This is a genomic window from Autumnicola lenta, assembly GCF_031846515.1.
GTDB lineage: Bacteria > Bacteroidota > Bacteroidia > Flavobacteriales > Flavobacteriaceae > Autumnicola > Autumnicola lenta.
On record NZ_JAVRHO010000010.1, the window covers coordinates 56,840 to 114,048 of the forward strand.

Below are 57,209 nucleotides of genomic sequence, written 5' to 3' on the forward strand. Positions count from 1 at the left end.
AATAATATTTTAGGTTGAGGTATTTCTTGGAACTGGCTTATTTGGGAACTGCGTACCATGGTTGGCAAAGGCAACCGAATGCCGTTTCTGTCCAGGAAAAAATTGAAGAAGTTTTAACGCGTTTACTTCAGCAGAATATAGAAATTGTAGGTGCGGGAAGAACAGATGCCGGTGTACATGCAAAGCAATTGTTTGCTCATTTTGATGCTGATGTAATTCTGGATGCAGAGGAAATTAAATTCAAAATGAATTCCATGCTTCCTAAAGATATTGCGATAATTGACATTTTTGAGGTACGACTGGATGCTCATGCGCGTTTTGATGCTTTAAGCAGAAGTTATGAATATCACGTGATTCAGCATAAAGATCCGTTTGTACTAGATAAGGCCTTTTACTTGAAGAAAGATTTGGACATTACGAAAATGAATGAAGCAGCAGAAATATTAAGAACTTACACCAATTTTAAGTGTTTTTCGAAATCAAGAACAGATGTAAAGACTTATAATTGTAAAATTGAGTCGGCGGTTTGGAAAAGATCGGGAGATTTGTTGGTTTTTCGTATAACTGCCGACAGATTCCTACGGAATATGGTTCGTGCCATTGTTGGCACTTTATTAGAGATTGGACAGGGGAAAAGTTCCGTAGACAATCTGCATGAAATAATAAAAAGTGAAGACCGGGGAAGGGCAGGAACCTCAGTTCCGGCACAAGGTTTATTTTTAACCGAAATAAAATATCCCAAAATAGCAGTAGCGTAAATGGCGTCAAAAACAGGAAATGCTTTCGATTTTAATTTATTTAAGCGCTTGCTTAAGTATACAGATCCTTATAAAAAGACTTTTTATCTTGTAGGGGTTGCTGCTGTACTTCTTTCTGTAGCTTCTGTTTTACGGCCGTATTTATTAAAAGTAACAATAGACCAGGCAATAGTTCCGCAGGATTATAGCGAGCTTCTTTACTATATTCTGCTTATGAGCGGTGTTTTACTCGCCGAAGTTCTTTTTCAGTTTTGTTTTATTTATTTTGCGAACTGGTTGGGACAGGAAGTAGTAAGAGATTTAAGGGTAAACCTTTTTGAGCATATGCTTCAGTTTAAAATGAAGTATTTCGATAAATCTGCTGTTGGAAGGCTGGTAACCCGTGCCGTGAGTGATATCGAGACCATTGCAAGTATTTTTAGTCAGGGTCTTTTTATGATCATTAGTGATTTATTAAAAATGCTTGTGATTTTGGGGGTAATGTTCTATCAAAGCTGGCAACTGACTTTGCTCGTGCTTACCGTACTTCCGTTTATTATGTATGCTACGCGGGTTTTTCAGAAGAAAATGAAAATTGCTTTTGAAGAAGTCCGTACGCAGGTCGCAAACCTCAATACCTTTGTTCAGGAGCGTATTACGGGAATGAAGATTGTTCAGCTTTTTACTCGCGAAAAAGAAGAGTATGAAAATTTCAAAAATATTAATGATAAGCACCGGAAGGCCTGGGTGAAAACGGTCTGGTACAATTCAATTTTTTTTCCAATTGCAGAAATGTCTACATCCATTACTATCGGTTTAATTGTTTGGTTCGGGGGATTACGTGCTATAGAAAGTGATGCGGTGAGTCTTGGGGTGATCATCATGTTTATAGAATTATCACAAATGTTGTTCAAGCCGCTGCGACAAATTGCAGATAAGTTCAATACGTTGCAGATGGGAATGGTGGCTGCCAACCGTGTTTTTGGCGTGTTGGATACCAGATCTACTATTAAGGATGAAGGTACAAAAGAGGTAAAAGATTTGAGAGGCGATATCGAATTTAAAGATGTGCGCTTCTCTTATGTTGATGATGAAGAAGTGCTGAAAGGTGTATCTTTTAAAGCTAATGCCGGGGAAACCATTGCTATTGTTGGGGCAACGGGCGCCGGGAAATCTACCGTAATTAATTTACTGAACAGGTTTTATGAAATTAACGGCGGACAAATTTTTATTGACGGGCTGGATATTAATTCCATAAAACTGAAATCCCTGCGATCACAAATTGCGGTGGTACTTCAGAATGTCTTCCTGTTTGCTGATACTATCATGAACAACATTACGTTGGAAAATCCCGAAGTTACTGAAGAAGACGTTATTAATGCAGCAAAGCGTATTGGTATTCATGAGTTTATAGAAACACTCCCTAACGGCTATTACTATAATGTAAAAGAAAGGGGCGCAATGCTTTCTTCGGGACAGCGGCAGCTTATTTCTTTTCTTCGAGCATTTGTGAGTAATCCCAGTATACTTGTATTGGATGAGGCTACTTCTTCAGTAGACTCCTATAGCGAACAATTAATCCAGGATGCGACAGATAAGATTACGCAGGGAAGAACTTCCATTGTTATTGCCCACAGGCTAGCAACGATTAAAAAGGCCGACAAAATTATGGTAATGGAAGCCGGTGAAATTGTGGAAATGGGAACCCATCAGGAATTACTTCAGAAGGAGAATGGCTATTATAAAAACCTTTATGAAGTTCAATTTAAAGCGGAAGAAGCGGTTTGATCCACTACTAATTCTGGAAAAAGAATAAAGAACGCTACGCTGCAAGAATCAAGAGCAAAGACTTAATTTTTTTGACAGTTTAAGAAAGATCCTCCTTCATTTTCTCTATAAGTTCGTCAGTGGTTTCGAACATCACAAATTCCCCGTCTTTTATATAAGAAATCTGCCCGGTTTCCTCACTCACCACAAGTGCAAGTGCATCGGTTTTTTCAGTAATACCAACAGCGGCACGGTGGCGCAAACCAAAACGAAGCGGGATGGACCTGTCGTTGGAAACCGGAAGGATCACCCGGGTTGCTGTAATTTTGTTGTCTTCAATAACAATTGCGCCGTCATGAAGTGTGCTGTTTTTATAGAAAATTGACTGTAGTATGGGCTTGTTAAGTTTGATGTCCATATCATCGCCAGAGTTTTTAACAAAATCCAGGCTGGTACTTTTTTGAATCACAATTAAGGCACCGGTAAGACTTTTGCCCATCGCTTCGCAGGCTTTTACGATAGCTTCTACATTGGTGCTTGTTTCGTCATCCTCCCTGGAAAAACGCCAGCTTCTAAAAATCCTGTTATTATGAGTGAAATTTGTGGAACCAATCATAAGCAAAAACTTCCTTATTTCCTGCTGAAAAACTACAATAAGGGCGAACATCCCCACGCCAATAAACTCTCCAAGCACATTGCTTAAAAGCTCCATTTGAAGAAGCTGAGTGAGCCACCAGCCAAGGTAGATAATTACAATCCCCAGGAAAATATTTACCGCCACAGTTCCCCTTACGAGTTTGTACAAATAATAGAGCAGGAGTGCCACAAAAACAATATCTACGATATCGAGAATACGAAGATCAAGAATGTTCAATTTTGTTTGGGTTTTTGTAAAAATATGAAATATACAATTACTTTTCTATGCGCGCGACCAATTTCACACATTCGGCGGCTTCTTTTACATCGTGGACACGTAAAATATTTGCTCCTTTTTGAAGAGAAATGGTATTTAGAACTGTTGTTCCGTTTAAAGCATGTGCTGCAGTGGTATTAAAGGTCTTGTAGATAAGAGATTTTCTGGAGAGACCTGCCAAAATTGGTAATTCAAGCAACTTAAAGGTTTTCAGATTGGATAATAAATCGAAATTCTGCTGAATATTCTTCGCAAATCCGAATCCGGGGTCAATAATGAGGTCATTTATGCCGAAATCACGTGCTTTTTTCACTTTTTCTGAAAAATAGAGCAGAATTTCCTGTATCAGATCGTCATATTGGTTCATTTCCTTCATACTTTGCGGAGTCCCTCTCATGTGCATCATAATATATGGCACTTGTAATTTGGCAATTATCGGCATCATATTTTTATCCAGACTGCCGGCAGAAATATCGTTAATGATATGGGCGCCCGTTTCTATAGCTTTTTCGGCTACTTTACTGCGGAAGGTGTCTATGGAAAGGATCGCATTGGGAAAATTCTTCAGAAGTAGTTGAATAACCGGAATTACACGTTTAATTTCAGCTTCAACTGAAATATCTTCGGCTCCGGGGCGGCTGCTGTAGCCTCCAATATCGAGAAAATCTGCACCTTCAGATAACATTCGCTCTGCTTTCTTCAGAACATCATTTTCGGTTTCGGTACGGCTTCCGGAGAAAAACGAGTCGGGCGTGATATTAATAATGCCCATAATTTTTGGTTCTGAAAGGTCGATGAGGTTTCCCCTGCAGTTTATTGTCATTTTTATATATTTAGCCTGTGTAGAACGGAATGAAATTAACTTTGACTAATCGGAATATTTGCCCGAAATTTACGCAAATTACTACTCTTTTATGCAGGATACTTCAAAACAATATGATGAGGTGGTGGAAACCTGCCGCAGCCTTTTCGCGAATAAAATGAAAGATTACGGAAGTGCCTGGCGCATTTTGAGATTGCCTTCTCTTACCGACCAGATTTTTATAAAGGCACAGCGGATTAGGAAACTTCAGGAAAACGAGGTGCGCAAAGTAGATGAAGACGAAAAATCTGAATTTATCGGGATTATAAATTACTCCGTTATGGCCCTTGTTCAGTTAGAAAAAGGAATTGCAGAGCAACCCGATTTGGAAGCTGAAGAAGCTGCTGTTTTATACAATGAAAAAATCGCGGAAACCAAGGCTTTAATGATGAACAAAAATCACGATTATGGTGAGGCCTGGCGTGATATGCGCATTAGTTCCCTTACAGATCTTATTTTACAAAAGCTGCTAAGGGTAAAGCAAATTGAAGATAATAAAGGAAAGACGCTGGTGAGCGAAGGTATAGATGCCAATTATCAGGATATGATTAATTACTCGGTTTTTGCACTGATTTTGATGCAGGAAGCGGAGTAGCATAAAAAGCAAATTACATGAAATTATTAGTGGGAATCGCCCGGGTGGTGGTAGGTGTTTTATTCATTTTTTCTGGATTTATAAAACTTAATGATCCCGTTGGGTTCTCTTTTAAACTGCAGGAATATTTTAGTCAGGGGGTTTTAAACATCGAAGTACTTATTCCTTTTGCGCTCGTCATCGCTATCCTGCTTGTGGTTTTTGAGCTTGTGTTGGGAATTATGCTGCTTATTGGCTATCTGCCAAAATTTACGACCTGGAGCCTGCTCCTTATGATTGTCTTTTTTACTTTCCTCACCTTTTATTCGGCATACTTTAATAAAGTAACCGACTGTGGTTGCTTTGGTGATGCTATCCCGCTTACGCCTTGGCAGTCTTTTATAAAAGATGTGATCCTGCTTGTACTTATTGTATTCTTATTTGTTAAACGGAAATTGATAACACCGGTTTTTGCGCCGGCATCACATAGATGGATTATCTTTCTATCATTTATGCTGAGTTTTGTTTTTTGTTATTATGTTTTAATGCACCTTCCGGTTTTCGATTTTAGGGCCTATAAAGTTGGTGCGAATATTCAGGAAGGAATGGAAGTTCCTGAAGGTGCACCGGAGGCGATTTATGAATATAACTGGAAATTTCTTCATGAGGGAGAAGAGGTGATCATTACTACCAATGGGCAATATCCGCAGCAGGAAGGCGAATTTATAGAGGTGGAAACAGAAATTATACAGAAAGGTTATGAACCGCCAATCCATGATTTTTATATTCAGAAGGATGGAGAGAATTTTACTTCAGAAATACTGGAAGCAGAAAAGGTCTTTTTTATAGTAGCTTATAATCTTAGAAGTACTGAACAGGATGGATACGCGGCCGTTAAGAGGCTAAGTGAAGAGGCTTTGGGGAAAGGTTACAAAGTTGTGGGAGTGACTTCGTCTGGAGAAGAACTTCAGCAGCAAATAATTGAAAAATATGAACTGAACTTTGAGTTCTATCAGGGAGACGAGACTGCATTAAAAACAATTGTACGTTCCAATCCCGGGCTGTTGGTTTTGCGAAAAGGTACAATTACTCAAAAGAAACATTGGTTTGATGCGGCTGATGTGGATTTATAAATCAAATCCAAATTCTGATAAAAAATTGATAAAAAACATTGCTTAAATGCAAAGCCTTGTGCTTATGTTTTTTGTTATCGATATATTTGTGAAACTCAGCAAAACTGAAGAAAAAACTAAGTGAAATTTTATCCTGAAAAGGATCCAACCAAAATATTATGAGAAAACAAATAGTAGCAGGAAACTGGAAAATGAATAACGATCTTGCCGAAACGCAGGAACTTCTTTCCCACATTAAAATGCAATTGGTTAAAGAACCTGAAGCAGAAGTTATGGTCGCTCCTTCTTTTACCAACCTTTACAGCACTTTTGAAGCTCTAAAAGATACACCCATAAAAGTGGCGGCACAAAACATGCACCAGAGTAAGAGCGGTGCTTTTACAGGAGAAATTTCTGCATCTATGCTTAAAAGTATTGGTGTTACCACAGTTATTTTGGGACATAGCGAGCGTAGAGCACATTTTCATGAAACGAATGAAATTCTTGCAGAGAAAGTGAATACGGCTATAGAGAATGATATGGAAGTAATTTTCTGTTTTGGGGAGGAACTTCAGGATCGTAAAAGTGAGAAGCATTTTGAGGTGGTTGAAAAGCAACTTAAGGAAAGCCTTTACCAAATTTCTGAAGGTGCGTGGAGCAAAATCATCCTGGCTTATGAGCCTGTTTGGGCCATTGGTACAGGAGAGACTGCTTCTCCGGAACAGGCACAGGAAATGCACGCTTTTATAAGAAAAAATATTGCTGAAAACTTTAGTGAAGAAATTGCAGAAAATGTTTCTATTCTTTACGGTGGAAGTGTAAAGCCGAATAATGCAAAAGAAATTTTTGCCAAGAAAGACGTAGATGGCGGACTTATTGGCGGAGCTAGCCTTAAGGCCACTGATTTTATTGCACTGGTAAACTCCTTCTAAATGGCATCAAATTATCTTGAATTCAAATTCACTATAGATCCTGTCCAACCGGCTTCAGAAATTCTGATAGCCGAGCTGGGCTATCTTGGATTCGAGAGTTTTGTTGAAAATGAAGACGGAGTTACGGGTTACATTCCTTCAGAAGAATTTGAAGAGGACCTTTTTGCAGGCGTACATATTTTACAGTCAGATGAATTTCAGATTAAATATTCCCGTGAGGAAATTGAGCGGGTAAACTGGAATGAAGAATGGGAAAAGAATTTTAGTCCGATAATCGTGGATGATATTTGCAGTGTTCGGGCACCTTTTCATCCAAAGCCTGATACGGATTATGATATTGTGATTGAGCCAAAAATGTCATTTGGGACGGGACATCATGCGACCACGCATATGATGATCAAGCTTATGCTAGAGAATGAATGGAAAGGAAAATCTGTTCTTGATATGGGCTGCGGCACGGGGGTACTGGCTATTCTGGCGGCTATGAAAGGGGCAGAAAAAATTGAAGCAATAGATATTGATAATTGGTGTTACCTGAATACGCTGGAGAATATACAGCGCAACGATTGTGAGCATATAGATGTTGAGGAAGGCGGGGCAGAGCTTCTGGAAGGAAAAAAATATGACAGCATTCTCGCCAATATTAATAGAAATATACTACTGAAGGATTTACCTGTTTATGTTAAGACCTTAAATCGTGATGGGGAGCTTTACTTAAGTGGCTTTTATACAGAAGATCTAAAGGTGATTGAAAAGGCCTGTATAGATTTGGGTTTAAGTTATATGAACCATGTGGAAAGAAATAATTGGGTAGCTGTAAAGTTTTCATTGTTAGATTTTTAGGTGAAATTTGTATCTTTAAACCTTAAATCTTTTTATTTAAAAACTGATTGAAGATGAGCACGAAAGAAGAAGTTTTAGAAAAGAAAAGTACAAAAACGAAGACGCAGAAGGAAAATGAGATTGTACTTTATAATGATGATTACAACACTTTTGATCATGTAATAGAAACGCTGATCTATACCTGTGACCATACTCCGGAGCAGGCAGAGCAGTGTTCGCTTTTAGTTCACTACAAAGGAAAATGCACGGTAAAAACAGGTCCTTATGATGATTTGGAACCAAGATGTTCCAAAATTTTGGATGCCGGGCTCAGTGCAGAAATAGTTTGATCTAAAAAATATCACCTATATCTTTTCAGAAATTAAAATAAACTTTATATTTGCACCCGCAAAAAGGCCTTGTGGCGCAACTGAATAGCGCACCTGATTACGGCTCAGGAGGTTCCAGGTTTGAATCCTGGCAAGGTCACTAAAGCTAATGTCAATTAGCACCAAAACCACGCAAATCTTAGGATTAGCGTGGTTTTTTTAGGTTTTGGGCATTCATTTAATTTGATTCGATTTAAAATTTTAGCAATTCGGTTACCTTGAAATCAAAAAGTTAGCAATGCTAGCTTCTTGAAAAGAGCATCTATAATTGAACTTGTATAGTTGTTTAAACTTCATCTCAAGTTGTCAATTTAAAAGATGATAATTGTGCGAACTTCAAACACATTTTTAATTCTTTTTTGAATAGATCCAAAAAGGGTATTTATGATCAAATAATTATCACGTTTTACGTATGCCTTTTTCTTCAAGGTTAAAAGAAGATTAGAAATTTTATTACAAGTAAAGACAAAAAATATAAAATTCAATTTTCCAGATCACTTCTTCCGCTTTATACCTTCTTTGGAGGTAGATCAAAAGCTATAGCTTCATGTTCAAAATGATTCCTGTGAGATCCGTCGCAAAAAGGTTTGTTACTAGATAATCCGCAGCGGCATAGTGTCACCTGTTCGCGGCCACCAAGGTCATAAAGATTTCCGTTTTTATCTACTATTTCAATATCTCCCGCGACAACGAGGGATCCATTGTTGTTTACCGCAATTCTTGTTTTAGCCATTTGTATATATTTTTATGAGGTAAGCAATTTACGTCTTTATTAGTAGTATAATGGGAAAAATGAGGTTCAACTGGTTTTTTCAACCTGGAGTTATCATTTCTTTATTATTGTTCTTCTTCTTTTAGAAGAACAAATTCAAAGTCGCCTCTGGAAATCTCTGTGGATGATAGTGTCACCTATACTGAATTTGATGCCATCTTCAGGTGAAAATTTGTTAAACAGGGTTAAAGCTTATTAAGATTTTTTAAAAGAATTTCTTCAACCTGTATTTTGATTCATAACTATCCAGTTAAAATAGACTGAGGGACAGCTGGTTATAATTAAGTTCTTTGACATTACTGTTATCTATATTTATAAAAAGCTCATTTACAGGGGTCTTATCTAATAATGAGATGCCTAGGATCTGTAATATTTCGAAGGTGGAGCGTTTTAATTTCAGTTTATCAGCTACAATTGAAACCAAACAATAAGCACATATCGCGCAATAAATCTGAATTCTTACGGCATTTTCAGATGTTCCCCAAAATGATTTTATTTTCAGGTGTTGTTTGATCCATTTGAAAAATAGCTCGACCTGCCATCTGTTTTTGTACAGTAGGGCAACATTGGCCGCAGAAATGTTCATGTTGTTGGTCAAGAAGACAAAAGTTCTGTTCGACTCATTATCATAATATTTCACCCTACGAAGTTTTGCGGGGTAATCCTTGGAAGTATAAAAACCGCTTATTTTTCCAATTTGATCACATCGAACCCCAGTAAGCTTATCAACTTTGTTAGAGTACATCCGCTTGAATTTTGTATTTGACTTTGCACGAATTACAAAGTAAGCGGAACAACGTTCTATTTTGTACAGCCGAGTAAAATCAAGGTAAGCCCGATCAAATATATAGTGAGCACCTACTTCATAAACCAATTCATCCATTGCCTTTACGTCATGGACGTTGGCAGCGGTAATATGCAGAAAGGCTGGTATTTGTGTATTAGTATCATATAAGGTGTGAAGTTTGATCCCGCCTTTTGCCTTTCGAAATTTCGCCCACCAAAAGACATTTAAACAAAGATCTATGGTGGAGGAATCGAAGGCGTAAATGTTTCCTTTGATTTTAAAATCGTCAGAAGAATGTAATTCCCTTGCAATGGAAATCAAATGATAAGCAAAATCTTCAAAAATTTTTGAGCTGCGAACTTCATTGGCTTTTGCAAGGTTACTTCTGGTAACACTTTTTCCCAATCCAAGGTGATAGGATTTTCCACTATGTGCATCTAAAGCAACTATTAGGTCTCGAAGGCTTTCCCGATTAGTAAGTTGACCGAATAACATACAAAGCAATTGGTTCCAGCAAGTGAAATGTTTCACATACTTGTTTCCATTATAATTTTTCACAAACCCATCGAAAACCCGTTGGGGTAAATATCCCGTCAATTGTGAGAAAACATATTTTCCTTGATTCATGTTAGCCGATTTTTAGAGGCTAAACCTAATCAATTCAAATCGTCACGCCCAAATGAAGCTTGTAACGTGTAGATTATCAGTAATTTCAAAGAACATTTAAAAGTTTTTAATGGACACTAATGATTTTGATTTAAAACAAAATTTTTTCCAACTTCTAATACACCTGTTTCAATAAATACAAATAGAATAACGGGGTACACCTTTGATTCGATAATCTGGTGGTTACAGCTGCGGCAAAACTTTTTGATATGCCTGTTTTTTATCTTCTTCTTATCTCCTACAGAAGGCCACAGCCAGTTCTTTAACCCTGATGATTCTTTTATAGAAAATTCCGGTGATGCAACTGTATTCTTGTTACCCATATCAGCAGCTGCCACGACCCTTATTGTTGAAGATTACAAGGGAACCTGGCAGTTCACCAAAAGCTTTGCTCTAAATCTTGCTGTGACCGGTGCAGCCAAAATCCTGATTAATAAGCAGCGCCCTTTGCAAGGCGGCGACTATGCATTCCCTTCAGGACATACTTCTGTAGCTTTTCAGGCTGCATCATTTTTTCAACGTAGATACGGCTTCAAATACAGTCTTCCAGCCTATGTTCTTGCAGGTTATGCCAGTTTTAGACGAATTCATGCAACCAGGCATGGTGGCTGGGATGTACTGGCAGGGGCTGTTGCGGGTATAGGTAGCACCTGGATTTTTACCAATCCTCGTGAAGAAGAGAATATGCAGCTCACTTTTAGCAATTCAGATGAACATTATTTGCTGGGCTTTCAGTACACTTTTTAGGTTTTTGTATCAGTTCGAAGGTCAATCTTTTGATCAGCATGGTTATCAAAAGAAGCCGAGTGCAATAGTCAGAAGCTTGTCTTAAAATAAAGCATTTGTTACGACATTGAATTTCTGAACGAAAAGATTATTTCTGCAATTCATGAATTTCAATTTATTAAATACGCTTATCTTGCCCTTCAAATAATAGATCAATTATGGCTTCAGGATTTTTTGCACTGCTCGATGATATAGCAACTTTAATGGATGACGTAGCGGTGATGGGAAAAGTCGCCGGTAAGAAAACAGCAGGATTATTAGGGGACGATTTAGCCGTAAATGCAGAGAAAGCATCCGGATTTATGTCTTCCAGGGAATTGCCGGTGATTTGGGCTATCACTAAAGGCTCGCTTTTGAATAAGTTAATTATTCTCCCTCTGGCATTTCTGCTTAGTGCCTTTGTACCTTCAGTTATTACAGTTATTTTAATAATTGGCGGACTTTACCTTGCCTACGAAGGTGCAGAAAAAATATATGAATTTCTTTTTCCTCATTCCCACAAACAAGAGACTCCCAAGCTTGAAAAACTTTCCGAAGAAGAAGTTCTAAGCAGGGAAAAAGAAAAAATAAAGTCGGCCATCCTTACAGATTTTATACTTTCCGTAGAGATTGTAATTATTGCCCTTGGTGCCGTTGAAAATGAAGCACTACTTAACCAGATTATTGTAGTTTCCCTAATTGCCCTCGTAGCCACCGTTGGAGTATATGGGATTGTTGCATTAATCGTGAGGATGGATGAGTTTGGTGCCAGGCTCATTGACTTAAACAAAAAGGAAAACAGCATTTCAGATAAAATTGGAAGGCTACTTATTAATGCTCTGCCTAAAGTAATTATAGGACTTTCAATTATTGGGACCATAGCTTTACTATTGGTTTCAGGAGGTATTTTTGTGCACAACCTTCATTTCCTGCACAATGTTCTTGAGAGTTGGCCAGGCATAATTGTGGAGTTCTTAATCGGTCTCATAGTTGGTTTTCTGGTCTTGTTGATCGTAAAGGGAATTATCGGGATCTGGAAAAAGCAGAATAAAAAGCAATAGGTTTAAAAACTGGTTATTAAAACTTTAATTCATAAAAAAATACCACTTTTTAGGTATTTCGTAAACACTTATTATCATCTACATTTCGCATATATTAGAAGAAGTCTTAGGGGTAATTCTTCTTCTTCTTTAATAATAAAGCAGGTAATGTTGGGGGCATTTCCTGCTTTTATTATTTATAATCTACTGTTTCTGCTATTTTTAATACCTGTTACAATATTAATCCACTAGCCACTAAAAAGCTTCTAATATCTCCTTTAGGAAATTATTAATATCAAATTCAGGGGACTCCGTAAGGCCAAAGCGAACCACTACAAGCTCTTTTGAAGGAATTATAAAAATATACTGACCCTGGAAACCATTGCAGGAAAACATATCCTTCGGCACATCGGGATATTTAGCTTCAGCATTTAACCAAAAATGTGCGCCGTATTCACCATTAGAACCATTTGTAGGCTTTGAGGTATAATCTACCCAGGATCCATTTAAAATCTGTTCTCCGTTCCAGTTTCCATTATTAAGATATAACAGACCGAATTTTGCCCAATCCCTTGCAGTTGCCCAGCCATAGGAAGAGCCGATGTAACTCCCGTTTAAATCTGGCTCTATGATCATGGAGTGCATCCCGATTTTGTCGATAAGTTCGCTATACCAAAAATCCATGTATTCCTGGTGTGTGGAAAATTGATCCCGAATAAAACGTGATAACAAATTTGTAGTTCCAGAGGAATAGTTCCAGCTGTTATCAGGTTCACCTTTTAGAGGTTTTTTTATCTGTACGCCGGGCATGTCCCCTTCTATAAAGAGCATTTTTGTAACATCAGAAATTTTGGTATAATCTTCCTCCCATTCCAGGCCGCTGTTCATTTGCAGTAAATTGTTCAGAGTGATTTTAGAACGTTCGTCATCTTCCCACTCTTTAAAAAGATGATCCTGGGAGAGCGAAATTTTCCCTTTTTTCTCAAGTATCCCCAAAATCGCACTTGTAACACTTTTTGTCATGGACCAACCCAGAAATTTTGTATTTGATGAAAACCCTGGCGCATATTTTTCTTCAATAAGCTTATTTTTATGAAGCACTAATACAGCCCTTGTTTTCTGGTAATTTTTGTCTTCGGCATCAAAGGCATTTTCCACAGCAAGCCTCAGCGCTTCGCGGTTTACAGTCCGAAAATTGGCATTTTCAGGTTGCCGCTGTCCAAAAGGATAAGGTAAGTCCAAATTAAAAATCTGGCGGTTAGGAACGGGAAGCTTTGGAACAGCTTCAGAAGTGTTTTCAGGTAAAAGAATGCTGCCAATACCTTCTCTGTAAACCGAAGTTCTCTTTTTTAATCCGAAAATAGTCGAGGAAACCGATTTTGCCTCAAAATCTATCTCATTTTTAGCGTAAAAAACCGGAAGGAAATTATTATCCCCGGCTTCTATGGATTTGAGCTCTCTTCCTGCTTCAAATGTGCAGGAACATACATTTTTGGCAGCAAAACCGGTGAGAATATTCAATTTTGGGTAATTGCGGTAAACAAAATAAGCTAAGGAAGGGAAACCCAGAAGGAGTCCGTATTTTAAATTTTTGTTCATGAAGTAGGCTGGAATTATTCGGCAAAATTAAGGATTATTCAGCCGCGTTATATAGAATATCCTTTTAAAAATACCTTAAATAATGATTTCCCATCATCAGGCCATGTTTTTTTCTCAAGCCCGAAAATTGCTGTTATTGAAGGTCGGCTTTAAAACATTTTTTCTTCGGAATTTCTTCGGAAGTCAATCCTGCTAATACGATCAGCTTATTTATCGACGACTTGTTTTGGCGTTACCTCGTCTTTTATTTGTAATGGAAGAAGGAGTTTTCGAACTTTAGAATTACATCCATTGCTCCTGAAGGTTTTTAAAAAGAAGTAATGGAATGTATATCCACGGACTTACTAATGAATTAGACAAAGAAAAAAGCGAAATCCTGAAGAAAATTCGAATGCCAGCTTATTTGTAGCTTAAGCATGAGTAGGGTCATGCTTAGGCTTCAAGCTGGCATTCTTTATGATGAGCAGATAGTCGGATTTTTAGGTCAGCAATTACATCTTCATGAAAAATAATTTTCATCGACCCCCTGTGGAGCAATTAGCTTTCGAAGAAACTGATCTCGAAAACTCTTTTGCTTTTTATGATACATTATAAATCCCTGTTAAAATACTTTTAATCAGCTATTTGAACTTTTTCGAATTCATTATATTTAGGAGAAAGGAATAACAACAGAACAAAAAGAATGTATTATGAGTAATAAAGAATCAGATAGAAGAGAATTTCAGGACGAAAAAGATGCGAAGAAAAATCCGGAATGGAAGAATGCCAACCGCGATGAACAAAGAAAAGAAGATGCGAAGCGGCACGATAAATTTGAAGAAGATAAAAATAAGCAACGAAAAAATGAATAAACTTTTCTGAAGAAAAATCCAGGGGCTGTTCAAAAGTGAAAATCTGATACTGAAATTTCAGTAGGTCGAAAATTGTCATTTTTGTGCAGCCTCTTTTTTATGGAATCTTTATTCTTAAACGACAATTTTCAGAATTGAAAATTCAGATTGTGGATCCGTTTTTTGTTCCACATTCCTTAAAAATCTAATAAAGTATGCTGAATGAACGTTTTTATAGGCTTCTTTAACCTCTTATTAACTGCTTTTATAATTAGAATTAAATAAGTTCAGCTAAGTATAATTTAAAAAAAAATCAAAAATGGCACTAAAAGCTCTATTTCTTAATTGCACCCTTAAAAAATCACCGGAAACTTCAAATACCGAAGCATTTATTAAAAATGCTGAAAAAATTTTCACAGAACTTGGCGTAATCTCTGAAATTGTGAGGGTGGTAGACCATGACGTGCATTTCGGGGTGACTTCCGACGAGGGTGAAGGAGATGCGTGGCCTTCAATTCTTGAAAAAGTGAAAAAAGCAGACATGCTTATTCTGGCAACACCAATTTGGCGAGGGGATCGGGGCTCTGTTGCTAAAATGGTCGCAGAACGCTTTGACGGCATAATGTCTGAAGGCAATGACGAAAATGGCCAATATCCTACCTATAATAAAGTAGCCGGCGTAATGATAGATGGAAACGAAGATGGTGCGAAAAAGGCAATTTCCAGCATGCTATTCGATCTTTCTGAACACGGATTTACAGTTCCTGTGAATGCTTTTACATATTACGTTGGGGAAGCCGGTCCCGGACCTTCTTATATAGAAGCCGAAGGGGATAAACATGAATTTACAAATAATATGATCCTTCTCATGGCGCATAATATGGTACACCTTGCAAAGACTTTAAAGGAAAACCCTTATCCTACCCAGGTGAATAAACTTGAGGAGAAAGCGGAGAAAATGAGTGAGTAAAAAATGCAAATGCATAGTCAGTTTTTTATGGGATTTCCCGAAGGAGGGAATTTCATATAAAGATATTACTCCGATGCTACAGGATCCAAAAGCCATGGATCATGCGGTCAATTTGTTTGTTGAAAGGCTTAAAAGTCAGGATATTGATATTGTGGTTGGAATTGAATCCCGCGGATTCTTCTTTGCGGCTTTACTCGCTCAAAAACTGAATGCGGGTTTTGTTCCGGTAAGGAAAAAAGGAAAATTACCTGCAGAAACTTTAGAAGAAAATTACGATCTGGAATACGGGATTGATGTGTTAGAAATTCATAAAGATGCAATTTCGAAAGGGCAGAATGTGCTTGTTCACGATGATGTTCTCGCCACCGGAGGAACGGCTCGCGCGGCCTGCAATTTAGTCGAAAGGCTGGGAGGAAAGGTGGTACAGTGCAATTTCCTTATAGAACTGAGCTTTTTAAACGGAAGAAATAAGATTGCCGGTTTCCCAGTTGAGTCGCTTATCCAGTACTGAGTTGTCACGTCGAGCGCAGTCGAGACGACGAGGGCTCAGGACGACTGTTGAAAACGTGAAATGTCTTCAGAGTCACACTAAGCTTGACGAAGTGCGGACTTAATAGATTTGCTGATTTGCCAATGTGATGATAGAAATGTTTCCACAGGAAAAGAAGTTTTCCAGAATTCAAATTACGCGCAGTCAGGTAGAGAAATACCGCACTCACAGAAGAAATTAATCCAGAGAATTTTTTGTTACCCAAAGCTTCCAGCCGATAATTGCCTTTTGGACATTGGTGGCTTTCTGAAGGTCCAGTTGTTGCTGGGAGTAGCTGGGGAAGATCTTCTTGTTTGCTTTTGCGAGGGCTTTAAAAAAAGTTTTCTTCATGATAATGTATCCTTTTCCCAAAGATATTAAATTATAAATGCTTGGCCTATCTGTTTATTGGTATTGCAGAACAAAAAAGCCATCAGTAACGATGGCTTTTTGCATGATGTCAATAATTTTATTTTTCCTTCAGAATCTCAGTCTTTTGAATTAATGGAAATGCTACCCTTGTCATTCCAGCTTATTTGAACATCAGGAATACCATTTGTACTACTGTAGGAGCCATTTACGGTACTCCCTTTTCCTGAAACTTCTATTTTAATTGAAGTGATGAGGCCTTCTTTGTTCCTTCGGATTTTAGAAAATTTCGTTTTCAGGTCTTTTTCCTTTTTTAGATATGCTTCTATTTGTGCAAGATCGTTAGAAGTAGATTCCGAGGTAATGGAAAACGATTCAGAATTTATGCCAGAAGAGTTATTCTCATTATTGGTTTTCGTGAAAATTTCTATCACTCCGTTTTTAGCTTTTTCACCATATTTTTCTGTTGCCGTTGCTCCTTTAAGGACGTTTATTGAGACGATTTCCGAAGGTTCTACATCATTAAAGTCGTAGCTCTGCGGCATAACTTTTCCATCCAGTATTACTAGCGGTTTTTCCTCCTGCTGGTTGCTTGTATTATCTGCAGTTTTCTTACCTGTACCATAAATAGTACTATTTTTCTGCTTTCTTCTCTTAATAGTTTTTGCCTCGGAAGAAGGATTTCTCTCAGAATCTTTAAGAACCACATTGATAACACCGTTTTTGGCTTTCTCTCCGTAGCCGGAAATTGCCTTTTCTCCTTTTACCACTTCAATGCGCTCAATAGTTTCAGGATCTATAGAATCGAGGTTAAAATCGTCTTCCTTTATTTTACCGTTAACAATGATAAGCTTCGCATCCTGATTTATAGTTCCTGAAATCTTCCTGATTTTTACTACGTTTTCAGGATTGTTATTCTGTGATTCAATATATGATTCCGAAGCTTTTGTGCTGATTAAAACGGCGCCCTGTCTACCTGAAGAACCATACAGTGCAGTAGCCTTTGCACCTTTTAATACGTTTACTTTTTGGATATTCTCAGGATGAATAGTATCAATAATTGCCTTTTTTGAAGGCACACCATTTAACACGTAAAGTGGATCTTCTTCATTTTCCTCGTTTTGAGAGGAATCTAAAGTTTGGGTCTCACTTGATTTTTCTGAAGAAATCTCTTCTTTTTGTAAAATTTGGGCCTCTGTTTTTACATTGAAGAAAAACATAAAGAGCATCAGGGCTGGAAGTACGAGGCTAATTTTCCACATTTTCGGCTTGTTGTTTTGTTTTTTGTTGAGCATAACTATTCGTTTTTTGATGAATGATTGATAAAAATGGTTAGTTAAAGCAGGCTGAAATTCAGGAACCGAAACTTTTACCAACGCACGCTGGTAAGCTTTTCTCGATCCTGCAGCAGTGATTGTTTCCCGGTCTGCAAGAAATTCCAGGTTTTGTTCTATAGTTTTTTTATACCACCAGCTAAAGGGATTAAACCAGAGAATTGCGGTAGTTAGGTTGGCGAGGATAATATCTAATGAATGTAGCTGTGCAGCATGCACTTTTTCATGCTGTAAAATAAGCTCTAAATCACGTTGAGAATGTGATGCGGGATTGTAAATGATATAATGGAAAAAAGAAAATGGTCCTGTAATGCGATTGATTTTGATAAATTTAAAACCTTCAGCTTTTTCAGAATGATGAGTTTTTATCAACTTCAGAATAGAGAACAACCTGAATGCGAATTGACAGAGCAGTAATCCGGCACCCACTAAATAGGTTATCCCGGCTAAGTTCCACCAGTTTATTTCTGCTTCCTGTACAAGAGACGTGCTGGGAAACATTTCCGGAGAAAATTCAGCATTAATTACAGGCGCTTCGATAAGTACTTTTCGGGTGAAATAAATGGCCGGAAGTATAAATGAAGCAAAGATTCCTCCGACTAAAAATTTCCTGTTCAGGCTAAAGGATGTATCTTTTTTTAGTAGTAATTGATAGAATAAAAAGAAAATTGCCAGCAGGCCTGCACTTTTGAGAAGATATATTATAGTTGTTTCCATCATTTTTCCTTTTTCTCAATGATCTCCAATATTTCTCTTAATTCTTCGGCGCTAATTTTTTCTTCTTTGGCAAAAAAGGAAACGACGCTTTTATAAGAATTATCAAAAAACTTCTTGGTTGCCAGGTTCATAAATTGTTTGCGATAGGATTCTCTGGAGAGCACAGGAAAATATTGATGAGTATTACCAAAAGTATTATGTGAAACATAACCTTTCTCTTCAAGATTTCTTACTATGGTAGAAACGGTATTATAATGGAGCTTTTGATCTTTAATTTCAGGAATAATTTCCTTTACAAATGCTTTTTCCAGCGTCCACAAGATCCGCATGATCTCTTCTTCTTTATTGGTTAGTTTTTCCATGGAATGAATGATTTAATAATCGAACTTTTGGCGATTTTTCAAAGTAACGAAAAAAATAGTTTTAAAACTATAAATATAGTTATTATTTCACTTTTGGAAATCCGATTTATAAATGGAGGGTAGGTTGATCTGAACATTATGAAGAAACCGGTAATCATTTTGTAAGATACGGCTGAGAGAGTTTATGTTTTCGATGGAATTGAGGTTTACTATAAACCTTGAAAGATTCTATTATCTTCGCAAAAAAAACTAATGAGTATAATCTTCATTCTTTTAGGCCTGGTTCTTCTGGTAGTAGGAGGAGAATTCCTCGTGCGATCTTCTGTCGCCCTATCCTTTAAACTGAATCTTTCTAAAATGGTAATTGGTCTCACAGTAGTCTCTTTTGCAACTTCAGCTCCAGAGTTGCTGGTGAGCTTGCAGGCCGCACTCGATGGTTTTTCAGATATATCACTAGGAAATGTAATAGGCTCAAATATTGCAAATATCGGCCTTGTATTAGGAATAACGGCAATCATAACACCTCTTGCGATTGACCGTGACTTTTACAGTTTCAACTGGCCTGTAATGATGATTTTTTCAATTGCCTTATATTTTCTTCTGAAGAGTGGGGGGAATATTTCAAGATTAGAAGGCTTTTGCCTGTTGATAGCCCTGGTAATATATCTTATTGCACTTATAACCCGATCTCGTAAGAGAACGGGCATAGCAATAGAAGAAGTAGACGAGTCTTTAAAAGCCGTTTCTAACTTTAAAATGATCCTGTGGTTGATTATTGGCGGTGTGTCGCTTTGGGGAGGTTCAGAGTTATTGGTGGAAGGCGCGGTGGATCTGGCGACAACAATGGGGATAAGTGAAAGGGTGATCTCTGTCACCATGATATCTGTAGGGACCAGTATTCCGGAATTGGCTGCTTCGGTCATAGCTGCCCTTCGGAAGGAAAAAGCACTTTCCCTGGGTAACTTAATAGGTTCAAATATCTTTAATATAGCTTCGGTATTAGGGCTTACCGCTTTAATTCAGCCCATATATTTAAAATCTGAAGCAATTCTTAACAATGACATTTTCTGGATGATAGGAGTGGCTTTTGTGCTTATTCCGTTGGCTTTTTTACCAAAAAAGTTTCAACTGGGAAGATATAAAGGTGTAATATTATTTGTAAGTTATTCGATTTTTGTGAGTATTGCATTTTTAGGTTAATATTCAGGGGTCATAATGAAGAATACATAATTTTTTTTAAATGGTCACTGATTTTAAGGGGGGTTTGAATAAAAATTAATAAATTTGGCGATCGAATTTAGAAATTTTCAAACCAAAATAATATGTCAACCTTAAGATTTGAAGCTTTAAAACAAACATTTAACCGTACTACGGTTAAAATTGAAGAACCTGGTAGAAGGTCAGAAATTTTTGGAAGCAATGTTTTCGACCTGACAACCATGAAGCAGTTCCTTACCAAAGAAGCTCACAAAAGTGTGACTGATGCTATAAAAGACGGTTCTAAAATAGATCGTTCAGTAGCAGATCATATTGCTTCCGGAATGAAAGAATGGGCAATTAGTAAAGGTGCTACCCATTACACTCACTGGTTCCAGCCTCTAACAGGATCTACTGCAGAAAAGCATGATGCTTTTTTTGAAACTACCGGAGATGGATCGGCAATAGAGAAATTTGGTGGTGGAGCGCTTGTACAGCAGGAGCCTGATGCTTCCAGTTTTCCAAACGGTGGAATTAGAAATACCTTTGAAGCAAGAGGATATACCGCATGGGATCCAACTTCTCCGGCTTTTATCTGGGGAACTACCCTAAGTATTCCTACAGTGTTTGTTTCCTATACAGGAGAAGCTTTAGATTATAAGACTCCTTTACTAAGGGCTTTGCAGGCTGTAGATCAGGCTGCAACTTCAGTAGTAAAATATTTTGATAAAAACGTAACTAAAGTAAACGCAACCCTTGGATGGGAGCAGGAATACTTTCTTATTGATTCTGCTTTAGCTGCTACACGTCCTGACCTTCAATTGGCAGGAAGAACATTACTTGGACATGCTCCGGCAAAAGGTCAGCAATTGGATGACCATTATTTTGGTTCTATCCCTTCCAGAGTATTGGCTTATATTATGGATTTGGAAATCGAGTGCATGAAGCTGGGGATTCCGGTGAAGACAAGGCATAATGAGGTTGCTCCAAATCAGTTCGAGCTTGCTCCTATTTTTGAAGAGGCTAACCTTGCGGTAGATCATAACTCTCTTATCATGGATGTTATGGGTAAAGTAGCAGAGCGTCACAACTTTAAAGTAGTGATGCATGAAAAGCCTTTTGCAGGAATTAATGGAAGTGGTAAGCATAATAACTGGTCTTTAAGTACTGATACCGGAACAAATCTTTTGGCTCCCGGAAGTACGCCAATGAAGAACCTTCAATTCCTTACTTTCTTCATCAATACTATTAAAGCAGTACATGATAATGAAGAGTTGCTGAGAGCTGCGATTGCAAGTGCATCAAATGACCATAGACTGGGTGCTAACGAAGCTCCTCCTGCGATCATTTCAGCATTTATTGGTTCTCAACTTACAGCGGTTCTTGATGAACTTGAAAAAGTAACTGACGGGAAGTTATCTCCTCAGGAAAAAACCGAACTTAAATTAAACGTAGTAGGTAAAATTCCTGAAATTTTACTTGACAATACAGACAGGAACAGGACTTCTCCTTTTGCCTTTACAGGAAATAAATTTGAGTTTAGAGCTGTAGGGTCTTTGGCTAACTGTGCAAATCCAATGACGGTTTTGAATAGTATTATGGCTAAGCAGCTAATCGACTTTAAAACTGAAGTTGATAAGCTTATCAAGGATGAGAAAATGAAAAAAGATGATGCCATCTTTAATGTTCTTCGTGAATATATCAAGGAATCCAAAAAAATTCGTTTTGAAGGAGACGGTTATAGCGACGCATGGGAGAAAGAGGCAGAAAAGCGAGGTTTAAGTAATAACAAAAAGACACCACAGGCGCTTAAAGTTCAGATTGCAGAAAAAACTATCAAGCTTTACGAGGATCTTAAGGTAATGAACAGGGTGGAAGTTGAAGCCCGCCACGAGATTGAACTTGAAGAATATGCAATGCGTATTCAGATTGAGGGAAGGATTCTTGGAGATATTGCCAGAAATCACATTATCCCGACAGCAATACGCTACCAAAACGTTCTTATTAAGAACGTGAGGGGAATAAAAGAAATTTACGAAGAACATTACAAGAAATATGCGTCTGAGCAATTGGGTATTATTGAAAGTATTTCTACTCACATTGCTGCTATTAACAGCAAAGTAGGGGAAATGATAGAAGCCCGTAAAGTAGCTAACAAAATGGAAGATGCTGAGGAAAAAGCACATTCTTATTGTGATGACGTTAGACCTTACTTTGATGAGATCAGATATCACTGTGATAAGCTTGAACTATTGGTGGATGACGAATTATGGCCATTAACGAAGTACAGAGAGTTGTTGTTTACAAGATAATTTGATTTACATAAAATTTATACAAGCCACGGAGCAATTTGCTCCGTGGCTTTCTTGTTTTAGAAAGTTAGGTTTGCTGATAATAGTAAATAATTTCTGCTACTCGTTATAGCCTTTAAAATTCAGGATTTTCTTCCAGATTTTACAGAAGTGATGTTGCTTAAGTTCTTTAGGAATGGAATGAGTTTAAGCTGGTTATAAGGCTTATACTTCATCAATTTCTGGGGTAATATAGTAGAGGTTCGTCTTAAACGTTACCTTTGGAAATTAATTGAGCTGATTTGTGGGATTACGTACGAAAAATCTTCTTTTTTGTAGGAAATAACCTTAAAAAGTTAGATGTTTACTCTAAAAGCTTTATCGACATCCTATATTTTATAAGGGATTTCTAAAATTACCTTAGTATTTTAACAATTAATTTTGTCCTACATCGAAAATAGTTTTGGGCAAAGAAGCTTTTGCTTAGTTTAGCCTTGTGATTAAGAATCCCCACTACTTCTTGGTCATCATCCACCCCTAAGGATGTTTTTCGAATCAGAACCCCTAATTTCGGTTCGTTTAAAATTACTCCGCCCCATTTTTGAAATTGTAATCAATTAAATTAACCATTAAATATTTCAAATTATGAAAAAAGTAGTTTTAAGCGCAGCAGCGCTAATGATTGGAGCAATTGGGTTTGCTCAAACGCCACCAGCAGCAGGGTTGAAAGCAGCAACAGAAATTGCGGAAAGTAACAATGAAAGTTTTCTTACTCAAAGCGGACTAGACCATTACGCAATGGTTACACAAGTTGGTGATCATAACCGCTCTGATGCAACGCAAAGCGGAGAAGGTAATTATTTCAAATTACGGCAGACAGGGGACAGGAATAATAGTATTCTTACCCAGAGCGGATCTAATACCTTTAGAAATAATGATGCGGAAGTGACGCAAATTGGAGATGACAACACCTCCAACGTAGAGCAGTCTGGGACATATAGTCGTGCTCGTGTATTTCAAAGGCCAACCGGTGCCGTTACTGCCCGTTTTAATGTAGCGGAAGTAGTACAGGTTGGTGATGGAGGAGCATATAACGAGGCGTTTGTGTCTCAATATATGGAAGACAATTTTTCTCGTCAAGAACAAACAGGACAAGGTAATGATGCCTATGCAAGTCAACAAAGAAGTGGGAATGATTCATATCAGTACCAAACAGGAGACTTTAACTCCGCTTCTGCTGTACAAGGAGCTGATCCTTATACTGCTATTGGAGGTAACCTATCTACTATTACACAAAATGGTAACTACGGCTATGCTCATCACAACCAGCTTAATGGGAATAACAATCTTGCTGAAACAACTCAATCAAATGACTGGCAGCACTCTGTTATAGACCAGAGTGGAGACAGCCATAAAGCTTTTGTAATTCAACAATAGAACTCTAAAAATAAGTCTTAAACAATTTAATGGGGCAGTTAATGTATGACTGCCCCTTTCTTACCAAAGTAAAATCATGAAACTAAGGCTTTTATTTTCAGGTGTTTTTATTATAATAAACTGCCTTTCCTCCTTAGGGCAAGATATTGTAGTAGATGACATTAGCTCGGCTGATAAAAGAAACTCGAAAATAATTCGTGAAATCCAGGTACACGCAGAAAAAATAATATCACCTTTTGTTTCTAATAATATATATATTGCACAAGTTGGAGAAGGGAATTCATCCTACGTTAACATGACAGCGGAAGATAGTAACCTGAATCTAAATCAGGAGGGAAGCTATAACACTATACATTTAGAGGCTCATGTAAGAAGTATGGAAGGAACGGTCACTCAAAACGGTAACAGCAATTTTGTTTTGAATTTAGCAAGTGATCCTAACCTAGACGTTCCAATAAACGTTAGACAAAATGGAAATAACCTTAACTTTGAGAGTTATGGTGTCAACTCAATTGGTAGTAAGTTGATGTTTCAAATGACAGGCGATGCTAATTCAATAATTGTTAGGAATTTCAACTAATTTATTTAGAAAATAATTTAAATGAATACCGGTATTTTTCTACAGGTTTTTTTACCTAAGAAGTTTTATATGAAAAGTGAATTTATAAAATATATTGGGCGTTGGTTTCTTTTTCTAATTCTTTTATTTTTTTCTCTTCTGGTTTCTTCTCAAAACTTTAATTCAGAAGTAGAAGCAGCCATAAAAACTAACGATGCAAAGGATGATATTCTTGAGATTATTGGTACGGCAACAAATAAAACGGAAGGCAACTTTAGTCTTAGGTACGAATTATCCGTCATTACTTCCAGTGGCAACAGTAACAATTCTTCTAAAAATTCCCAGTCGGGACGTTTTATTTTAGAGCCGTTTGAAACAAAGAACCTTTCCCAGACCTCTGTTTCTGTTGATCCCAGTGGAAAAACAATAATTCTTTTACTTATTTATGATGAGGATGATAAATTATTGGGAACAGATAGAAGAGTTTATGGTTCTTCAGAAGAGAAAAAAGCTGAAGAAAGAAAATCCTATCAAAAACCTAATGAAGGTATAGAACTGACGGGCATGGTTACTGAAAAGACCAAGACCAAACCAGGGAAAGATTTCTACGATTTTTTCTATCAGAAGTACAGTTTAAGTCCAAATCAGGGAAATAAAATAATTGAAATTGATGAAATGATCAGTTTTGGTAGGACTACAAGAATAATGGTCAAAATAGACAACAAACTCGTTTATCAGTTTTTTGCAAGGCCAAAACTAGACTACTTAAAAGATCAGGCAGACCAGGCTTTAAAACAAGTGAACCGCCACTTCGAATACTTAAAAAACAGGAACGAAAGCCTCACGCGATATTAACCCAAGTAAAATTTAACCTATGAAGAACCTTTTACTTATTTTTTTTATTTCTATGGCCGGCTATTCCATGCAATCCCAGCAGCTGGTTTATACTCCCGAAAACCCTGCTTTTGGTGGAAATCCCTATAATTCACAATGGTTATTGGCATCTGCACAGGCGCAAAATTCTTTTAAAGATCCTGCTGCAACTACAGGACGGCAGCAACAAACTGAACTTGAAAGATTTACATCAAGTCTTAATTCTCAATTATTAGGGCAGGTCTCCAGGAGCGCTTTTACAAGGCAGTTTGGACAAGACGGCTTAAATCCGGGAACTTATTCTTTTGGTAGTCTTGCCGTGGATATTTATCCTTCTGACGAAGGACTGGTTATTAATATTTTAGATACAAACACAGGAGAACAGACCCAAATCGTGATCCCAAATTAATCATAAACCTACTTATTTATGAACTGTTACAAAATTCTAGGTGTAGTCCTGCTAACATCTGTGACTATATCCTGTGGAACTTATTTCAATCAGCCGGTTGATGTTGCAGAAGCCAGGATTGGCGAAACATCCAAAGTAACCGCGCGATTAAAAACACTGCCCCTGCCGGAAGAACCTGTAGTAGTTGGAGTCTACAACTTCAGAGACTTAACCGGACAGTATAAAACTTCAGAAGTGGGGAGTACTTTTAGTACAGCAGTTACTCAAGGCGCTACCTCTATTCTCATAAAAGCACTTGAAGATTCCCGATGGTTTACGCCAATAGAACGGGAAAATATCGGCAATTTATTAAATGAGCGAAACATAATAAGATCAACAAGGCAGGAGTATCAGGGATCCAATACCGATCAGCCGCAGGTTCCGCCGTTATTATATGCTGGTATTCTTCTGGAAGGTGGTATAGTTTCTTATGATACTAACATTATTACCGGAGGGATGGGAGCCCGTTATTTTGGTGTGGGAGGTAGTACACAGTATCGTCAGGACAGGATTACAATTTATCTGAGGGCAATTTCTACTTCCAGTGGGAAAATTCTTAAGAACATTTACATATCCAAGACTATTCTTTCACAGGCTTTAGATGTTAGTTTATATAAATATGTAAATTTTCAACGTTTACTGGAGGTGGAAACCGGTTTTACCAGGAATGAGCCTGTTCAATTGGCTGTAAAAGAAGCTATAGAAAAAGCCGTAGAGGGGCTTATAATTGAAGGGTTGCAGGATGATCTTTGGAATACAAAGGAGGAAGAAGAAGCTTCAGCTCAGTTAATAAGCGATTACGAGGCAGAAAAAAATGATGCAGACCTTACCGGCTTATATAATAGAAAATTTATTCAAAGGAATTATAATAATTCTTTTGGAGTGGCGCTTGGTACAGCGCTTATGCGTGGAGATTATTCAGGAGAAGAAGCTGGCGCTCACGTGAGAATTGACTATACAACCGGAATATCAAAATCTCTATTCCTAAACATTGGTGCAAGTGGTTTCCAGTTAAAGAATGAAAATGCGTTTTCCAGGAGATTACTGGGTCTCGATCTTAATGGTGGCTATCTGCTCCTGCCAAATGATAATTTATCACCTTACATTTTTGGAGGTCCGGGATTTATAATGGGATTGGAAGAGATACCTGAAGATCAGGAAAATATACATCTGAAGTTTCAGTATGGAATTGGCGCAGAGTATCTCTTGAATAGTAAACTGGGACTTAAACTTTTCGCTCAGCACAACCTGTCATTCGATGATGAAGTGGATTATATCATAAATGGGAAAAGAAATGACCAATTCTTCAATTTTGGAGTAGGAATCAACTTTTATCTGGGAAAATCAAGTCAGCCAAAGAACAATTAAAACTTAACCTATGAAAAATATTAAATATTTATCGGCGCTATGTGTACTGCTGTTGTTTGGCGCCTGCAGTGAAGATACTATAGATGCTTTGGGAAATGGTTCTATTACAGGAACTGTAGTGAATGAAGGCAGTAATGAACCAATTAATAACGTTAGGATTTCAACCAACCCTGCATCTTCTACTGTGTTTACTGATGAAAACGGAGAATTTGTTTTAGAAAATATTTCTGAGGGAGATTATTCTGTTGAAGCAAGAAAGGAAGGCCTACTTACCCGGTTTGAAGGAGCGACAGTCCGTCCTAATTCTGAAGTAAATGTGATTTTTGAACTTCAGCCGGAATTTGCAAATAATCGCCGCCCGGAGGTGCCTCAACCATCCTCTCCGGTAGACAATGCTACAGATGTAGCTTTTCCGGTACAATTTGTTTGGAGTTCGGGAGATCCTGACGGGGACGAACTGGTGTATGAGCTCGAATTGAGAAATAGCGTCAATGATGAGGTCCGGACTTTTTCAAATATTACAGATACTACTTATACTGTTAATGACCTTAATTACGGTTATAAGTACTTTTGGCAGGTGAAAGTTTCAGATATTGTTAATGATCCTGTCTTAAGTCCTGTTTACGCTTTCCAGACTTCCCAACTTTCAGGCAGATATTTATACATCAAAAATATAAATGGCAACAATGTTATTTTTTCTTCTAACGGAGAGAATGAGGTGCAGCTGACTTCTTCTGCCAAAAACAGTTTCAGGCCTAGAAGGAATAATGCCAGCAATAAAATTGCTTTTCTTAGAACAGTTGGCGGACGTACACAACTTTTTACTATGAACCCGGATGGTACTAACCAGTTCCAGGTAACATCAAATATCCCCGTTAATGGATATGATCTTGAAAGGATTGAATTCTCGTGGGCTAATGATGGAACCTCTCTGATGTATCCCAATTTTGGAGATCTTTATCGGGTAAATGCAACGGGTGGAGGAACACAGAAAATTTACAGTACTTCTAATGGTAAATTTATTACAGCTGTAGACGTTAGTGAAGATAATAGTATAATTGCACTACTTACAAATGATCCTGACGGATACAATGGTTCGATCTTTACGATTTCTCCAGATGGACAATTTAAACAATCTGTTATTTCTGGTGTAGATGGAGCCCTGGGGGGGATTGATCTGGCTGTAGATAACCGTAACTTGCTTTTTACCCGTGATGTTTCAGAATATGAAAGCAGTACTAATCGTCAATTGGATACACGTATGTTTATCTATAATTTCTCAAGTGGGGAAATTATAAATATTAGTCAAAATAAACCTGAAGGAACCAATGATCTTGATCCAAGGTTTTCACCTAATGAAGCTAAAGTTATTTTTGTAAATACTTCTAATGACGGACTCTCACCAAGAAACATCTACACCAAAAGCATAGATGAAAATAACGAGGAAAATGATACCAGAACTCAAATTGTTGAAAATGCGACAATGCCAGACTGGGAATAAGAATTAATTAACCAACTTTCGAAGTGGAAGCGGTAGTCTTACAAGGCTGCCGCTTTTGCTTCTATAAATCTTTCACGGGCAAAACTAAACTCCTTATCTTTGAAGCTTAAATTCAGTTATATTCATGAGTCAGGAAATCAGTAAAAGGTATGCCAGCCGTGGTGTTTCAGCAGGTAAGGAAGATGTTCATAATGCAATTAAAAATGTAGATAAAGGTTTATTTCCTAAAGCTTTCTGCAAAATTGTACCCGATTTTCTTACGGGAGATGAAGAATTTTGTCTGTTAATGCATGCCGATGGTGCCGGGACAAAATCTTCGCTTGCTTACATGTACTGGAGGGAAACTGGGGATCTCGGGGTTTGGAAAGGCATTGCGCAAGATGCATTGATAATGAATATCGATGACCTTTTATGTGTTGGTGCTACAGATAAAATTCTGCTCTCTTCAACGATAGGCAGGAATAAGAATCTTGTCCCCGGCGAAGTTATCTCTGCTATTATAAACGGTACAGAAGAATTAATTGCTGAATTAAAAGAGTACGGAGTAGAGATTCACGCCACAGGCGGGGAAACGGCAGATGTTGGAGACCTTGTAAGAACAATAATTGTGGATTCTACGGTCACTGCGAGGATTAAACGTAGTGATGTAATAGACAATGCAAATATTAAACCCGGAAATGTAATCGTTGGTCTTTCATCTTCGGGGCAGGCATCTTATGAGAAGGAGTATAACGGCGGAATGGGAAGTAATGGCCTGACTTCTGCCAGGCATGATGTCTTTTCTAAGGTTCTGGCTGAAAAATATCCGGAAAGTTTTGATAATAGCATTCCTGAAGATCTCATTTATTCAGGTACAAAATCCCTTACCAATAAAATAGAAGGCGCTCCTCTGGATGCTGGCAAATTGGTGCTTTCCCCTACCCGAACGTATGCGCCTGTTATCAAGAAAATCCTTCAAAAGTTTCCCAATAAAGAAATCTATGGAATGGTTCATTGCAGTGGAGGAGCACAAACAAAAATTCTTCATTTTGTGGATAACCTGCATATCATAAAAGATAATATGTTTGAAGTGCCACCGTTATTCAAACTTATTCAGCAGGAAAGTAAAACTGATTGGAAAGAAATGTACCAGGTTTTTAACATGGGACACCGTATGGAGCTCTATGTAGATGAAAAAAATGCAGAAGAGATTATAAATATTTCGAAATCTTTTGATGTTGATGCTAAGATTATTGGAAGGGTAGAGGCTTCCGAAGAAAAGAAACTGACCATTAAGAGCGAATTTGGTGAATTTTATTATTTCTAAAAAGATTGTAATGTTCCCTGTCTTAAATAATTATAGTTTTCAAGATCCGAAGGCTGCGTGATTTGATAACTGTGACGGTCCTTTATCAGGTAAATTTCATCGGCAATATCCAAAACATGTCGGTACATATGGTCGGTAATGATAATTGCCTTTTTCTGCCTTGCTTTCTGAAGTATTTCGGAAATGCTTTCTATATAAAGCGGTGATAGATGAGTAAAAGGTTCGTCCAGCAATATTATTTCGGAACTGCTGTTCAAGACCAGGAAAATTTCAGTTAGACGACGTTCTCCTCCGGAAAGTTTTCCAAATTGTTCATGAAAATGTTTTTTAAGGTTAGGGAAATGCGAAATAAATGCTTCCCAGTCGGCATCAAATAAATGAAAAGCTTCTTTCAGGTAGAGGTTCTTGGGAAAAAGAGGATGCTGCGGCAGGTATTTTACATTTTTGGAAACATACAAGGGCTTTAGACAAGGTTTGTTGTTTATTTTTAACAGTTTGTTCTTGGGTTTAAGGCTTCCGAAGATGATCTTTAATAAGCTGCTTTTCCCGCAGCCATTTGAGCCTAAGAGGCCGGTAATTTTACCTTTTTCAGCTTTCAGATAAATTCCGCTGAGAATTTTTTTCCCGGAGTAATTTAATTCCACATTGTCTATTTCCAGCTTCATATCGTAGATATTATTAATAAGCAGGCGGCAGTTAAGACCAGATCATAAAACAAAACAACAGCAAAAAGCCTTCTGCTTCTAAGGCCAAGATTATAATAGAAAACTAGTTTTTCATTTGCAGGAGGCAAAAGCCGTATCCAAAGGAACACTATGCTGGTAATAAAAATTTTAAACAAGATGATTACATAAGGCGTTATTGCTACGTAAACCATGAAAAAATTGAGCAGGAGTGAAGTAACAATATAACTTTTATAAAATATAAAACCAGATTTAAGAGTCTTTCGCATTACCGGTAAATATGCTTGAAAATACAATTTTTAATCCAAAGATCATGTTTTGTCCTTAATCTGGAAAAATTTAGATGCTTTCTTTTCCGTCATACAATTCCATGATTTTATCGTAAATTTGCTAATTCAAAAATCAGAAGGGTTATATGATTGAGAAGCTTAACATAGTAAAGCAGCGATTTGATGAAGTAAATGATTTGATCATTCAGCCGGATGTAATTGCCGATCAGAAGCGATATATTGAATTAAATAAAGAGTATAAGGACCTAAGAGCATTAATGGATGTGCGCGAAGTTTACATGGAACTAACGCAAAATATCCAGGAATCTGAAGAAATCATTGCCGACGGGAGTGATCCTGAAATGACTGAAATGGCAAAACTTCAGATGGAAGAGGCTAAGGAACAACTTCCCCAACTGGAAGAAAAGATCAGGATGATGCTCGTCCCAAAAGATCCTGAAGACGCTAAAAACGTGGTAATGGAAATACGGGCCGGTACAGGAGGTGACGAAGCAAGTATTTTTGCGGGTGACCTTTACCGCATGTATACCAAGTATGTAGAAAGTAGAGGCTGGAAGCACAATATTGTTGATTTTAGTGAGGGTACCAGTGGAGGTTTTAAAGAAATGATTTTTGAAGTTTCCGGAGAAGATGTCTACGGAACTTTAAAATTTGAAGCTGGAGTCCACCGTGTGCAGCGTGTTCCGCAAACTGAGACTCAGGGTCGCGTACATACCTCTGCAGCTACTGTTATGGTATTACCTGAAGCTGAAGAATTTGATGTGGAAATTGATCCAAAGGAAGTTCGGGTAGATTATTTCTGCTCTTCGGGGCCAGGTGGACAGTCTGTAAACACCACTTATTCTGCGGTTCGCTTAACCCACGAACCAACCGGACTTGTAGCGCAATGCCAGGATCAAAAGTCCCAGCATAAAAATAAGGAGAAAGCATTTAGAGTATTGCGTTCCCGACTTTATGAAATGGAGCTTGCGAAGAAAATGGAAGCAGATGCAGCCAAGAGAAATTCAATGGTTTCCAGTGGTGACCGTAGTGCAAAAATCCGAACTTATAATTACTCCCAGGGACGGGTTACAGACCATAGAATCAATTTAACTTTATATGATCTTTCTAATATAATTAATGGTGATATTCAGAAGATCCTTGATGAACTTCAGTTGGTAGAGAATACCGAAAAACTCAAGGAGAATTCAGATGTTTTTTAGTCAGTGAAGGGTGAAGGGTGAAGAAAAAGAGGAAAGAAAAAAGAAAAATCTAAGAGGATAAAGTGAGATTTATTATAAATTAAACTTAATACACGATCATCACAACGGAACTTTAAACTTTTCAAACCTTAAACTTTAAACAAACTTCTATGTCAATTCAAGAGCTGATAAATCAAATCCATAAGAAAAAGTCTTTTTTGTGTATCGGCTTAGATGTAGACTTGGAAAAAATTCCTTCTTACCTACTATCAGAAGAAGATCCTATTTTTGCTTTTAATAAAGCGATTATTGATGCCACCCAGCAATTTGCTGTGGCATACAAACCAAATACTGCTTTTTATGAAGCCTGCGGAATAGAAGGCTGGAAAGCCCTGCAGAAAACAGTCGATTATCTACACGACAATTATCCCGAAATCTATACCATAGCAGATGCCAAGCGTGGAGATATTGGCAATACTTCCAGAATGTACGCCAAAACTTTTCTGCTGGATATGGGGTTCGATTCTGTTACCGTGGCGCCTTATATGGGTAAAGATTCGGTAGAGCCTTTTTTAGAATTTCAGAACAGGCATACGATCTTACTGGCATTAACGTCTAATGAAGGTGCTTTTGATTTTCAGACCAAAAAGATTGATGATCTTGAACTTTACAAACAGGTTTTAAAAACTTCCAGAACCTGGAAAAATTCAGAAAATCTTATGTACGTGGTTGGTGCAACAAAAGCCGAATATTTCCAGGAGATAAGAAAAATTGTTCCTGATAGTTTCTTGTTGGTTCCCGGAGTAGGTGCACAGGGTGGGAAGCTGGAAGAAGTGTGTAAATATGGAATGAATAAAAATATAGGTCTTTTGGTTAATTCTTCTCGAAAGATAATCTACGCTTCAGATTCTTCCAATTTTGCTGAAGTTGCCGGTGCCAAGGCAGAAGTTCTTCAGAAACAAATGGAAGAGGAGCTAAAGCAACTTTAATCCGCTATGGAATTTACAGATCAACTCCAACGGAAGATCAAAATTCCTGAAAATCCAAAACGTGTTATCTCCTTAGTACCAAGTCAAACCGAGTTATTAATTGATCTTGGATTGGAGGATCGTATTTCAGGTATTACTAAATTCTGTGTTCATCCTGTTGGTTTGCGGAAGAGGAAACCAATTGTTGGAGGGACAAAATCTGTTCATTTGGAGAGGATAAAAGCGCTGCAACCAGATCTTATTCTTTGCAATAAAGAGGAAAACACGGAAAAAATGGTACTGGAACTCGAAAAAATAGCTCCCGTCCATGTTTCATTTATTGTAACCCTGGAGGGTGCTTTTGATTTAATGCAACAGTACGGAGAAATTTTTAAAAAGGAATTGCTGGTTGAAAAAATGATTTCAGCAGTTCGAAATAAGAAAAAAGAAGTTGAGCATAAAGTTGAAGGAAAGAGAATAAAAAAAGTCGCTTACTTCATTTGGAAAGATCCGTTAATGGTAGCTGGAAATAATACATTCATAAACGAATTGTTGGAGCTTAACGGATTCAAAAATGAATTTTCCGGCAGGTATCCCGAAACTAATTTTAAGGAGTTACAAAATCTCGATTTGGATCTTATTCTTCTTTCTTCAGAACCTTATCTTTTTAGGGACAAACATAAAGAATTATTTAAAGACATAGAAGCAGAAGTACTGCTGGTAGATGGAGAATTCTTTAGTTGGTATGGCAGCCGACTTATAAAGGCAATGGATTATTTTTTAACGCTTCAGGACCACGCGTCGATTTCACGGTAATTTAATCTACGCAATTCCCCTAAGATTTTTTTCGCCCGGGAATTGAGTTTATTGCTTTCTTCTTTGTCATAAAGTGCGGACTTGTATGCTTTATACATAAGCTCCTTATATTTTTCACAAAGCCGCTCCTCCCGATTCTTTTTTGTAAAAATTCTAAACATAATTCATTTTATTCACTTACAAAGTTAACCGGCAGCTGCCTTAAGATTTACTAACTTACAGTTAACATTGTGGTAAAAAGCGGAGGAATAATGTGAATTCTGTTAATTATCACTAAAATAAGAAGCTGTGTCTAATCCTGTAAAGCAAAAACCTTTTGTAGTAAGGCTGTGGTTCTTGAAGCAGCCTGCTCCCTGATTTGTTTTTCTTCTACAGCAATCATTGTAAATACACCATTTAAAGCTTCCCGCGTAACATAATCCGGTAAGTCAGGATTTACTCTGGAGGTGAGTGGTAAGCTGTTATATCTTTGGATAAGATTACCCCAAACCTGGGTAGCACCTACTTTATCTAAAGAATTCTCAATGACGGGATTAAATTTAGAATATAATGCAGTTTCTGTTTTATTGTTCAAATATTGAGTGGCAGCATTATCATCACCTAAAAGTATATTCCGTGCATCTGTAAAAGTGATTTCCTGTACTGCATTTACAAAAATAGGTGTCGCTTCCTGAACTGCATCTTCTGCAGCCCGGTTAAGTACCTTTAAACCTTCATCTGCCAGTGATCCCAGTCCCACATCCCGTAAAGTCTGGTCTACCTTCTGCAATTCCGGAGGTAATGTAATTCGTACAAGTTCATTTCTGAAGAAACCATCTTCCTGAGTCAGCTTGGTTACTTGTTTTTCTATTCCCATGTCCAAAGCCTGTCTAAGACCTGCGGCTATGTCATTATTGCTCACCCCGTATCCTCCTTGAGGTAGCTGGCTTGCAATATCCTGCAATTCTGCACAGGATGTGAAAATCAATAGTAGACATAGGGAATAATACTTTTTCATAGTTTTCTTTTTTTCAAAGATAGGATAAAATAAAAGCTTTTTATGTTGAAAGGTTTTTCAGCAGGCAGCCTCCAAGAATAGAAGACTGACGAGATTAAACAAAAATGATTGTTTTATTGTTGTAAACGAGTGTTTTTCGGGCTATGTGCAATTTTATCCCGCGGGCAAGGACGATTTTTTCCAGATCTCTTCCCTTTAAAATCAGGTCATTTATAGAGTGACTATGGGAAATACGTGAAATATCCTGTTCTATGATCGGTCCCGCATCCAGCTCTTCGGTAACATAGTGGCTTGTCGCACCAATAATTTTCACTCCGCGTTTATAAGCCATGTGATAAGGTTTTGCCCCTGCAAAGGCCGGTAAAAAGGAGTGGTGGATATTAATAATTCGGTTGGGAAAAGCTTTGATAAGATTGGGTGGTATTATTTGCATATAGCGCGCCAGTACAATAAGATCTATCTTTTCCTTCTGAAGTAATTCCAGGTGACGGGCTTCGGCTTTTTCTTTTTTACCTTTAAGAACGGGTACATGGTAAAACGGAATATCAAAACTTTCAGCAATAGGTTTAAGGTTCTCGTGATTACTTATAATCATTGGAATAGTCACATCCAACTCGTTAGATTTATACCTCCCGAGAATATCATAAAGACAGTGATCATACTTAGACACGAAAATTGCCATTTTTAGGGGTGCGCCTGCGGTGTACATCTGCCACGTCATCTGGTAACGATCTCCTATATTTTGCCTAAACACTTCTTTTATAACCGAAATTTCCGCATTATTAGCAAATTCGCTCTCCAGTCGCATAAAAAAGATCTTGTTTTCAACATCTACATATTGATCGATATAGATTATATTACCTTTATGCTCATAAATAAAAGAAGTGACGCTGGCGATAATCCCTGAGGCATCAGGACAATGTATAAGAAGCGTAATTTTGCTCATAAATGCTGTTTTCAGGCCTAAAATTAGGCATTTTACAGGGTTTTGACTTCTTATGAATTTAGTATTATTGAATTCATAAAGAGGTGTAGTGAAAACTACAATTTTCGTAAATTGCAGCATCAAAAAATTGATATTACTGAAAATGGAACAACAGAAACCGTATACTCCTGAGAATAAAATACGAATGGTCACAGCCGCTTCACTTTTTGACGGCCACGATGCTGCAATTAATATTATGCGAAGGATCATCCAGTCCACCGGTGTGGAAGTAATCCACCTGGGTCATGACCGCAGTGTGGAAGAGGTGGTGAACTGTGCCATTCAGGAAGATGCACATGCTATTGCAATGACTTCCTACCAGGGCGGGCATAACGAGTATTTTAAATACATGCACGATCTTTTAAAGGAAAAAGGTGCTGGTCATATTAAAATCTTTGGCGGTGGCGGCGGAGTTATTCTCCCGGAAGAAATCAAAGAATTGATGGACTACGGAATTACCCGAATCTACGCTCCGGATGACGGCCGGGAAATGGGGTTGCAGGGAATGATCAATGATATGGTGAAGCAGGTAGATAATTCAACGCCTGCGCTACCAAAAGAAGATGCTGTAGAAAAATCACTGAAGGAGAAGAATGTAAACACCATTGCAAGGCTAATTTCTTTAGCTGAAAATAATCATGAAGAGTTTGAAAAGAGTTTTTCTGAAGTAAAAAAATCCGGAAAAAACATTCCTGTTCTGGGAATTACCGGTACAGGAGGCTCCGGGAAATCAAGCCTTGTTGACGAACTGGTAAGGCGTTTTCTAGCTGATTTTCCTGAAAAAAATATCGGAATTGTTTCTGTAGATCCTTCCAAGAAAAAAACCGGCGGTGCATTGCTTGGAGATAGAATTAGAATGAATTCTATTAATAATCCGCGGGTTTATATGCGCTCTCTGGCCACAAGACAATCCAATCTCGCCTTGTCCAAACACGTTGCTGAAGCTGTAGAAGTTCTTAAGGTTGCTGAATATGATCTTATTATCCTGGAAACTTCAGGAATTGGGCAGTCAGATACAGAAATTCTGGATCATTCTGATGTTTCTTTATATGTAATGACTCCGGAATTTGGAGCCGCAACGCAGCTTGAAAAAATTGACATGCTGGATTTTGCAGATCTGGTTTCCATTAATAAATTTGATAAACGTGGCGCCCAGGATGCACTGCGGGACGTTAAAAAGCAATACCAGAGAAACCATGCGCTATGGCATGAAGATGCTGAAAAATTGCCAGTTTTCGGCACTATTGCTTCCCAGTTTAACGATCCCGGCATGAACACGCTTTACAAGCATATCATGGACAAGATCGATGAGAAAACAGATTCAGAATTGAATTCTACTTTTGAGATCTCACGGGAAATGAGCGAGAAAATTTTTGTTATTCCGCCTAAACGTACCCGCTATTTATCCGAAATAGCCGAAAATAACCGCGGCTATGACGAAAAAGCCAAATCTCAGTCAGAAGTAGCACAAAAGCTCTACGGAATTTACAAAACCATAGAATCTGTCACCAGTGTAAAGCTTGGACTTACCAAATTTGGTCTGGATGAAGAAGCTTTGGAAGAAGCAACTTCAGAAGAAAACAGAGAATTTACAGGCTTGCTAAAAAAAGAGTTCGATCGGGTAAAGATGGATCTTGATCCTTATAACTGGGAGATCATTCTCGGCTGGGACGAAAAAGTAAATAAATACAGGCAGCCGGTTTATTCCTTCAAAGTACGGGATAAAGAAATCAAAATCGACACCCATTCCGAATCACTTTCCCATACGCAGGTTCCAAAAGTTGCACTTCCAAAGTATGAAGCCTGGGGGGATATTTTAAGATGGTGCCTTCAGGAAAATGTGCCGGGGGAATTTCCTTATACTGCCGGGCTTTATCCGTTTAAAAGACAGGGAGAAGATCCTACGAGGATGTTTGCCGGAGAAGGTGGGCCGGAGCGTACCAACAGGAGGTTTCATTATGTAAGTTTAGGTTTGCCGGCAAAACGGCTTTCCACGGCATTCGATTCCGTGACGCTTTATGGAAATGATCCCGATCATCGTCCTGATATTTACGGAAAAATAGGAAACGCCGGAGTTTCAATTTGCTGCCTTGATGATGCCAAAAAACTGTATTCCGGTTTTGATCTTGCAGATCCAATGACTTCTGTAAGTATGACGATTAATGGACCTGCTCCAATGCTTCTCGGCTTTTTTATGAATGCGGCTATCGATCAGCAATGTGAAAAATACATCAAGACAAATGAGCTCGAAGATAAAGTTGAAGCAAAGCTGCAGGAGCTTTATAACGATAATGGAATTGACAGGCCATCATATAGAGGCGGCCTGCCTGAAGGAAATAACGGTCTGGGATTAATGCTTCTGGGTTTAACCGGAAACCAGATTTTGGATTCTGAAGTTTATGAAGATATTCGTCAGAAAACACTGAGTTCTGTAAGAGGAACCGTTCAGGCAGATATTCTGAAGGAGGATCAGGCGCAGAATACCTGTATTTTTTCCACGGAATTTGCCTTAAGATTAATGGGCGATGTTCAGCAATACTTTATTGAAGAACAAGTGCGGAATTTTTATTCGGTTTCCATTTCAGGATATCATATTGCTGAAGCGGGGGCAAATCCTATTACACAACTTGCTTTTACTCTATCCAACGGATTTACGTATGTGGAATACTATTTAAGCCGCGGGATGGATATTAACAAATTTGGACCCAACCTGTCCTTCTTTTTCTCTAATGGAGTAGATCCTGAATATGCGGTTATTGGCCGTGTTGCCAGGAAAATATGGTCCAAGGCATTAAAGCACAAATATGGTGCTAATCCACGAGCCCAAATGCTAAAGTATCACATTCAGACTTCCGGTCGTTCCCTGCATGCACAGGAAATAGATTTTAATGATATCAGGACAACCTTGCAGGCGTTGTATGCTATTTACGACAATTGTAATTCCCTGCACACGAATGCGTACGATGAGGCCATTACCACGCCTACAGAGGCTTCAGTAAGAAGGGCGATGGCAATTCAGCTTATCATCAATAAAGAACTTGGATTAACCAAGAATGAAAATCCAATCCAGGGTTCGTTTATTATCGAGGAACTTACAGATCTTGTTGAAGAAGCAGTCTTGTTGGAATTCGACAGGATTACCGAAAGGGGAGGTGTTCTGGGAGCGATGGAAACTATGTATCAACGCGGGAAAATTCAGGAGGAAAGTCTTTATTACGAAACTTTAAAGCACAACGGGGATTTTCCAATTATTGGTGTGAATACCTTTTTAAGTTCTACAGGATCACCAACGGTTACTCCGGGGGAAGTCATAAGGGCGACAGAAGAAGAAAAACAACATCAGATAAAAACACTCACAACCCTTCATAAGGCCAAAGGCAGCAAGGCAGATGATGCACTGGATAAATTAAAGGATGCTGCTGTTAACAATGAAAATTTATTCCAACTTTTAATGGAAGCCACAAAAGTTTGTTCTCTTGGCCAAATTACCACTGCTTTATTTGAAGTTGGGGGGCAGTATAGAAGAAATATGTAAATATAAATGTAGTCTCCCCTGGAAAAAGGGGGAGATTTCTTGGTTGGCGTGCATATTTTTTATCACTGTTTCCTGGCTGCAAAAACCTCTAAACTTTAGCTGTTTATTGCTTTAAAATTCAAACTTTCAAACTACTTTTGCAGACTTTAAAATTCGATCACTTTAGATCCTATTGAAAAGGTAGAAATAACTATGGAAAACATCTGGTTATACGCCATTGGGGCTTTCACCGCGTTCTTTGCTATTAACAATCCCGTGGGGAACATTCCTATTTTTTTAAGTCTCACCAAGCAGGCCGATGGCGCAAAGAAAAGATTTATTTCCAAAAAGGCGACTTTTACAGCTTTCGTTATAGTTACCGGGTTTATTTTGCTGGGTAAATATATTTTCGATCTTTTTGGTTTGACTATCCCTGCGTTCAAAATAACCGGTGGAATCCTCGTGTTCTTTGTAGGTTTTGAGATGATTCGGGCACAGCAATCCAGTATAGATAACCAGACAGAGATAGATTTTAACGAAGGTATTTCCATTTCGCCCCTGGCCATTCCAATACTGGCAGGACCGGGAACTATAGTTACCGCCATGAACTACACCACCACGGCCAGTTATCTCGATATGCTTGTAATTGTAGTTATGTTCGGGTTAATAATGTGGCTCAATCATCTGGCTTTTATTTCCAGTGATTATCTGGTGCGGTTTATAGGGCAGAATAAAATTGTAGTAGTAGAGAAAATAATGGGGCTTATTATCGCCATTATTGGTACTAACATGCTAATCCAGGGCATTCATCTGGCTTTTTTTGAGCAGGTCTAAGCTCCTTTAGATGAACTCTAAGCCGAAATTTGCCATTTTAGAAGGGGCATTAAAGTCGCTTACATTTTTAGCATCCAGGTGCGTTGAAGTTTTCTGAACTTCTTGAGTTCGCTCCTCAAAATTTGAACAAACTCTCTACCATTACTATTAGAAAGCTCCAGGCGATCACAATTTTCATGTAAAAGATTCACCAGGCGCGTAAGGGAAGCAACATGCCGATATCTTTCTTCAGAAAAAGTTTTACTTTCAGCCTTTAAAATTTCAGGGGCGAGAGAAACTGATTGCCGTACGAGATCACCTGTAAAATATATATGCGGGTTCTCTTTTCCATTCACCTGCAAATTTCCAAGATCATGCATCAGGTAATGCGAAATGCTTCTCGAAAGACGAAAAATCTCCATAGCTTTTTTATAAATAGCTGTTTCAGTAGTCTTGCTGGAATTATTCAACGACATTTTTATAGCAGGATTTTTAGTTTTATCTCTTCAAATTTAACTACAAGATTTTTATTCTGTACATCGATTTTAAAGTATAATGCCGAATGTACTTTAGTTTTTATATTTTTATTGCTGTAAACTATTAAAATGAAAATCGATAAACTCAATTGGGAGATACTCAAATGTCTGCAGCTTAACGCCCGGCAGTCCAATGCAGAAATTGGCAGAAGGGTGGGAATAAGCTCTCCCGCAGTTGCAGAGCGAATCCGGAAAATGGAAGATTCCGGTTTAATAAAAGGCTACAGAACCGAAATTGCTTATAACCAGGCGGGACATCAACTAAAAGCAATCATTACTTTGAGAGCTTTTATGGGGAGACTTAAAGCGTTTCTGGAAAAGGTAAAGGAATTTGATGAGGTTCTAAACTGCTACAGGATTACCGGTAACGAAAACATTATTATGGAAGTCGTTCTTCAGGATCAGGCACACCTGGAGCAATTTATTGATAAAATGATCACTTATGGAGAGACAAAAACTCATATTGTGTTATCTAATGTAATTGAAGACGCACCTATTAAGAAGCCGGGAGTGCCTAGAATAAAGCCCTGAGAGAGGAGTACTTCTTAAGAAATTACTTTCTGGCGCTCACCAGATACATAAGAGAACCTCCGGCAGCATGATATTGTTCACGCTGTAAAGCACCCATTATGTGGCTGTCTCTGGAATTATATTTTTCCTGGTATTCGAAGTAAAATGGCATATACTGCTCTCCTGCAGCACTAAAGAAATCGATATCCTTCTGAGTATTCGATTTCCAGGAACTTCCCTCGAGCCATTGCTTTAACGTTGCTACCTGTTCTTCATTATCATAAGGCGGATACATGGCAATTGCTTTATCTGATAATCTTACTTCGATATTTTTTAGTTCTTCCATGGCAAACATGCCGGGCAGCAAATCGCCCAGAGAATTATCGCCCTGGCCCATTTTTCGCTTTCCTTTTTCGATAATGAGACGATATTTAATATGATCGAGTGTATCTTCAATGGAATCGTTTTTGGTGAGGGACGTTTTAGTAAGACTTTGGATAATGTTGTTCGGTTCCACGCAAAGCAGGGTTCCGTTGCTTTTCAGAACCCGTTTCATTTCCCTAATAGCTTTTTCAGGCTCGGGAAGATGAATGAGTACGGTCTGGCAGCTAACAAAATCAAAGCTATTGTCCGGAAATGGCAATTTTTGAGCATCTGCTTTCATTAGGTTGAAATTCTGTGCTTTACCTGAAAAGTAATGCTCCAATTCAGGGTTTTGGAAATGCCATTTCTGATCGTTATCAACGGCAGTAATCTCAGCATCTTCCCGAAGGTAAGGTGCCATGATCCTGGTCCAGTGTCCTTTTCCGCAGCCCACATCGAGCATAGAGCTTACGGTATGTAATTTAAGTCTTTCTGCAGTCAAATCGAGGAAAGGTTTGTTCCACCAGAAATCCCTGTAGTCTCCAAAAAATTCTTCTGAATGCCCTTTATCTGAATTTTTTTTGCTCAAAATCTCGCTGCAGTTTTAAGGAGCGAAGATAAATAATTTACTCTGGCAGGGGGTAATAAAAACTTCTTGTTTAGAAACCAAAGACACTATCAAAATATTAACATTTGAGCTGCTTAAAGGTGTTTCACGTTAATATAGTGGTAATTATAATTTCTTTGAGATTAAGTACTGCTTTATAAGTTTACTTTTGTAATAAATAGAAAACATGAAAAAGAAGATAATTATATTTTTAGCGTTTACATTGTTAACTGGTCTTATAGGATTTTCAGGAATGAATTTTGATGGAATAGCTGCAGTAAGAGTGATGTTCCTGATCTTTGCCGATTTACTTTTAGTAACAATATTGGCAAGTTTCTTTTTTTCCTCAAATCAACAACAGGTAAGGCTGGAAAGGGTTAAGAATAAATAGAATTAGGAAAATGTATGGCACTAGTAAAGCTTTTACCTTAGGGTAGAGGCTTTTTTTTATATTTACTAACGAACAATTTGTTATGAAGAAGCAAAAACACTGTATATTTCTACTCCTAATCTGTATTTTCTTTTCTGCAGGAGCGCAGGAATTACGACTGATTAAAGGAAGGGTTACAGATTCTATTCCTGTTCAGGATAGCCTTGGCGGTTCCTATGCACTTTATATTCCTCAATCTTTTGATGCTCAAAAAGCTAATCCTGTGATTTTTGTTTTTGATCCTGAGGGTAGAGGGAGACTTGCAGCTCAGCTTTTTCGCGGAGTTGCGGAAGAACAATCATATGTTATTGCAGCTTCCAATGTTAACTATAAACAGGATTCACTTCAGCAGAACGCTACCCAGGCTCTTAGAATGATTGGGAGTGTAGTAAGAACTATTCCAATTGATACAGATCACATTTATACCGCCGGCCTTGATGAAGGTGCACAGGTGGCAGCTGCTCTTCCTATAATCTATAATGATGTGGATGGTGTACTTGCCATAGGAGATGCCGTTTTAAAACCGGAATTTGTAGTTGAAGAAAATAACTATTTTTTTAATGCAGTAGTGAGTGAGCAGGATTTTCAGAAGTTTCAGCTGGAAAGTTATGTTGATTTCTTTAAAAAGAGAGGTTTTCCGGCAGAACTGAGTTATTATTCCGGAAGTCCGGAAGAATGGCCAGATCCTCAGGTCATTGCGAATGCGGCGGCAGGGTTCACCTTAAATTCTATGGAAAGAGAAAGACGTACCCTTGATGCCGAAGTTGTGGAAAATATTTTTCAGAATGAATTGGAATACGTGGAAAGGTTGAGACGAAAAAGGGAATATTACTCTGCCTTTGTGAAACTGGAGCAAATGGAGGAGAAGTATGAGAATTATAATTTTGATGATATTCTTAAAGAAAAAAAGAGAGAATTACGAAGGACCAGAGCTTTCAGAAAGCAGAGAAGGGAGTACAGGAGAGTAAAGGAGCGGGAAGAGCTTAAGCAGCAGGATTATATTTACTTTATGGAGAATGATCTTGCTATTGCCAATTTTGAAAATATTGGATGGTGGGCGTATCAGTTAGATGAACTAAGAAAACTTCAGGAGGATGGAGGTGTAGCAGAGCAAAAGATGGCGCACAGGCTTGAAGGGTTTCTGAAAAACTATTCCAGTGTGAAATATGAAGAAATTCAGAAGAATAGTACCAGTCTGGATATGAAGATATTCGCGAGCCTTCTAAGGACTGTTCTGGATAAGCAACATCCTGAAGCTTATTTGAATATTGTAAAGCTCGCTGGTAATGATGGGGATTACGAAACTGCCTTACTCTATCTTGAAGATTTGCTGAAGTTAGGGTTTGATGACATGGAGAGGCTTTATGATATTCCCGGGATTCTTGATCTAAAATTAAGTCCTGAATATAATGAACTTATCCATAAATATTTGGGGAAATCGAAATACTATCAGGCAGAGATGGACTAAGCAGCAGCTTCGTGTTTCAGCTTAAATTTGAGCCAGACTAACAACAAACAGGAAAAAAGGGCAAGACCTATCATAACATTCCAGGTGAAGCTATAACCAAGCTTTCCTATTAGCTGCATTCCGGAATTATGTCCAAAGATGTGACTTATGGAAAAGGCAATGCTGTAAAGTGCCATATAGGATCCTTGTTTCCCTTTATCTGCACGTTGCAGGGCAAAGCTGTTGGAAAAAGGAAAAGCAATCATTTCTCCAATCGTTAATAGAAACATTCCTATAACAAGCGTTCCCAGCCAGTTGCTAAGGTTCATTGCAAGGAAACTTAATCCTGCCAGGGCAATTCCCAGTATAACATAAGTTGTAGCAGATTTTCCTTTCACTTCAAGGTACTTTATAAGGGGCATTTCAAACAGAAAAATTATAAAACCGTTAAAACCCAACAGGACTCCGATTTCAAATTCTGAAAGATGATGCACTTCAGCATAAAACAGAGGTACAGTAGAGAAGTACTGAAGGAAAATGAAACCAAACAAAATCATTGCTGTAATGAAAAGAAGGTAAGGCTTATCTTTTAATACCGATTGTGGCTTCAGGTTAATTTCTTTTGCGTTTTCTAATGAACGTTTGGGATGAAGTAGTTTAAGCAACAAAATTCCTGCAATTAGACAGGTAATTCCGTCAACCCAGAAGAGTCCGCTGTAGCCGATTCCTATAATAATTAAGCCACCAATTGCAGGTCCGGCAGAAAATCCAAGGTTGATCGCCAACCGAATTAAGGTGACAGAACGCGTTCTGTTTTCGGGCTTGCTATAGGCACTTATAGCCACAAAAACAGCCGGGCGAAACATATCTGCCATCGTCATTACAAGAAATATTCCAGTACATATTCCCCAAAAAGACTGCGGAAATTGAAGCAGGACGAAGAGAAAGGACGAAAGAATCAGACTTGCGGCCATGGTCTTATAATGGCCAATTTCGTCAGTTAATTTTCCGCCCAGCCAGGATCCTGTTACAGAACCCAATCCGAAAAATGTAAGAATCCAGCCAACTTCCTCCAGTGAAAATCCGCGGCTCTTTGTAAGATATAGTGACAGGAATGGAATAACCATAGTTCCCGCGCGATTAATAAGCGTGATTAAAGCCAGAAGCCAGACTTCTTTGCGCAGGCCACTAAAAGAATTTGTATAGGAACGATAAAGTTGATGAAGCATACGATGAAAAATAGAGGTCTAAATTATGGTAAATTCCCTTAGCTTACTGTTTAGTAATCTAAATTTGTCTTTAATATTGCTGGTATCCAAAGATTTCTGATTTTGTTGCACGAATTGTGCGAATAGATATTAGAAATGTGAACTTTTAGATAACTGCTTTGTGCGAAATGAATATAGAAGCGGAGGTGGTTATAAAGAAGTCGTTATTCCATATTACCACAATTAAAAGGGAGCAACTTCAGAATAAATCTGTTATAAAAGGTGATGTGCTGAAAATGCCAATTATCGATCCTGAGTGTTACTATTTGCCTGGAAAACTGTGTTCTTGAAAAGAAGGAGAGGAGTTATTTCCGAAGAAAATTCTATAAGAATCAGTTGAAGAATAAAAAATCACCTACTCCGGCGGACGGTTTTGGATATGAGGTGCCGGAGTGGTGATTTCCCAAAAATATTTAATATCAAAACCGAAAATATTCCTGTTCCTAAAGCTTAGGTAACAGAAATATTTCCGTGTGTTTAAAAATTTAAGTAATTAGAACGCATAAATTGCAGCAATAAGGAATGAAGAAAGGTTATCATTCATATTTAAATCTGAATCCAAGAATGCATCTTCAGAAATACTATCCAGTCTTAACTCCGGCTTAATGATTAAATTACCAACTGTATAACTTCCTGTTAAAGTGAAATCCAGTGCTTCTACATCTGCTCCGTAAACCGGACCACCGTCTTCGAGTTCTTTAAAATATTCAGCTCTTAAACCTATCGCAAAACTGTCTGAAGTCTGAAGCTGTGGATAAATTGCAGCTCCGTAAAAACCGAAACCATCTGTGTCTTGATATGTGGTATTAAAGCCAAGGTAAAAAGCATCAGAAAGATCCCAACCTGTGGTTAAATCGATCTGAAAAGTAGCTTCATCAGAAACAGGTAATTGTTCACCGTACAGCAGGTTTAAAAAAGCACTTCCGGATGCATTCGAATATCCTAATTGTCCTCCAAAGGAATATTTCCCGTATGGGTTAAACTCTGTAAAGTCTGTAGGGTTCATGATCGCTAACATCCCTGTCCAGTTATCGTCAAAACTAAAATCAGCTTTTAAACCGGTATGAGAAAATGGCCCGTAAGAGAACATATAGGAGGTAGAATAGTTGAAGTTGGCAGCTGGAGAAATAACCTCATAACCAAGATAAGTATTCCAGTTACCCAATGTAAGCGTTAAAGCATCGTTTACATTATAGTAGACATATAGCTGGTTCACAATATTGCTTGAACCAATAGAATTAAAAACTGCTTCTTCACCACGAGGTCCAAAAACAAGGTCGGCAACAAAACCTACTTTACTGCCTTCATATCCTAAAATCACATTTGCCATTCCAAGGGCAAAGCCAGGAGCATTGGCAAACGAGGATGCAGGTGCCTGTGGTCCTGCAATAGGATCGCCATCTGCGTTATATTCTATTTTATTTAAGCCGTTAAAATTAGTTCTGAAGTACGCATCTACACTACCACTCAGAGTCCAGTTGGAAACTTCTTCTTCTTCTTCTTCTTCCATTTCCATGTCTTCCTGAGCATAAGTGTAAGAACTTGATAAAACTACTGCTGCTAAAAGCAGGAATTTTGTTAATTTTGAATTTTTAATTACTTTCATAATGAGATTGTTTAAATTTTTTTGATTTGATTTAGCTTCCAGGCTCGATTGATCATGTTTAGTCAATCGAAAAATATGTAGAGTGATTATTGACGGAGCGTTCTGCAAAACGCTCCGTTTTCATTACTCTATATTGTTGTATTAGTGTTGTCTTAGTCCAAAATCTGCATAAGCGTCCATGCCATGTTCATGCTGGTCGAGACCTTCCGTTTCTTCAACTTTTGAGACTCTTATACCAATTGTAACTTTCAGGATATAGAATATAAGGAAGGCACCTACAATACAAATTGCGGCATAACATCCTACTCCTATAAGCTGTGTGATGAACTGGTCAAAGCTTGCCAGGTTTCCGAAGATTCCAACAGCTAGTGTTCCCCAAATTCCACAGATTAAGTGAACGGCTACTGCTCCTACAGGATCATCCAGTCTTAATTTGTCTATTAATGCTACTCCCAGAACAATAATAACCCCTGCGATGGCTCCAATTAATACAGCATCTGTAGGAGACATTTGATCTGCTCCGGCAGTTATACCTACGAGTCCCCCTAGTATTCCGTTTAAAAACATGGTGATGTCATAGTTTTTATACATCATTGTGGAGAAGATAAAAGAAGCAACTCCGCCAGCTGCAGCTGCAAGACAGGTAGTAACAAGGGTTAAGGAAGTTAGCTCCGGGTCTGCAGACAGAACTGACCCTCCGTTAAATCCAAACCATCCTAACCATAGAATTAGAACTCCGGCTGTTGCAAAAGGCATACTGTGCCCGGGGAAAACCCCGATTTTACCATCTTTGAATTTCCCGATTCTCGCACCAAGTAACCAAATAGCCACTAAAGCTGCCCAGCCACCAACGGAATGTACCAATGTGGAACCTGCAAAGTCATAAAAGCCCATTTCATCAAGGAATCCACCTCCCCATTTCCATGATCCTGCAATAGGGTAGACGAGGCCTACATATATAATTACAAAGATCATAAAGGCACTAAGCTTCATTCTTTCAGCAACAGCTCCAGAAACAATGGTGGCGGCAGTTGCGGCAAACATTCCCTGGAAGAGAAAGTCGGTCCAGTATGTATAGCCTTCACTATAAGCAAGATCCAGCGATCCATCTACAAGCGGACTACTAAGACCAAAACCTGCAAAACCTATAAATCCATTAAATTCTCCCGGATACATAAGATTGAATCCTAAAAGACAATAAAGGAGCAAGCCCATTGTGATAATAAAAATATTTTTGAATAATATGTTGATGGTGTTTTTTTGTCTGGTAAGACCGATTTCGAGAAAAGCGAAACCAAGGTGCATAAAAAATACCAGCCCTGTACAGATCATCATCCATACGTTATTAACTGTTAATAATCCTTCCATAATTTCTTTGGCTTAAATAGAGTTAGTAATTTTATTTCAGAGAATCCTCTCCTTTTTCCTTAGTTCTTATTCGGTAAGCTTCATCTATTGGAGAAACAAAAATTTTACCGTCTCCTACGTTTCCGGTATGAGCAGTCTTGCATATGACGTCTACGGTTTTTTGAGCAAAAGAGTCCTTTACTACTATAGAAAGATATCTTCTTTGGATATCTGCCGTGCTGTAGCTTACCCCACGGTAAACGTGGCCCTCTTTTTCGTTACCGACACCGGTAACGTCCCAATAGCTAAAAAAGGTGACCCCCATATCGTGGAGAGCCACTTTTGTTTCATCGAACTTAGATTTTCGAATAATTGCTTCAATTTTTTTCATAATTTCTAATTAAAACTTTTGATAAAGTTATAAAATTATCATAAACCCCCGCGAAAAAAGGGGGTTGCGTATAAACTTTTATGATATTGAGAATTTATGCCCCTCAAAATTTAGGGGTGTATATTTTGAAACTATAATTATGCGGAATATTTACCTATAAAGATGATTGTTGAGGTAAGACTGGACAGAAAATTTTAAAAAGGAGGTTGAATTCTATTGAAAAAGGAGGTTTGGATATATAAAATGAATGTTTTTTACCTATTTATCCAAGCAAGGGTGTAATTTATCAGGGATGTTTAGGATAATTACCAATTTGCAAGTCGGATACCCTAAAAAATAACAGGGCACTGGTGAATATGTGATTGTTTCAATGAATTTTTATGTTGTTGCAGATAATTAAGAGAATCTGGACAGGAATACCCCTATAAAGACGGCAGAAATACCCAAAAAGACACTGCCAAGGGTGTAAAGCAGAAAATTGTAATAATCACCAGATTTTAAAAAAATCTGATTTTCATAAGCAAAAGTGGAAAAAGTTGTAAAGCCACCGCAGAAGCCCACAGCAAAAAAAAGGCTGAAGGCCGTAGGTAAATTGTTGTACTTAAAGCTGATGCCCATAAGAAAACCCAACAGAAGGCTACCCAGAATGTTAACAACCAAAGTGCCGTAGGGGATAGATGTTATCACAGTGTTATTAAGGAGCTTGCTTAACTGATAACGCAAAACACTGCCCAGCCCACCGCCTAAAAAAACCAGGAAAGCACTTTTCATAAGAGATTATGGTTCTTGTACAGGAATATAAATGGTAGTAATCCAGTTCGCAGGATTTCTGGTGTCCTGAGGCCTGATGTTATATACTTCAAAAGAATCTGATTCTTCCAGCGGCACCAGGTTATTTTCCTGAATATAGGCATGAGCTCTGTCCCAGGCTTCGGGCAGGTTATCATAACTTCCTTTTAAAGTGGTTTTTACAACCTTTTGATTAGGCATAAATCCGGTGAGAACCGGACTCTCTTCCGGAGTTATTATTTCGCTGGGAGTAAAGTATCCTGCAGAGAAAATTGCCGTAGTATTGCCGTTGTTCCATTCGTTATAGAGAACAAAAGGGTTCCCCAGCTTCTCGATATTATTTTTCTCCATATATGAAGAAATATCCGCTATCATAGTAGACATCCTATCATTTACCTGACTAAGTTTACTTGCTGTTGTACTATACATATAATATCCTCCTCCATGCTGTGTCACACCATCAACATTAATGGAATACTCTGCCATTTTTTCATTCGTAATTCTTTCAAGATCATCCAGGCTCTGTTGCATCCTGGTTCGCCATATATCGCTAAAATCATCGGTCTGAAGTAAAAAACCAAGTTTTTCCATAAAACTGTGTTTTCCCTGCACTCCCCAGGTGATCTGGGTTCCGTTCTCTGTTTGTTCAAAGTTCCAGTATACTTCACTGGTGGATTCTCCAAAAGGTATGGTATATTCCATGTCCTGATTTATAGAAGAAAAGGGGCGTACCCCGGTATTTGTGATTTTACCATTACCAACTTCATCACTTTTCCAGGAAAGAACAGCGCCTTCGCCACTGCTTTCTTCGCTGTAGGTAATAATCGGGTTATTTTCACTCTGTAACCAGGCAAACCACTCTTCCCAGTTTCGGAATTCATTAACTTCATTAAAAATCATCTCCTGTGGAGCTGCAATTATCCTTTTTTCTTCCAGTTGGTAATCACCTTCTTTTGTGGCAATGTAAATAGAGGAACCTATTATAAGGATAAGAATAAGAAACAGGAGGTACTTAATAATTTTCATTTTTATTCCGTTTATTTAATGCTAAGATAAATAAAATCCGTTGCTATGTAGAAATTCCCGTGTTTACTAGCGGTTCATAAATAATTTTATCAAAAAAAGTAAACCAATAAAGGCGAGAAAGCCAATAAGTACGTAAATACTTCCTTTATAATATTTTCTATGCAGTGCAATATCCTTGCGATAGCTAAAAATTATGACCGCCACAAAGGCTACCACAAAAAAGCCTGCAAAAATCAGCTGTCCTGTACTAAACATTTTTGTTATTTTTAAGCAAAGTTAAGCTTTTCATGTAGATTCCACCTGCAAAAGCAACAGTAGTAAATTGCCAAAAAGGATACAGTAAATTAATTGGCCACAGCTCAATTTTGGCCTTAAAGCAGAAAAATAATATGAAAAAAAGAATTGCGGCGGTAAAACAATTTCATACTGCCTTTGGACTTGGTTTTAATGAAGAACCTATTGCAAATCTCGGGAAGCCTAAAAATGAATTACGTTTTGAGCTTATGAAGGAAGAGAATGAGGAATACCTGGAAGCTGCCAATAATAATAATCTGGCTGAAGTTGCAGATGCCCTGGGCGATATGCTCTACATCTTGTGCGGGACGATATTGGAGCACGGTATGCAGCATAAAATTGAGGAGGTTTTTGATGAAATTCAGTTAAGCAACATGAGTAAACTTGGCGCAGATGGGAAACCTATTTATCGGGAGGACGGTAAAGTGCTGAAGGGTCCTAATTACTTTAAACCCAATATTGATGTAATTCTAAAGAAATAGTTATGCTGAAAATGAAAACCATAAAATACTTGTTTATACTACTGATAGTGATCCCTCTTTGCACTTCATGTGGTGAAAACCGGAAGGATGTAAATTCTACCGAAACATCAGAGGATAATGCCCTAATTGAAGACACGGTACAGGAAAGGAGTGATGCTGAAAATGGCAATTTTCGACATTCCAATAAAGAGGAGGATGAAAATTGGCAAATTTCGAACCTCATTGTTGTAGAGCAGCCTAAGAGAGAAGAGAAGATACTTTCACCATTGCAAATAAAGGGAAAAGCAAGAGGAACCTGGTTCTTTGAAGGTACAGCACCGGTCACTTTGGTCGATAATGGCCAAAAAGAGCTTGCCACCGGTATTATTGAGGCGAAAGGAGAGTGGATGACAGAGGATTTTGTTCCGTTTCAGGGAAGTTTGGAGTTTGATGCTCTAAATTTTGAAAATGGATTCCTGATTCTTCATCGTGCAAACCCTTCAGGCAAGCCGGAATATGATAAGAACATTATAATTCCTGTAGATTTCTCTACTAACGAGGGGATTTAGCTTTTTATTCTTCCGAAGTTGAAAATGGTGAAATTTGGAAGATGCTTCAGACTTGATTATTCCGAAGAAAACGAAAAAAGAGCAATTCCCTTAGGAGAATTGCTCTTTTTATATTGCTATTAGTTTCAAATTTTTATTTAACCTGATATCTCCAGTTGAATTTATCTGCGGCCTGGTTGTATTGGATTTTCGTAAGTTTATCCTTGAAGAAACCGGCATAAGAATCTTCCAGTTTTGGCAAATCATATTTTTTACCTGCGTGACCAAAACCAACTATTGGATTTATTACAGTAGCAGTACCCGAACCAAAAATTTCTTTTAAATCGCCACTTTTTGCAGCTTCCACGATTTCTTTAACAGAAACTCTCCTTACCTCAAGGTCTATATTGAATTCTTTGGCAAGGGCGATGATACTTTTTCTTGTCACACCGTCAAGAATCCTGTCACTAGTAGGAGCAGTTATTAATTTATCTCCAACTCTAAAAAAGATATTCATGGTACCTGCCTCTTCCAGGTATTCGTGAGTGTTGGCATCTGTCCAGATAATTTGCTGGAAGCCTTCGTCTTTTGCAAGGTTGGTAGGGTAAAACTGGGCAGCATAATTTCCTGCAGCTTTTGCGAAACCTACACCTCCATCTGCTGCACGGCTGTATTCTTCAGAAAATTTAACTCTTACTTCTCCGCTGTAGTAAGCTTGTGCGGGAGAGCAAATGATCATAAATTTATATTCCTTTGCGGGTGCGGCAGATACGCCAGCTTCAGTAGCTATAACAAATGGACGTATATAAAGAGAATTTCCAAAACCTTTTTTTATCCAGTCTTTCTCCAGTTTCAGCAATTCTTCCAATCCGGCAAAAAAGAATTCCTTCGGAAAAGCAGGAATAGCAAGACGTTCGCTGGATTTATTAATACGCTCAAAATTATCTTCTGGTCTAAAAAGCCAGATTCGGTCTTCTTCATCTTTAAAAGCTTTCATTCCTTCAAAAACGGCCTGTCCATAATGAAACACCCGGGCAGAAGGATCCATTTCTAAAGGTCCGTAAGGCTGTATTTTAGGAGTTTGCCATGCGCCATCTTTATAATCACAAATCATCATATGATCTGTAAAGACCTGTCCAAAAGCGAGATTATTAAAATCTGTATTTTCAATCTTAGAAGTTGCGGCTTTTTGTATGTCCACAGGGGTGGTGCTGGTTTTCATATCATCTGTATTTTGACCCACAAATTTACCGAAATTAAAACAGAAACAAAATCTAAACTTTCGGTAAATTTGATTCAGATTAGGATTTTATTTCCATTATGGCATATGAAGAAATTTGTAATGGTAATATCCTTATTCCTGTTCTTCTTTTACTTTAAGGACGAAGAAAAGAAAGAACCGGAAACAGCAGACCTGGAAGAGTGGACTTAATTTTTAAAGGTGAAGTAAATGCAAAAGAAAATATGCCTGCTGTGATAACCAAATCAGTCCGAAAATTGGCATTTCTTGCAGATGGTGTATTAATAGAAAAATAATAGTTTGGAAAGGAAGATTATTACAACAGGAGACGGCTCGGTTACCATTCATTTACCACAATGGGATGAGCAGTATCATTCGAAACATGGAGCTGTGCAGGAAGCGCAACATGTTTTTATTGAAATGGGCCTCAATTATTTTGTGGAAAACAGTAATGCAGCGGATGTGAAAATTCTGGAAATAGGGTTTGGTACCGGGCTAAATGCCTTTATCACTTTTCTTCAGTTAAACCGGATTCAGAAAAAGATAATTTATACAGGAGTAGAAGCTTTTCCGGTAGAACCTGCAGAGATAGAGAAACTCAATTATGCTGAGGTGCTTTCTGCAGAGGAAAAAGCGGCTGTTTTGCTCGAAATACATAAAGCACCGTGGGAGGAAGAAATAGAAGTTTCCGAAAAATTTATTCTGAAAAAGCAAAAAAAGAAATTTGAAGATTTTGAGGAAAAGCAGGCGTTTGATCTTATTTATTTTGATGCTTTTGGGGCAAGGGTGCAGCCGGAATTGTGGACAGAAGATATATTTAGGAAAATGTATGAAGCTTTAATGGCAGGGGGAGTGCTGGTAACTTATGCCGCCAAAGGCAGCGTAAGAAGGGCTATGCAGGCAGTTGGTTTTATTGTGGAAAGACTTCCCGGCCCTCCGGGTAAACGCGAAATGTTAAGGGCAGTTAAAAAACATATATAGTCTTTGTTAAACCGCCCTGAAATTTAGCTACAGTAGTTTACAGTATGTACCTTAAAAGAAAAAAATGCGGGTTTTAATTACAGGAGCAACAGGGCTAATTGGTTCGCATGTAACCAGGTTATGCCATGAGAAGGGGATTGACGTGCATTACCTTACTACGAGCAGGTCAAAAATAGAGAAAAAGGAAAACTATAAAGGTTTTTACTGGAATCCAAAGGAAAAGGAAATCGATCTTGATAGCATCAAGGATGTAGATGCGGTTATAAATCTTGTGGGTGCAAGTATTGCTGAACGTTGGACCAAAGATTATAAGCGGGAAATAATAGAAAGTAGAACAGAGACTGCTAGATTACTCTTTGATACCTTATCACAGAATGATCATTCCATAGAACAGTTTATTTCAGCGAGTGCAATAGGTGTTTACCCAAGTTCCCTTGAGAAACTTTATTTTGAAGAAGATGATGGAGTGGATGATTCTTTTGTGGGAAAGGTTGTGGTGAAATGGGAAAGTGCAATTAATAACTTTCAGGATATAGGAATAGATGTTACAAAGATAAGAATAGGTCTTGTTCTTGCTCCCCACGGCGGACTTCTTAAAAAATTAAAGGATCCTGTTAATTTTAATGTGGGCGCTCCTTTAGGAAGTGGTCAACAATGGCAGTCCTGGATACACATTGAGGATTTGGCTCATATTTTTGTCCACACACTGGAGAAGGAGCTTTCTGGTACTTATAATGCTGTCGCACCTAATCCTGTTACTAACAAAGAGCTCGTAAAATGTGTGGCAAAGCATATGGGTAAGTCTGTTTGGTTGCCAAACGTGCCTGCTTTTGTTTTAAAAACGGTGTTAGGAGAAATGTCGACAATCGTTCTTTCGAGTCAGTTAGTTAGTAATAAAAAGATTGAAAGTACGGGTTATGTTTTTAAGTATACCCATCTTTCCAAAGCTCTTGAAGATTTACTGTAGAAAATGAATCAGCTGAAATTCGCGCTCTTATAAAGAGTAGATTTTTTTCCGGAGGTATGGTAGGTAAGTTTAGGACTTGAGTTCCGTTTTGACGCTATTATAAAAAAAAGCTGCCAATGGCAGCTTTTCTTATACTTCTTAAAATGAACTGGGATTAATTAAGCTTTTGTAGCTTTAAGATCGATTTTAAGTTCAATGTCATCACTAACAAAGTTGTCACCCAAATTGTCAAATACAGATTTTGATCCATAGTTCACGTTCCAGTCAGTTCTGTCAATAGTGAAAGTTTCACTTGAAATTTCGATTTCATCTCCAGAACGGTTGATATTTACCGGGAAAGAAATGTTTTTAGTTTCTTCCTTAATGGTAAGATTACCTTCCATCATTTTTTGACCGTCTTTTTCAGAAATACCTGTTACTTCAAATGTTGCTTCAGGATACTTCAGGATATTAAAGAAATCTCCCTCTTTTCCTTCTACAGTACCTTTTAGGTGTGCTTCAAGATTTTCTTTATCTTCTCCTTCAAGATCTGTAACATCAATAGTTACCATATCGATGGTAAAACTTCCGCTTTCTACGATAGAGTCATTTGCAGAAAATGTTCCGTCAGAAACTTTAATGGTTCCTGTATGGGTCCCTGTTGGTTTCGATCCTGACCACTCGATAACTGTCGCGGCAGTATCTACTTTATATTCTACAACTTCACCTTGAGCAACGGCAGCATCTTTAGCTTCGGTAACTTCGACTTCGTTGTTTTTTTCATTTTTACATCCTACTATCGACACTGCAAGGAATGCGACAAGGAATGTGTTTAAAAAATTAGTTTTCATACTAATAGCTATTTAATTTTTGTTAAGCCGCGAAAGTATGAATAAGATTAATACGTGAGTCATAATTAATTATTAAAATCGATCTGGTGACATTTTGACATTTAGGAATTATTGGCAATACTTTTGACCCATTGTGCTTAGTAAAAATGCGAAACAATGAGTAAGAAGAACGATAATAAAATAAAAGCAGAAGAGAATTCTGCTAAAGATAAAATAGAGGATGCCATTGACGAGGCAATAGAAGAAGTGGAAGAGAGCGAGAAAAACCATGAAGACGCAGAGGATGACTCAGATTTCGGACTTTCTGAGACGGAACTATTGAAGGAAGAGGTGCAGAAGGAAAAGGATAAATTTCTTCGTCTTTTCGCTGAATTTGAAAATTATAAAAGACGTACTTCCAAAGAACGGTTGGAATTATTTAAAACTGCCAACCAGGAAGTAATGACAGCTATGTTGCCTGTACTGGACGATTTTGACCGGGCTTTAAATGAAATCCGGAAAACGGAGGATAAGAACCTGCTTCAGGGAGTTGAACTTATTAATAATAAATTCAGGGAAACCCTTAAGAACAAAGGCCTTGAACCTATGAATGTTGAAGAAGGAGAGATCTTTGATGCAGATATTCATGAAGCTATTACACAAATTCCCGCACCTTCTGAGGATTTAAAAGGGAAAATTGTTGATGTTGTAGAAAGGGGCTATAAACTTGGTGAGCGTATTATTCGTTATCCAAAAGTAGTAACCGGTAAATAGAGCAACTTTTTTTGAACCGCAAAAATAAACCATGAAAGAGGATTATTACGAGATATTAGGAATAAGCAAAGGAGCTTCATCTGCTGAAATAAAGAAAGCATATCGAAAGATGGCTATAAAGTACCACCCAGATAAAAATCCGGGGGATACTAAAGCTGAAGATATGTTTAAAAAAGCAGCTGAAGCATATGAAGTTTTAGGAAACGAAGAGAAAAAAGCGCGATATGACAGGTTTGGTCACCAGGCTTTCGAAGGCGGCGGCGGCTTTGGCGGCGGTGGCGGAATGAACATGGATGACATTTTTAGCCAGTTTGGAGATATTTTCGGTGGCGGCGGCTTCGGAGGCGGAGGTTTCTCCGGCTTTGGAGGTGGCTTTGCCGGAGGCCAGCGACGTGCCAAAGGAAGTAATTTGAGAATTCGTGTAGCTCTTACTCTGGAAGAAATTGCCAATGGAGCAGAGAAAAAGATAAAAGTAAAAAGAAAATTACAGGCACCTGGAACTACATATAAAACCTGTAGCACTTGTAACGGTACAGGGCAGGTTACACGGGTAACCAACACGATTTTAGGAAGAATGCAAACCGCTTCCCCGTGTACTACGTGTGGCGGTAGTGGACAGATTATTGATCAAAAGCCTGCAGATGCCGATGCACATGGACTAATTACAAAAGAAGAAACCGTTTCTATAAAAATACCGGCAGGTGTTGAGGATGGAATGCAGCTAAAAGTAGCCGGAAAAG

The 57,209-nt window shown here is 38.1% G+C and carries 59 protein-coding genes and 1 tRNA gene (1 of these 60 cut by a window edge); 37 read left to right on the forward strand and 23 right to left on the reverse strand.

Annotation, left to right across the window (positions count from 1 at the left end):
* Positions 1-14: 14 nt before the first annotated feature.
* Positions 15-758 (forward strand): tRNA pseudouridine(38-40) synthase TruA, encoded by a 744-nt coding sequence (gene truA, locus RM545_RS08585; protein WP_311494912.1) that lies wholly within the window; start codon positions 15-17, stop codon positions 756-758.
* Complete coding sequence (locus tag RM545_RS08590) at positions 759-2,525, forward strand: ABC transporter ATP-binding protein (RefSeq protein WP_311494913.1); 1,767 nt, start codon at positions 759-761, stop codon at positions 2,523-2,525.
* A 79-nt stretch (positions 2,526-2,604) separates the two neighbouring features.
* Here the strand turns inward: RM545_RS08590 and cdaA are convergent, their stop codons facing one another.
* Both cdaA and folP read right to left on the reverse strand, forming a co-directional pair.
* Positions 2,605-3,378 carry a diadenylate cyclase CdaA gene (gene cdaA, locus RM545_RS08595; RefSeq protein ID WP_311485260.1) on the reverse strand — a complete coding sequence of 258 codons (774 nt, stop codon included), beginning with the start codon at positions 3,376-3,378 and terminating at the stop codon, positions 2,605-2,607.
* A 37-nt stretch (positions 3,379-3,415) separates the two neighbouring features.
* Complete coding sequence (folP, locus tag RM545_RS08600) at positions 3,416-4,240, reverse strand: dihydropteroate synthase (protein ID WP_311494914.1); 825 nt, start codon at positions 4,238-4,240, stop codon at positions 3,416-3,418.
* Between the two features lie 91 nt (positions 4,241-4,331).
* On the opposite strand from folP, the gene RM545_RS08605 reads away from it, so the two are divergent.
* From RM545_RS08605 to RM545_RS08630, 6 genes are all read left to right on the forward strand, one after another.
* A complete protein-coding gene (locus tag RM545_RS08605) occupies positions 4,332-4,874 on the forward strand; it encodes a DUF1599 domain-containing protein (RefSeq protein WP_311494915.1) in 543 nt (180 codons plus the stop codon).
* A gap of 17 nt (positions 4,875-4,891) precedes the next feature.
* A complete protein-coding gene (locus RM545_RS08610; RefSeq protein ID WP_311494916.1) occupies positions 4,892-5,986 on the forward strand; it encodes a BT_3928 family protein in 1,095 nt (364 codons plus the stop codon).
* 158 nt (positions 5,987-6,144) lie between these two features.
* The gene (gene tpiA, locus RM545_RS08615; RefSeq protein WP_311494917.1) at positions 6,145-6,897 is read left to right on the forward strand and encodes a triose-phosphate isomerase; all 753 of its coding nucleotides are present in this window, start codon (positions 6,145-6,147) and stop codon (positions 6,895-6,897) included.
* Positions 6,898-7,740 (forward strand): 50S ribosomal protein L11 methyltransferase, encoded by an 843-nt coding sequence (gene prmA, locus RM545_RS08620; RefSeq protein ID WP_311494918.1) that lies wholly within the window; start codon positions 6,898-6,900, stop codon positions 7,738-7,740.
* 53 nt (positions 7,741-7,793) lie between these two features.
* A complete protein-coding gene (locus RM545_RS08625; RefSeq protein WP_311485254.1) occupies positions 7,794-8,069 on the forward strand; it encodes an ATP-dependent Clp protease adaptor ClpS in 276 nt (91 codons plus the stop codon).
* Positions 8,070-8,134: 65 nt separating this feature from the next.
* Positions 8,135-8,208 (forward strand) — tRNA-Arg (locus tag RM545_RS08630).
* A gap of 408 nt (positions 8,209-8,616) precedes the next feature.
* On the opposite strand, the gene RM545_RS08635 is transcribed toward RM545_RS08630, so the two are convergent.
* Both RM545_RS08635 and RM545_RS08640 read right to left on the reverse strand, forming a co-directional pair.
* Entirely contained in the window at positions 8,617-8,841 is a 225-nt protein-coding gene (locus tag RM545_RS08635) for a CDGSH iron-sulfur domain-containing protein (protein ID WP_311494919.1), read from the reverse strand.
* 289 nt (positions 8,842-9,130) lie between these two features.
* The gene (locus RM545_RS08640; RefSeq protein WP_311494920.1) at positions 9,131-10,294 is read right to left on the reverse strand and encodes an IS4 family transposase; all 1,164 of its coding nucleotides are present in this window, start codon (positions 10,292-10,294) and stop codon (positions 9,131-9,133) included.
* A gap of 243 nt (positions 10,295-10,537) precedes the next feature.
* Between RM545_RS08640 and RM545_RS08645 the strand changes: the two genes are divergently transcribed.
* The gene (locus RM545_RS08645; protein ID WP_311494921.1) at positions 10,538-11,080 is read left to right on the forward strand and encodes a phosphatase PAP2 family protein; all 543 of its coding nucleotides are present in this window, start codon (positions 10,538-10,540) and stop codon (positions 11,078-11,080) included.
* 197 nt (positions 11,081-11,277) lie between these two features.
* The gene (locus RM545_RS08650) at positions 11,278-12,159 is read left to right on the forward strand and encodes a DUF808 domain-containing protein (protein ID WP_311494922.1); all 882 of its coding nucleotides are present in this window, start codon (positions 11,278-11,280) and stop codon (positions 12,157-12,159) included.
* A 234-nt stretch (positions 12,160-12,393) separates the two neighbouring features.
* On the opposite strand, the gene RM545_RS08655 is transcribed toward RM545_RS08650, so the two are convergent.
* Positions 12,394-13,737, reverse strand: a complete 1,344-nt coding sequence (locus RM545_RS08655) for a serine hydrolase domain-containing protein (protein WP_311494923.1) — start codon at positions 13,735-13,737, stop codon at positions 12,394-12,396.
* A 689-nt stretch (positions 13,738-14,426) separates the two neighbouring features.
* Here RM545_RS08655 and RM545_RS08660 point away from each other — a divergent pair.
* From RM545_RS08660 to RM545_RS08670, 3 genes are all read left to right on the forward strand, one after another.
* Positions 14,427-14,588 (forward strand): hypothetical protein, encoded by a 162-nt coding sequence (locus RM545_RS08660; protein WP_311494924.1) that lies wholly within the window; start codon positions 14,427-14,429, stop codon positions 14,586-14,588.
* Positions 14,589-14,886: 298 nt separating this feature from the next.
* Entirely contained in the window at positions 14,887-15,537 is a 651-nt protein-coding gene (locus RM545_RS08665; protein WP_311494925.1) for a flavodoxin family protein, read from the forward strand.
* Positions 15,530-16,048, forward strand: coding sequence for an adenine phosphoribosyltransferase (locus tag RM545_RS08670; RefSeq protein WP_311494926.1), 519 nt, complete (start codon positions 15,530-15,532; stop codon positions 16,046-16,048). The genes RM545_RS08665 and RM545_RS08670 overlap by 8 nt, the downstream gene beginning before the upstream one ends.
* A gap of 216 nt (positions 16,049-16,264) precedes the next feature.
* Here RM545_RS08670 and RM545_RS08675 read toward each other — a convergent pair whose 3' ends face one another.
* The 3 genes from RM545_RS08675 to RM545_RS08685 all read right to left on the reverse strand — a co-directional run bounded on the left by RM545_RS08675 (position 16,265) and on the right by RM545_RS08685 (position 18,848).
* A complete protein-coding gene (locus RM545_RS08675; RefSeq protein ID WP_311494927.1) occupies positions 16,265-16,417 on the reverse strand; it encodes an SsrA-binding protein in 153 nt (50 codons plus the stop codon).
* A 137-nt stretch (positions 16,418-16,554) separates the two neighbouring features.
* The gene (locus RM545_RS08680) at positions 16,555-18,486 is read right to left on the reverse strand and encodes a TonB-dependent receptor plug domain-containing protein (RefSeq protein ID WP_311494928.1); all 1,932 of its coding nucleotides are present in this window, start codon (positions 18,484-18,486) and stop codon (positions 16,555-16,557) included.
* Positions 18,486-18,848: a BlaI/MecI/CopY family transcriptional regulator gene (locus RM545_RS08685; protein WP_311494929.1), complete on the reverse strand. Its 363-nt coding sequence runs from the start codon at positions 18,846-18,848 to the stop codon at positions 18,486-18,488. The genes RM545_RS08680 and RM545_RS08685 overlap by 1 nt, the downstream gene beginning before the upstream one ends.
* A gap of 252 nt (positions 18,849-19,100) precedes the next feature.
* Between RM545_RS08685 and RM545_RS08690 the strand changes: the two genes are divergently transcribed.
* From RM545_RS08690 to RM545_RS08730, 9 genes are all read left to right on the forward strand, one after another.
* Positions 19,101-20,048 (forward strand): calcium/sodium antiporter, encoded by a 948-nt coding sequence (locus tag RM545_RS08690; RefSeq protein ID WP_311494930.1) that lies wholly within the window; start codon positions 19,101-19,103, stop codon positions 20,046-20,048.
* 122 nt (positions 20,049-20,170) lie between these two features.
* Positions 20,171-22,357 (forward strand): glutamine synthetase III family protein, encoded by a 2,187-nt coding sequence (locus RM545_RS08695; protein WP_311494931.1) that lies wholly within the window; start codon positions 20,171-20,173, stop codon positions 22,355-22,357.
* A 702-nt stretch (positions 22,358-23,059) separates the two neighbouring features.
* Complete coding sequence (locus RM545_RS08700) at positions 23,060-23,773, forward strand: hypothetical protein (RefSeq protein ID WP_311494932.1); 714 nt, start codon at positions 23,060-23,062, stop codon at positions 23,771-23,773.
* A 76-nt stretch (positions 23,774-23,849) separates the two neighbouring features.
* Complete coding sequence (locus tag RM545_RS08705; protein WP_311494933.1) at positions 23,850-24,353, forward strand: hypothetical protein; 504 nt, start codon at positions 23,850-23,852, stop codon at positions 24,351-24,353.
* A 69-nt stretch (positions 24,354-24,422) separates the two neighbouring features.
* Positions 24,423-25,187: a CsgE family curli-type amyloid fiber assembly protein gene (locus RM545_RS08710; RefSeq protein ID WP_311494934.1), complete on the forward strand. Its 765-nt coding sequence runs from the start codon at positions 24,423-24,425 to the stop codon at positions 25,185-25,187.
* Between the two features lie 19 nt (positions 25,188-25,206).
* The gene (locus tag RM545_RS08715) at positions 25,207-25,614 is read left to right on the forward strand and encodes a curli production assembly/transport component CsgF (RefSeq protein WP_311494935.1); all 408 of its coding nucleotides are present in this window, start codon (positions 25,207-25,209) and stop codon (positions 25,612-25,614) included.
* Positions 25,615-25,632: 18 nt separating this feature from the next.
* Entirely contained in the window at positions 25,633-27,021 is a 1,389-nt protein-coding gene (locus tag RM545_RS08720; RefSeq protein ID WP_311494936.1) for a CsgG/HfaB family protein, read from the forward strand.
* Positions 27,022-27,031: 10 nt separating this feature from the next.
* Positions 27,032-28,522 (forward strand): carboxypeptidase regulatory-like domain-containing protein, encoded by a 1,491-nt coding sequence (locus tag RM545_RS08725; RefSeq protein WP_311494937.1) that lies wholly within the window; start codon positions 27,032-27,034, stop codon positions 28,520-28,522.
* Between the two features lie 124 nt (positions 28,523-28,646).
* Complete coding sequence (locus RM545_RS08730; RefSeq protein WP_311494938.1) at positions 28,647-29,828, forward strand: AIR synthase related protein; 1,182 nt, start codon at positions 28,647-28,649, stop codon at positions 29,826-29,828.
* Here the strand turns inward: RM545_RS08730 and RM545_RS08735 are convergent.
* Positions 29,825-30,493 (reverse strand): ATP-binding cassette domain-containing protein, encoded by a 669-nt coding sequence (locus RM545_RS08735; protein WP_311494939.1) that lies wholly within the window; start codon positions 30,491-30,493, stop codon positions 29,825-29,827. The two genes, RM545_RS08730 and RM545_RS08735, sit on opposite strands and share 4 nt — an antisense overlap.
* A 433-nt stretch (positions 30,494-30,926) precedes the next feature.
* Between RM545_RS08735 and prfA the strand changes: the two genes are divergently transcribed.
* From prfA to RM545_RS08750, 3 genes are all read left to right on the forward strand, one after another.
* On the forward strand, positions 30,927-32,003 hold the full coding sequence (gene prfA, locus RM545_RS08740) for a peptide chain release factor 1 (RefSeq protein ID WP_311494940.1): 1,077 nt from the start codon (positions 30,927-30,929) through the stop codon (positions 32,001-32,003).
* Positions 32,004-32,152: 149 nt separating this feature from the next.
* The gene (gene pyrF, locus RM545_RS08745) at positions 32,153-32,971 is read left to right on the forward strand and encodes an orotidine-5'-phosphate decarboxylase (protein WP_311494941.1); all 819 of its coding nucleotides are present in this window, start codon (positions 32,153-32,155) and stop codon (positions 32,969-32,971) included.
* Positions 32,972-32,977: 6 nt separating this feature from the next.
* Positions 32,978-33,766: an ABC transporter substrate-binding protein gene (locus tag RM545_RS08750; protein WP_311494942.1), complete on the forward strand. Its 789-nt coding sequence runs from the start codon at positions 32,978-32,980 to the stop codon at positions 33,764-33,766.
* Here RM545_RS08750 and RM545_RS08755 read toward each other — a convergent pair.
* From RM545_RS08755 to purU, 3 genes are all read right to left on the reverse strand, one after another.
* The gene (locus RM545_RS08755; protein ID WP_311494943.1) at positions 33,739-33,927 is read right to left on the reverse strand and encodes a Lacal_2735 family protein; all 189 of its coding nucleotides are present in this window, start codon (positions 33,925-33,927) and stop codon (positions 33,739-33,741) included. The genes RM545_RS08750 and RM545_RS08755 overlap by 28 nt on opposite strands.
* A gap of 131 nt (positions 33,928-34,058) precedes the next feature.
* Complete coding sequence (locus RM545_RS08760) at positions 34,059-34,763, reverse strand: DUF4197 domain-containing protein (RefSeq protein WP_311494944.1); 705 nt, start codon at positions 34,761-34,763, stop codon at positions 34,059-34,061.
* A 94-nt stretch (positions 34,764-34,857) separates the two neighbouring features.
* Positions 34,858-35,709 (reverse strand): formyltetrahydrofolate deformylase, encoded by an 852-nt coding sequence (gene purU / locus RM545_RS08765; RefSeq protein ID WP_311494945.1) that lies wholly within the window; start codon positions 35,707-35,709, stop codon positions 34,858-34,860.
* A gap of 142 nt (positions 35,710-35,851) precedes the next feature.
* On the opposite strand from purU, the gene RM545_RS08770 reads away from it, so the two are divergent.
* On the forward strand, positions 35,852-39,283 hold the full coding sequence (locus RM545_RS08770; RefSeq protein ID WP_311494946.1) for a methylmalonyl-CoA mutase family protein: 3,432 nt from the start codon (positions 35,852-35,854) through the stop codon (positions 39,281-39,283).
* 192 nt (positions 39,284-39,475) lie between these two features.
* Positions 39,476-40,096 carry a MarC family protein gene (locus RM545_RS08775; protein ID WP_311494947.1) on the forward strand — a complete coding sequence of 207 codons (621 nt, stop codon included), beginning with the start codon at positions 39,476-39,478 and terminating at the stop codon, positions 40,094-40,096.
* Between the two features lie 59 nt (positions 40,097-40,155).
* Here RM545_RS08775 and RM545_RS08780 read toward each other — a convergent pair whose 3' ends face one another.
* Complete coding sequence (locus RM545_RS08780; RefSeq protein WP_311494948.1) at positions 40,156-40,551, reverse strand: hypothetical protein; 396 nt, start codon at positions 40,549-40,551, stop codon at positions 40,156-40,158.
* A 129-nt stretch (positions 40,552-40,680) separates the two neighbouring features.
* Between RM545_RS08780 and RM545_RS08785 the strand changes: the two genes are divergently transcribed.
* Positions 40,681-41,142, forward strand: a complete 462-nt coding sequence (locus RM545_RS08785; protein ID WP_311494949.1) for an Lrp/AsnC family transcriptional regulator — start codon at positions 40,681-40,683, stop codon at positions 41,140-41,142.
* 22 nt (positions 41,143-41,164) lie between these two features.
* Here the strand turns inward: RM545_RS08785 and RM545_RS08790 are convergent, their stop codons facing one another.
* Entirely contained in the window at positions 41,165-42,073 is a 909-nt protein-coding gene (locus RM545_RS08790; protein ID WP_311494950.1) for a class I SAM-dependent methyltransferase, read from the reverse strand.
* 205 nt (positions 42,074-42,278) lie between these two features.
* On the opposite strand from RM545_RS08790, the gene RM545_RS08795 reads away from it, so the two are divergent.
* Together RM545_RS08795 and RM545_RS08800 are read left to right on the forward strand one after the other, a co-directional pair.
* Positions 42,279-42,482 carry a DUF1328 domain-containing protein gene (locus RM545_RS08795; RefSeq protein WP_311494951.1) on the forward strand — a complete coding sequence of 68 codons (204 nt, stop codon included), beginning with the start codon at positions 42,279-42,281 and terminating at the stop codon, positions 42,480-42,482.
* 82 nt (positions 42,483-42,564) lie between these two features.
* The gene (locus RM545_RS08800; protein ID WP_311494952.1) at positions 42,565-43,989 is read left to right on the forward strand and encodes a hypothetical protein; all 1,425 of its coding nucleotides are present in this window, start codon (positions 42,565-42,567) and stop codon (positions 43,987-43,989) included.
* On the opposite strand, the gene RM545_RS08805 is transcribed toward RM545_RS08800, so the two are convergent.
* Positions 43,986-45,197: an MDR family MFS transporter gene (locus tag RM545_RS08805; protein ID WP_311494953.1), complete on the reverse strand. Its 1,212-nt coding sequence runs from the start codon at positions 45,195-45,197 to the stop codon at positions 43,986-43,988. The genes RM545_RS08800 and RM545_RS08805 overlap by 4 nt on opposite strands.
* 167 nt (positions 45,198-45,364) lie before the next feature.
* On the opposite strand from RM545_RS08805, the gene RM545_RS08810 reads away from it, so the two are divergent.
* The gene (locus RM545_RS08810) at positions 45,365-45,526 is read left to right on the forward strand and encodes a hypothetical protein (protein ID WP_311494954.1); all 162 of its coding nucleotides are present in this window, start codon (positions 45,365-45,367) and stop codon (positions 45,524-45,526) included.
* 203 nt (positions 45,527-45,729) lie between these two features.
* Here the strand turns inward: RM545_RS08810 and RM545_RS08815 are convergent, their stop codons facing one another.
* The 6 genes from RM545_RS08815 to RM545_RS08840 form a co-directional block, all read right to left on the reverse strand.
* Complete coding sequence (locus RM545_RS08815) at positions 45,730-46,842, reverse strand: outer membrane beta-barrel protein (RefSeq protein ID WP_311494955.1); 1,113 nt, start codon at positions 46,840-46,842, stop codon at positions 45,730-45,732.
* A 141-nt stretch (positions 46,843-46,983) separates the two neighbouring features.
* Entirely contained in the window at positions 46,984-48,210 is a 1,227-nt protein-coding gene (locus tag RM545_RS08820; protein WP_311494956.1) for an ammonium transporter, read from the reverse strand.
* Between the two features lie 31 nt (positions 48,211-48,241).
* Positions 48,242-48,580 (reverse strand): P-II family nitrogen regulator, encoded by a 339-nt coding sequence (locus RM545_RS08825; protein WP_311494957.1) that lies wholly within the window; start codon positions 48,578-48,580, stop codon positions 48,242-48,244.
* Positions 48,581-48,976: 396 nt separating this feature from the next.
* Positions 48,977-49,351, reverse strand: a complete 375-nt coding sequence (gene crcB, locus RM545_RS08830; protein ID WP_311494958.1) for a fluoride efflux transporter CrcB — start codon at positions 49,349-49,351, stop codon at positions 48,977-48,979.
* A gap of 6 nt (positions 49,352-49,357) precedes the next feature.
* Positions 49,358-50,395, reverse strand: coding sequence for an SRPBCC family protein (locus RM545_RS08835; protein WP_311494959.1), 1,038 nt, complete (start codon positions 50,393-50,395; stop codon positions 49,358-49,360).
* A gap of 66 nt (positions 50,396-50,461) precedes the next feature.
* Positions 50,462-50,650: a hypothetical protein gene (locus RM545_RS08840; protein ID WP_311494960.1), complete on the reverse strand. Its 189-nt coding sequence runs from the start codon at positions 50,648-50,650 to the stop codon at positions 50,462-50,464.
* Between the two features lie 134 nt (positions 50,651-50,784).
* Between RM545_RS08840 and RM545_RS08845 the strand changes: the two genes are divergently transcribed.
* The gene (locus tag RM545_RS08845; protein WP_311494961.1) at positions 50,785-51,171 is read left to right on the forward strand and encodes a pyrophosphohydrolase domain-containing protein; all 387 of its coding nucleotides are present in this window, start codon (positions 50,785-50,787) and stop codon (positions 51,169-51,171) included.
* Positions 51,172-51,182: 11 nt separating this feature from the next.
* Positions 51,183-51,719 carry a Gmad2 immunoglobulin-like domain-containing protein gene (locus tag RM545_RS08850; protein WP_311494962.1) on the forward strand — a complete coding sequence of 179 codons (537 nt, stop codon included), beginning with the start codon at positions 51,183-51,185 and terminating at the stop codon, positions 51,717-51,719.
* Between the two features lie 133 nt (positions 51,720-51,852).
* Here the strand turns inward: RM545_RS08850 and RM545_RS08855 are convergent, their stop codons facing one another.
* Positions 51,853-52,920 (reverse strand): branched-chain amino acid aminotransferase, encoded by a 1,068-nt coding sequence (locus tag RM545_RS08855; RefSeq protein ID WP_311494963.1) that lies wholly within the window; start codon positions 52,918-52,920, stop codon positions 51,853-51,855.
* Positions 52,921-53,238: 318 nt separating this feature from the next.
* On the opposite strand from RM545_RS08855, the gene mnmC2 reads away from it, so the two are divergent.
* On the forward strand, positions 53,239-53,919 hold the full coding sequence (gene mnmC2, locus RM545_RS08860) for a tRNA (5-methylaminomethyl-2-thiouridine)(34)-methyltransferase MnmC2 (protein WP_311494964.1): 681 nt from the start codon (positions 53,239-53,241) through the stop codon (positions 53,917-53,919).
* A 64-nt stretch (positions 53,920-53,983) separates the two neighbouring features.
* Positions 53,984-54,886 carry a TIGR01777 family oxidoreductase gene (locus RM545_RS08865; RefSeq protein ID WP_311494965.1) on the forward strand — a complete coding sequence of 301 codons (903 nt, stop codon included), beginning with the start codon at positions 53,984-53,986 and terminating at the stop codon, positions 54,884-54,886.
* 158 nt (positions 54,887-55,044) lie between these two features.
* On the opposite strand, the gene RM545_RS08870 is transcribed toward RM545_RS08865, so the two are convergent.
* Entirely contained in the window at positions 55,045-55,716 is a 672-nt protein-coding gene (locus RM545_RS08870; RefSeq protein WP_311494966.1) for a YceI family protein, read from the reverse strand.
* A gap of 156 nt (positions 55,717-55,872) precedes the next feature.
* Here RM545_RS08870 and RM545_RS08875 point away from each other — a divergent pair, with 156 nt between their 5' ends.
* Together RM545_RS08875 and dnaJ are read left to right on the forward strand one after the other, a co-directional pair.
* Positions 55,873-56,469 carry a nucleotide exchange factor GrpE gene (locus RM545_RS08875; RefSeq protein ID WP_311494967.1) on the forward strand — a complete coding sequence of 199 codons (597 nt, stop codon included), beginning with the start codon at positions 55,873-55,875 and terminating at the stop codon, positions 56,467-56,469.
* Between the two features lie 31 nt (positions 56,470-56,500).
* Positions 56,501-57,209, forward strand: the 5' portion of a protein-coding gene (gene dnaJ, locus RM545_RS08880; protein WP_311494968.1) for a molecular chaperone DnaJ. Its footprint extends 419 nt past the window's final position; only the first 709 of its 1,128 coding nucleotides appear in the window; it begins with the start codon at positions 56,501-56,503; its stop codon lies beyond the right edge, outside the window.

Coding starts and splice junctions, on each gene's coding strand:
- RM545_RS08760 (WP_311494944.1), bottom strand. CDS start 34,763: ATGAAAAAGTATTATTCCCTATGTCTACTATTGATTTTCACATCCTGT.
- crcB (WP_311494958.1), bottom strand. CDS start 49,351: ATGAAAAGTGCTTTCCTGGTTTTTTTAGGCGGTGGGCTGGGCAGTGTT.
- RM545_RS08785 (WP_311494949.1), top strand. CDS start 40,681: ATGAAAATCGATAAACTCAATTGGGAGATACTCAAATGTCTGCAGCTT.
- RM545_RS08770 (WP_311494946.1), top strand. CDS start 35,852: ATGGAACAACAGAAACCGTATACTCCTGAGAATAAAATACGAATGGTC.
- RM545_RS08820 (WP_311494956.1), bottom strand. CDS start 48,210: ATGGAAGGATTATTAACAGTTAATAACGTATGGATGATGATCTGTACA.
- RM545_RS08590 (WP_311494913.1), top strand. CDS start 759: ATGGCGTCAAAAACAGGAAATGCTTTCGATTTTAATTTATTTAAGCGC.
- prfA (WP_311494940.1), top strand. CDS start 30,927: ATGATTGAGAAGCTTAACATAGTAAAGCAGCGATTTGATGAAGTAAAT.
- RM545_RS08640 (WP_311494920.1), bottom strand. CDS start 10,294: ATGAATCAAGGAAAATATGTTTTCTCACAATTGACGGGATATTTACCC.
- tpiA (WP_311494917.1), top strand. CDS start 6,145: ATGAGAAAACAAATAGTAGCAGGAAACTGGAAAATGAATAACGATCTT.
- RM545_RS08625 (WP_311485254.1), top strand. CDS start 7,794: ATGAGCACGAAAGAAGAAGTTTTAGAAAAGAAAAGTACAAAAACGAAG.
- RM545_RS08690 (WP_311494930.1), top strand. CDS start 19,101: ATGAGTATAATCTTCATTCTTTTAGGCCTGGTTCTTCTGGTAGTAGGA.
- folP (WP_311494914.1), bottom strand. CDS start 4,240: ATGACAATAAACTGCAGGGGAAACCTCATCGACCTTTCAGAACCAAAA.
- RM545_RS08865 (WP_311494965.1), top strand. CDS start 53,984: ATGCGGGTTTTAATTACAGGAGCAACAGGGCTAATTGGTTCGCATGTA.
- RM545_RS08635 (WP_311494919.1), bottom strand. CDS start 8,841: ATGGCTAAAACAAGAATTGCGGTAAACAACAATGGATCCCTCGTTGTC.
- RM545_RS08705 (WP_311494933.1), top strand. CDS start 23,850: ATGAAACTAAGGCTTTTATTTTCAGGTGTTTTTATTATAATAAACTGC.
- RM545_RS08835 (WP_311494959.1), bottom strand. CDS start 50,395: ATGAAAATTATTAAGTACCTCCTGTTTCTTATTCTTATCCTTATAATA.
- RM545_RS08720 (WP_311494936.1), top strand. CDS start 25,633: ATGAACTGTTACAAAATTCTAGGTGTAGTCCTGCTAACATCTGTGACT.
- RM545_RS08815 (WP_311494955.1), bottom strand. CDS start 46,842: ATGAAAGTAATTAAAAATTCAAAATTAACAAAATTCCTGCTTTTAGCA.
- RM545_RS08675 (WP_311494927.1), bottom strand. CDS start 16,417: ATGAAGAAAACTTTTTTTAAAGCCCTCGCAAAAGCAAACAAGAAGATC.
- RM545_RS08795 (WP_311494951.1), top strand. CDS start 42,279: ATGAAAAAGAAGATAATTATATTTTTAGCGTTTACATTGTTAACTGGT.
- RM545_RS08850 (WP_311494962.1), top strand. CDS start 51,183: ATGAAAACCATAAAATACTTGTTTATACTACTGATAGTGATCCCTCTT.
- RM545_RS08650 (WP_311494922.1), top strand. CDS start 11,278: ATGGCTTCAGGATTTTTTGCACTGCTCGATGATATAGCAACTTTAATG.
- RM545_RS08780 (WP_311494948.1), bottom strand. CDS start 40,551: ATGTCGTTGAATAATTCCAGCAAGACTACTGAAACAGCTATTTATAAA.
- RM545_RS08725 (WP_311494937.1), top strand. CDS start 27,032: ATGAAAAATATTAAATATTTATCGGCGCTATGTGTACTGCTGTTGTTT.
- RM545_RS08680 (WP_311494928.1), bottom strand. CDS start 18,486: ATGGAAACAACTATAATATATCTTCTCAAAAGTGCAGGCCTGCTGGCA.
- RM545_RS08665 (WP_311494925.1), top strand. CDS start 14,887: ATGGCACTAAAAGCTCTATTTCTTAATTGCACCCTTAAAAAATCACCG.
- prmA (WP_311494918.1), top strand. CDS start 6,898: ATGGCATCAAATTATCTTGAATTCAAATTCACTATAGATCCTGTCCAA.
- RM545_RS08605 (WP_311494915.1), top strand. CDS start 4,332: ATGCAGGATACTTCAAAACAATATGATGAGGTGGTGGAAACCTGCCGC.
- RM545_RS08710 (WP_311494934.1), top strand. CDS start 24,423: ATGAAAAGTGAATTTATAAAATATATTGGGCGTTGGTTTCTTTTTCTA.
- RM545_RS08750 (WP_311494942.1), top strand. CDS start 32,978: ATGGAATTTACAGATCAACTCCAACGGAAGATCAAAATTCCTGAAAAT.
- RM545_RS08800 (WP_311494952.1), top strand. CDS start 42,565: ATGAAGAAGCAAAAACACTGTATATTTCTACTCCTAATCTGTATTTTC.
- RM545_RS08660 (WP_311494924.1), top strand. CDS start 14,427: ATGAGTAATAAAGAATCAGATAGAAGAGAATTTCAGGACGAAAAAGAT.
- RM545_RS08805 (WP_311494953.1), bottom strand. CDS start 45,197: ATGCTTCATCAACTTTATCGTTCCTATACAAATTCTTTTAGTGGCCTG.
- RM545_RS08855 (WP_311494963.1), bottom strand. CDS start 52,920: ATGAAAACCAGCACCACCCCTGTGGACATACAAAAAGCCGCAACTTCT.
- RM545_RS08870 (WP_311494966.1), bottom strand. CDS start 55,716: ATGAAAACTAATTTTTTAAACACATTCCTTGTCGCATTCCTTGCAGTG.
- RM545_RS08775 (WP_311494947.1), top strand. CDS start 39,476: ATGGAAAACATCTGGTTATACGCCATTGGGGCTTTCACCGCGTTCTTT.
- RM545_RS08875 (WP_311494967.1), top strand. CDS start 55,873: ATGAGTAAGAAGAACGATAATAAAATAAAAGCAGAAGAGAATTCTGCT.
- RM545_RS08755 (WP_311494943.1), bottom strand. CDS start 33,927: ATGTTTAGAATTTTTACAAAAAAGAATCGGGAGGAGCGGCTTTGTGAA.
- RM545_RS08735 (WP_311494939.1), bottom strand. CDS start 30,493: ATGAAGCTGGAAATAGACAATGTGGAATTAAATTACTCCGGGAAAAAA.
- RM545_RS08685 (WP_311494929.1), bottom strand. CDS start 18,848: ATGGAAAAACTAACCAATAAAGAAGAAGAGATCATGCGGATCTTGTGG.
- RM545_RS08825 (WP_311494957.1), bottom strand. CDS start 48,580: ATGAAAAAAATTGAAGCAATTATTCGAAAATCTAAGTTCGATGAAACA.
- RM545_RS08610 (WP_311494916.1), top strand. CDS start 4,892: ATGAAATTATTAGTGGGAATCGCCCGGGTGGTGGTAGGTGTTTTATTC.
- RM545_RS08845 (WP_311494961.1), top strand. CDS start 50,785: ATGAAAAAAAGAATTGCGGCGGTAAAACAATTTCATACTGCCTTTGGA.
- purU (WP_311494945.1), bottom strand. CDS start 35,709: ATGAGCAAAATTACGCTTCTTATACATTGTCCTGATGCCTCAGGGATT.
- RM545_RS08840 (WP_311494960.1), bottom strand. CDS start 50,650: ATGTTTAGTACAGGACAGCTGATTTTTGCAGGCTTTTTTGTGGTAGCC.
- RM545_RS08655 (WP_311494923.1), bottom strand. CDS start 13,737: ATGAACAAAAATTTAAAATACGGACTCCTTCTGGGTTTCCCTTCCTTA.
- RM545_RS08695 (WP_311494931.1), top strand. CDS start 20,171: ATGTCAACCTTAAGATTTGAAGCTTTAAAACAAACATTTAACCGTACT.
- RM545_RS08715 (WP_311494935.1), top strand. CDS start 25,207: ATGAAGAACCTTTTACTTATTTTTTTTATTTCTATGGCCGGCTATTCC.
- RM545_RS08730 (WP_311494938.1), top strand. CDS start 28,647: ATGAGTCAGGAAATCAGTAAAAGGTATGCCAGCCGTGGTGTTTCAGCA.
- RM545_RS08810 (WP_311494954.1), top strand. CDS start 45,365: ATGAATATAGAAGCGGAGGTGGTTATAAAGAAGTCGTTATTCCATATT.
- pyrF (WP_311494941.1), top strand. CDS start 32,153: ATGTCAATTCAAGAGCTGATAAATCAAATCCATAAGAAAAAGTCTTTT.